Here is a 57,208-nt window from a genome sequence, read left to right as displayed (position 1 = left end):
CGTGCTTCGTCTCCGAAGGGAAGCCCGCAGACAGCACACCAGTCGAAGGTGGCCAGCACGAGCTTCCGCCGTTCATCGATCGCTCCGAAGTTTGCCCCCTCTGCGTCACGCCCAACTGTTGCGATCACGGGGTAACCCCTGGACTCGCGTTCGAGGTGGCCTAGACGTTGCGGTGGTATCACCTCTTGCGGCCTCAAGGCCACCTCCAAGCGTCGTACGGTCGAACCAGGTTAGCGGTGAGGAGCAGGTCAGCTACCGAAAACCGGTCAGTCCGGACCGCAGGAGAGTGGCCGTGTTCCCGAGCAGAGCGGCGATGGCAGCTGTGAGGCCCTGCAGGAAGGTGGCGACGCCCGTCGCTGATTCTTCAGGGATGTGGTCGGCGGACTGGCGACTGCGGATTTCTTCAGGGCGCGGTCCAGGCGAGGGGACTTGGCGGCCAGCAGGTGGATCAGCTCGTCGCGTCAGCGCCGGATGGCAGGGGCGGAGACGTCGTTGCCGCCGGCCATGTCGGCCAGACGCTGATCGTGCCGCAGCCCAGCCAAGACGATCACCGCGATCCTCCCGGGCGGCAGCGCCGGCCACCTCGACCGTATCGCTTTGAGATGGCGTCGCAGCAGGTTGGTGAGGTAGTGCAGGGTGTGCGTGGACAGCAGCAGGCTTGCCCGTACCCCGGTGTCCAAGCCCAGCACCTCGCCGATCTCATATACGCCCTTTGATGCAACTACCGCGCAGGGGAGCCAGACGACGGCGGTTAGGAGAAGACCCCTTCGCCGCAGATCTGCCCAGCCGTGAACCAGCTGGCCACCCTCCAACCCTCGTTCCGACCTGGCGATCTGAATCTCGCTGAGCCCAGACCACCGCAGAGAACCCTTCAACCGAACCCTGGTCTCGGGATCATTCCCTTCCATCGCTCTCGGCCGCTTAGTGTGAGTAAGCTGTGGAAGCCAGGTCCGGACTCCCGGTAGCACCGGGGGAACCAGCCGAGTGCACCTAGTCTTCGCCGTCCGGAGGCGCGTCAGAAGCGTGCCCACCAGCGGAACTCCACTCGCTTCCACGCACGGCCCCCGTGCGCCCATCGTTCGGAGTCCTCCGCATGTCTGCTCAGCCGACCCTGGCCGCGCTCCGCGGCTTCCACTGCGAGCACACCCCCAGCAAGAGCCGCATCCTCGCTCTCGTCCACCACCGAGAGGGCCCTGCCTCGCTGCAGGCCGTTCTCACCTGTCGGCAGCCTGAACTCGCGCAGCAGGCAGTGGGCATCCTCCAGCAGGCCATCAGCTCTTCCGCCGACGCTTGGAAGCCCGAGCCGCTGGAGAAGCTGTGTGCCCAGCTGCCGGATGCTCCGGCTTCATCCCTCCGCAGTGCCGCACGGCACGCGCTTGCGGGCGTCTGGCCCATGCCTCCAGGCAGCTTCCTGAAGTGGGAGCAAATCGCTGTTGGCGTTGACGAAGACGCGGACGAGGACAGTGACACCGACGCGGTTACGCGCATGGTGCGTACCCGAAACGACGCACGGCTCTCTGACCTGGCCGGTCCGGTCATTCGGGTAGAGGTACTCCGAGAGTTCCACGTACATGACCAGCAGGCCGTGTTGAAGGCAGCCAGGAGCGCAGGCTGGGAGCCCCTGCTGAACGAGGACCTCGAGGGCGACGACCCTCAGGACGTCGTCGGGGCCGTCATGTGGCTTGGGGAGTCCGACAGCGAGATCGATGGCGCGGACACGATTACGGACACCTCCCAGGGCCTGAGGCTGCGCACCGAGAAAGGGCATGAGGTCGCCGACTGGAGCGAGGAAGCGGTGGTCGCCGACTTCGGTGCGGGCTTGCGGTATACAGCGGCTGTCCGCCGAGGTGAGCCGGCGACGCCGTCTACCGGGAAGAAGAGCCCGGACTTCGCGGCGCTGTTCGCGGCGGAGGCGCCGCACTGCGACGACCCGGAGTGCGAAGACGAGCGGTGCCAGTGGCAACTCACCCCCCGAACCGCCGATGTCCTCTACACGGAACTGTGCGTGCTCGCCGATCAGGCGTACGACGACAGCGAGGAACTTGGTGACAGGCCGGTGGTGCCAGACGAGCACGACGGCCACTGGGGAGTGTTCGCCTATCTCCCGAAGCTGACTTTCGCGGCCGACCTCCAGTGGCGCCGCCGGTTCGCCCGTGCCGCCGACGACCTCGCCGGTGACCTCGAACGCGGGCAGTGGCCGGAGCCCACCTGCACGGCCGAGGAACTTGCCCTTCACCTCGCCATCCGCGACGCGGGAGACCGCGGGGACGAAGGCGATGACGCTGGTGACCACGGGAGGCTGCCCACCCACCGTGACGACTACGACTTCGACATGTGCTCCGAAGTGTTCTTCCAGGACACCGACGTGCTGATGCTCTACAACTCTCGTTTCGACGGGATCGAGGACCCGGACGGCGAGACGAACCAGCACATGGGCATCGGCGATCTCCGTGCGGCAGCTTGGTTCGAACCGTTCCTGAACGTCCAAGCGCGAGATCCCCACCGAGGGTTCCGCCGCTGACTGCCAGGCGGCGTCGCGGAGGAGCCGGACCGCGATGGTTCAGGAAGTCAGGCTCTTGCAGCGGACCCTGAGGGAGTACGTGGTGCCCTCGGGTCCGCTGCAGCGGCTCCACCCGACCGAGGTGGCCACCGCCTGGCCCTTCCGCTCTCGCAACTGCGCGGCGAACACGCCGAGACTCTCGATCTTGCACCCGCAGTTCAGCACGACCTCGATGCCGATGTACGGGCTGCGAGGATTATGCTCGCCGTCCGACTCGGTCCACCGGACTCGGTCACGTGCTCGGCCAGCCCTGTCCGCTGCACGTCGTGCATTATGCCGTGGGCCTTGGCGTACTCGTCCAGATCGTCGATCACGAAGAGATGGCTGGACCACTCGCCGAGCCAGTCTAGGTTGGTCTCGCGTGGCCTGGGCGGGCCCCCAAGAGAAGATCATCTCCCAGTTGTCTCCCAGAGCCCCACCTTGCTGTGAACCCTTGATAGGCGGGGCGAGGTGCTGACTACGTTGCAACAGCACGTTTGCCCGTAGCCCTACGCCAACACGGTTTCCAAATGTTCGTACGGGGCCCGGCAGAGGCAGCTTCCCTGATCGCCTCCACGATCCACCATCCTCGCTCGTTGTGTTCACGACTCTGCTGCGATGAGGCCAGGCGGGGTGTGACACAGCACCTGTACGGCTAGCGGGTGCTGTGTCAGCGGTGTCGCAAACGCGGGTAGCTATCCAGGGAAGCCGAGGTCCTTGAGATAGGCGAGCCGCGCGTTTATGGCCGCAGAGAAGTGGCGCCAGTCGAGCTTGTCGACGGGCTCATGTGGCTTCGGGTCGGCGGCCGAAGAGGTGATGTAGCACGCGGCGTTGTAGAGCCGCTCGGACAGGAGTCTCTGACAGAAGACACCGAAGCGCTCTTGGTAGGACATCCCCTGCCAGATGCCCTCAACTGGCAAGGCACCCTTGGCCGGCTTGACCGGCCTACGCGATCCTGCCTCGTCCTGCATGATGAAGAAGTATCCGAGCCAGGGCTCCTCTCCTGGGTACAGCTCAGCCAAGGCTGCATGGCGCAAGTCAATCGCGCTGCCGAGCGCTTCCTCGACTCGGTTGTTGTAGTTGTTGCCGAAGGACGGGCCGCCGAGGGCCTTCAGCTCGAAGGCAGCCACGAGGGTGTTCCTGTGGACGACGACCAGGTCCCATTGCTTCTGAGGCCGGTAGTAGCCGGGCAGTTCGAGCCCCTGTGACTTGGTGACACGGATGCTCTCTGGCGGGTACCCAGCGTCGAGGAAGAACTTCGACAACAGGATGGCGATGGCGTCGAAGTGCTTGCCGCCACGTACGGAACCTGCTGTGCCTGCTCCCACAGCGGCCTTAATCGCCGACTGCTCTCTCTGGAGTTCTTTGGCACCCCAGTACGCCGCGATGGCGTCTTCGAAGTCTTGGCGGGTGACCGTCAAGATCCGTTCCTCCTAGTCAGGCAGCTCGGTGAGCCCGTAGACACGCAAAGCGGCCTCGGTGGCAGCCTCCACATCCCGGTTGTCGAAGGCTTCGGCGAGAGCGGCCTGGTCGCTCTCACTAATCGCCGCCGGGTCTGGGACGCGGATCTTCCGGAGGTACTGCGCCTGGAAGCGGAGAGTGCCCCCTCGCATCTTGACCGCGTACGCCTCCACGAATGCCTCCGCGACCTTGGACAGTAGTAGGCCACCGAGTACGCGCATGTCCCAGACGTCCGAGACGATGAAGTACAGGTTGTGGTGAGGGTACAGGCGGCCTTGATCGAGGACAGGGTGGATCCGCAGCTTCATGTCCGGAAACAGCAGTTTCTGGCGACGGGTGAGCTGGTGGTCGACCTTGTCGATGGTCTTGTACCAGCGCTGAGGCTGTTTGACCGCGACGTAGCGCTTGCGCAGGGCTTCGCCGTGCTTCTCGAAGTAGGAGGCGAGACGCGGATACGCGTCGAGGTCGACCAGGTCGCCGCTCGCCGTCCAGGGATTCACCAGGTGGGTGCCGTCCCAGGTGATCGTGCCGCTGGCGGTGTCGCGGACCATGGCCATGGGGAGCAAACGGTCCTCCTCGACCAGGTCCTTGTCCTTGGTGAGGAAGATCTTGTCTGCGCCGGTGGCGATGCCGATCCCGACCTTCGTTCCGGTCTCGGTGTCCTCCAGGAGCCGGAAGCGTTCGGTTAGGTCCTCAAGGACTGCGAGCCTCGCTGGCGAAGCAGCCGGCCACGAATCCTCCTCCGGGAACCAGTGAGGCATGCGAGCGGCTTGGTAGGAAGCCGTGGCTACCGTCGGCGGCTTCCCCTCCAAGTACCAGTTGGTGAAGTCCCGCGCCTGTTCCGCTCCGAAGGACCGGTTCGTGTCCGCGGCAACCGCTGAGCCCTGGGGCCTGTTCGAGATGAGGGTGATCGCGGGATAGGCCGAAACTTGATCGTCGAAGGCGTCGACATCGTGCATCACGAGGGCGAGGTCCATGCTGAAGTGCTTGGTCACCAGCTGCCTCAGCCGCCGTCCGTACTGGTTCCGCATCCATCGGTCGGCGCAGATGAAACCGAGCTGGCCATCTGGGTTGAGGCTACGCAAGGCCACCTCGTAGAAGCCGATGTAGATGTCGGCCCGGCCACCCATCGTGGAGCAGGCCCGGCGGTACGCGGCCATCCGGTCGTCGGGAACGTCTTCGAGCCGGATGTACGGAGGGTTACCGACGACGTAGTCGGCGCGATGCTCGGCGTCCGATTGCAGCAGGTAGTCGCCCTGCCTCACCCAGGCTGTGGCGACCTTCCTCGCGTCCTTCGGCTCCCAGCCTTCTTCTTGCAGCGTTTCTGCGATCAGCGTTCGGCTCTGTTCGACGTTGCGGTCCAGCAGGTCGAAGGCGCGGACGGCGTCGATCGCATCTGTGATGGAGCGCTGGTGCGTGTGGCATGACGCGCTGATTCGGGAGGCGACGACGGTCAAGAATGCGCCGCCGCCGCAGGCCGGCTCCACGAGCCTCAGATCGCAGAGGTCCTTGTCTGCCGTGTAGCCGAGAAGGTCCAGAATGAGCTCGACCACCCAGGCGCGCGTGAACACCTCACCGTGCTCCACGGCCTCCTGCAGAGACTCGGGAAGGGAGAGGTCGTCGGTGCTGAACAGCGCGATAGTTGCCACGCAAGGACAGTACCGCCGAACCTTCCTGAAGCCTGACTTCTATCCACAGAGCGTAGTCATTCAATAACAGGATTGCGGGATACGGTCGGCAGCGTCGGGCGGGTGGGCACGATTGCCTCGCCGAGCGCGCTGAGGTGCCCGGCGAAGTCCTCGGTCAGGCTTTCCAGGACGGCTTTGCCCTTGCCCGCAGAGGCAAGCGAAGGGAAGCCGATCACACCGGTCTCTGTGTAGTTGCTCGTCCCGTGCACGAGGAGGAAGGGACGCGCTGCGCCGTGGTCCGCGTTGCCGTATCCCTCGCGGACGAGCTCAGGAGCGGCGTGAAGCAGGATCGACGTTTCGATCTCGCCGGCGTGCATGTCCGCGTGCCTGTCCGATTCCAGGCCGCCGTACTCGCGGGCACGGTCCCAGTCTGGGCCGAGGGGGAAGAGGGAGACCGCCGGGCCGTCGACGTTGGCCTCCTGCACCACGTTCGACAGGACGTAGTTCCCACCGTGGCCGTTGACGATCACCAGCTTGTGGATGCCCGAGCGGGCGAGGGAGGCGCGGATGTCATCGATCACGGCGTACAGGGTTCTGGCGCTGATGCTGACCGTGCCGGGGAACGCCGCGTGCTCGTGGCTGCACGAGATGGTGATGGGCGGGAGAAGATGCACGGGGTAGGCGTCGGCGATCTCCTGGGCGATGATGCACGCGATTGCCGTGTCGGTGATCAATGGGAGGTACTTGCCGTGCTGCTCGAAGGAGCCGACTGGGAGCACGGCGACGCGGGGCTGCAGCTCCTGGACATCGGTGCTCGTGGCGGTCGGCAGCAAGTTCACGGCTCTCCTTCGGTCGACTAGGGGGTGACCTGCTTCGTCAGGTCTAACTCCCTGTTAAGTTCCGAAACTTCCACCAGTTTGCGCCAGCGCGCAAGACGCGGTTGAAGCCGGTACAGCTCGTCGAGGATCCGTGTGGAGCCCGTCCGGTGGGCGATGCCGAGGGCTTGTTCTGCGGCCTGGTGGGCGCCTTCCACGTCCTCCAGGATCGCGTTGGCCGTGGCGAGCCGGGCGAGACACAGCCCTCGGTCCCGCTCCTGCACGGCAGGCCAGTGTCGAAGGCTCTTCTCGTACGTCGCGACGGCTTGCTCGGGGCGCTCCAGGCGTACCCGGCAGTTGGCCGCCTCCATCTCGATGTACGAGACCGTGCAGTAGAAGGCCAGGTCGTCATCATCGCCTCTGTCTGCCGCCGCGAGGGCCTGCTCGATGGCCCGCTCGGACTCGGCGGCCTCTCCGAGGCTCGCCTTGCTGTTCGCGAGCTGGCGGAGAACGACGGCGTGGACGCGAGGAGATAGCTCGGAGGCGTACCGGAGGGCAGCGAGAGCGAGGCCGGCACCGTGGCCGGCGTGGCCCGCTTCCGTGGCGATATTGCTGCGGCGCTGGAGCATGTACGCGATCACCATCGGATCGCCCAGCTCTTGGGCGTACTCCATCGCCATCCTGGTCCAGCGCATGGCCTCTTCGGTGCGGCCGGTGTCCTGGTGAAGCCAGCCGAGGAACTCCGCGTATCGCGCCCCCACGCGCAGGACCTCCTGCCGCAGCGGACCGTACGCCTCGCGACACATCTGCTCGATGAGGGGCATCTGGCTGCCCACCGGGGCCAGGAGGAACTGCGGGCCTACGAAGGGTTCGGCCTGTGCGTGCTGCTGGAGCACCGAGGTGAGGTAGCCCAGCATCTCCGGGTTAACCGGCACCGGGGTGCGGCCCATTGCCGCCGTCGGTGTCGACAGGAGCGTGCTCCCTCGGGGTGCGGCGCTCCGGGTGGCTGATCCGAAGCCGAGCTCCTCGTCGGTCGCCTCGTACGCCTCCCGGAAGAGCGGTCGGTGGTCCGGGCTCACGAGGCGCCGGCCGTTCTCGTACATGGAGATGAGCGTCTTCCAGCTCGTCGCCGCTGGTGACGGAACTCCCAGGCGCTGGGCCGCAGCCATCAGCGCGTCGATCAGCTCGCCCTGCGTCCAGCCCCTGTTCAGCCTGGCCTGCTGGAGTCTGCTCTTCGCCCCCATCGTTCCCCCGATGTCAGTCGCAGTGACCCGGTCAATGATGAGCCAAAGTCCCGCCTCACGTGGGGAGTTAACGGTTAACGGCGCAATCCGTTAACCCTGTCCACTGACCGCTGGCCGCGACTCCGGCTTACTTGCCTCAGCGCCGCGGTGGTGGGCCACCTCCTCCGGCAGCGCTTCCCAGGTGGACACGATGGCTGGAGGTGACGAGGTGCTGAACTCCCCTGTGGCATTACGAGCGATCGAGTCTCGGCACGGTCCCTTCCGCCGGACTTCGGTCAAGCCGTACTCCAGGGTCTTCCAGGCACTGGATGGCCGATCACTGCTCAAGGTCTACATCGGTATCGACCCGGCTGGGCGGCGCAGTCGTGAGCTGGAAGCGATTCGCGGTGGCTGTCGTCATGGGCTTTCAGTTCCGACGGTCCTGGGCACCGGCTTCGATGGTGAGTCTGCCTGGACCGTGTTCCAACTGCTGCCCGGACGCCCGTGCACGGTCGAGACCCTTCCGGGGCTCCGGGAGTATCTCGATCGGATCTTGGCCCTGTCCGGCCGACTGCATCGCCCGGTCACGGGCCTTGCTCCCGGACCGGGTTGGATGCCTCACCACAGCGATCCGTTCACCCAGCGAGGGTTCCTGCTCCGCCAGCTGTCTCCCCGGTGCCGACTGCTGCCATGGTGGGCGGAACTGGCAGAACTCCTCGCACCGATCGACTCCCATCCGGTCGTCCGTCTTCACGGGGACCTCAAGCCCGAGCACCTCCTGGTCGACGGAGACTGGCTCCACGTCGTCGACTGGGAGGCGAGCGGGCGCGGCCCTGCTGTCGCTGATCACGCGGATGTCGCCTTCCATCTGGCCCGCGACCTGATCTATGGGGGGCTGCCTCATCGGCAGCTGCCGGAGGACGTCATTCGCCGACTCGTCCTGAGCGGTTCGGTCCTGGCCTGGCGCCTGCTCCTCTGGCTCGACCGGCGCCGTCCGGAGGACATCACGCTGGTCCCTCCTGGCCTCATCCGTCAGCTCGCGGCGCTGAACCGCCCCATCGCTACCTGGGCGCTTCTCGCCCAGACCATCTCGTCTCTCCGCGCCCGAGGCGTGCCTCGCTGACACGCCTTCGCAGTGCTCCGTCATTTTCCGACCCGAAACGAGGGATCCTGATGTCCCGAACGAGCACGATCCTTGGCAACACCCATCTCGTGATCGACACCGGAGTGGGCCACCCTCCGGCCACGACCATCGTCGAGCGCAAGGGCCTCGGCCACCCCGACACCCTCGCCGACCACCTCGCCGAGGGGCTGTCCCGTGCGTACAGCCGCTACACCGTTGAGCGCTTCGGCGCCGTGCTGCACCACAACTTCGACAAGCTCGCCCTCCTCGGCGGCGCGAGCGAGGTTCGCTACGGCGCCGGCCGGATGATTGCCCCGGTCCGCGTGCTGGTCAACGGCCGTGCCGCGCCCATGTGCGGCGGCGAGCGGATCCCTGTGGAGGAGATCGTGGAGGCCGAGGTGCGGGCGTTCTTCGCCCGCCGGCTCCCCGAGGTCTCGGACCACCTGGATATCACCTTCAACATCACCAGCAACTCCAGCCCCGGTGCCGTCCTCACGGGCGACGAGGTGCCCGACCGGACGCGGTGGTTCAACCCGCGGTCGATCGAGGACCTGCGGGAGCGACGGGTGCGACTGTCCAATGACACGTCGCTGGGAACGGGCTGGGCGCCGGAGAACGTCTTTGAGTCGTTCGTGCGCGAGCTGGTCGACCACTTCTCCGGGGAGAGCGACTTCACCCTCTCCCACGCGTGGTGCGGATCGGACGTGAAGCTCATGGGCTACTGGGACGGCGAGCAGGCGGACGTCGTGCTCTGTGTCCCGCAGAAGTCGCGGATCGTCGGCAGCCGCGCGGACTACGTGCGGAACACCGAAAGTGTCCTTGCCGAGTGCCACCGACTGGCCGGCCTCCGGCTGCCCGGCGCCGAGACTCGGTTCCGGCTCAACGCTCGCGACGTGCCGGAGAAGGACGAGCTGTACCTCACCTACACGGGCAGCTCGATCGAGTCGGGCGACGAGGGCGTCGTCGGCCGCGGCAACCGGGTCAACGGCCTCATCACGCCCCTGCGGCCGATGAATCTGGAGGGCGCCAACGGCAAGAACCCCGTCTACCACGTGGGCAAGCTCTACAACATCGCCGCCCGCCGGCTCGCCGAGCGGCTCCACGAGGCGACGGACGGCCACGCCGAGGTCCACCTGGTCAGCGCGACCGGGCAGCGCCTCGACCAGCCGTGGCGCGTCCTCGTCCGCCTGTCGTCCCCGGACGCCGAGGTGGACAAGGTGCAGGCACTGGTGGCGGAGGCCATGGACGAGTTCCCAGCGCTGACCGACGAGCTGGTCTCCGACGGGATCGTGCTGAGCTGATGGAGAAGCGGACGCTCGGCGAGGTCTCCGCGGAATGCCGGCGGCGCCTGGTCACGCACTACGGCCCGGGAGTCTCCGGCTGGCTCGACGCCGTGCCCACGCTGATGGAGCGCGCGGCGGAGCGCTGGAAGCTCACGCTCGGGGCGTACCACGACGCCGGACACGCCTCGGTGGTCGTCACGGCCGGAACCTTCGACGGACGTCCGCTGCTTCTCAAGGCGTGGGCCGATCCCACCCGGTTCCGCAACGAGGTCACCGCCTTACGCCTGTGGGCGGGTGGGCCGACAGCGGGCGTCGTCGAGGCGGCGGACGACCTGGCCGTGGCGGCCCTGGAGATGATCGGAGGCCGCCCCGGTGGTGGTGAGCGACCGCCTCGCGAGCTTCCTACCGTGGCCGCCGCCCTCCAGGGCCTCCACACCTTCGGCCGCCGTCGGCGCCGGCCGCGTGACCTTCCTTCCCTGACCACGTACCTCCACCAGGAGGTACGCCCCCGGGTGCGACGCCGACTGGAATCGCTCGACGTCGGCCCGTGGCAGGAGCACGTCGACGCGGCCCTCCCGGCCCTCGTGGCCCTGGAGGAGGACTCCGCTCGGTTCACCGTCCTGCACGCGGATCTCTACCGCGAGAACGTGCTCTTCGACTGGCTGGGTCATCCCCGCCTGATCGATCCCCTCCCGATGGCGGGCGATGCGGCCTTCGACTGGGCTTTCTGGACCGTGTACTACGACCTCGGGCACGGCACAGACGCTCGCTTGGCCGCAGCCGCACGGATCTCCCGCATCCCCGTGCCCGTCCTGGCGCCATGGTGCAGGGCCCTGGCCCTGGACGGCCTGCTCTTCTACCTCGACACCGGTGATCCCCGCGAGCCGAGGATGGCCGACGTCCTCGCATGGCTGTCGGCGCCGACCCCAAGGAACCCATCATGACGACGTACGTCCTCCGCCACGGACAGACGAACTACAGCCGGCGCTACCTCGTCAACGGCGATCCGACCAAACCCATCCGCCTGAGCGAGGAGGGCCGCCGGTCGCTGCACAAGGGATGGAGCAGCGTGCCCCTCCACAGCGTGAAAACGTGGCTGGCCAGCGAATTCCCCCGCGCCCAGCAGACCGCCATCCTGCTGATGGGAGTCCCCGAGCCGGAACTGATCACCGATCCTCGGCTGAACGAACTCGACTACGGAGAATTCGAGGGAAACCCGTTCCTGGAATACGCCGTCTGGCTCGACGGGCACGGCGCCCACGAGCGCCCGCCCGGCGGGAGCGAGTCGCAGCGCGAGGGCATCCGCAGGATGCTCACCGGGGTGCTCGCAACCCTGGAGCATCCTGGTCCTCGCGTGCTGGTGGCCCACGGGCTGATGGTCTCCGTGCTCCTCTGGCACCGCGACCGGGCTCCTGGCGAGGCCATGCCCCTGTTCTTTCCGGAGGCGCCGTATGTCGAGCCCGTCGCCATCGCCGACGTGGAGCTGCCGGAATTCATCGGAACGCTGATGCACGATCTTGAAACTGGCGTTCAGGACCGCAGCGGCGGCATCGGTGACTGGGGGATATTCCGGAACGGGGACGGCTCGGCGGTTGCTACCGTCGATCCCGTATCCCACCACTCGCCGGATCAGAAGGATCTTCCTCATGCATGATGCCCGCGCCCTGATTGACATGGGTGCCGAAGCGGTTCGTCGGCTCGCTCGTCGCGGCTACTCCCTGGACCTGTCCGAGCTGGAGTCCCTCCAGTCTCGTCGCAACCAGAACATCCGCTCGGCCGACGAGCTGCGGGCAGAGTCCAAGCGAGTGGCGAGCGAGGTCCAGCAGACGGCCAAGCAGGGCGGCGACATCAGCAAGCTCAAGGAGCATGCCCGCGAGCTGAAGGACCAGATCCGCGAGATCGAGGCCGGCCAGGAGGAGATCGAGGCTCAGCTGCGCGACCTGCTTCTGAGCATCCCGAACCTGCCGGATGACTCGGCCCCCGACGGCGACTCCGAGGAGTTCGCCGTCGAGATCCGGCGCGTCGGCACTCCTCCCGCCTTCCCGTTCGAGCCGAAGGACCACGTCGACCTCGGCGAGGCCACCGGCATCCTCGACTTCGGCAAGGCGACCAAGCTGTCCGGGCCGCGCTTCGCGGTCTCCCGCGGTGCCGGCGCCGCCCTGGAGCGAGCCCTGGCCACGCTCTTCCTCGACATCCACACCCGCCGACACGGGTACACCGAGTACGCGGTCCCCTACTTGGTCACCCGCAAGACCATGACCGGCACCGGGCAGCTCCCGAAGTTCGAGGAGGACCTGTTCAAGACCGGTGTCGCCGACCGCGAGCTCTTTCTCATCCCGACGGCAGAGGTTCCGCTGACCAACCTCTACGCCGACGAGATCATCCCGCCGGCCGAGCTGCCGGTGGCCATGACCGCTCACACCCCGTGCTTCCGCTCGGAGGCCGGCTCGTACGGGCGGGACACCCGCGGTCTGATCCGCCAGCACCAGTTCGCCAAGGTCGAGATGGTCAAGATCGTCGACCCGGAGACGGCGGACGCCGAGCTGGAGGAGATGGTCGGCCACGCCGAGGCGTGCCTCAAGGAGCTCGGCCTCGCCTACCGGGTCATCAAGCTGCCGGCCGGCGACACGGGCTTCTCCGCCCAGCTCACGTACGACATCGAGGTCTGGATCCCGAGCCAGAACACGTACCGCGAGATCTCCTCGGTCTCCAACTTCGGCACCTTCCAAGCCCGCCGGGCGAACATCCGGACCCGAGGTGAGGACGGCAAGCCCAAGCTCGTCGCCACCCTCAACGGCTCCGGCCTGCCCGTCGGCCGCACCCTGGCCGCTCTCCTTGAGCAGTGCCAGCAGCAGGACGGCTCGATCGTCCTGCCCGAATCACTCTTCCCGTACCTCGGCTTCCGCCGTATCTCGGCGGACGGAACACCGGAGGCATAAGTGCTGGTCGGCGTCTGCGACTTCCCTGGTAGCTACGCTTTTCCGCCCGCTGGTTACGGCGGGATTGAACGATGGCTGTGGGCGGTCGCCGTAGGCGCCCGAGCCGCAGGCGCCGACGTACACCTCCTCGGGCCGGGCTGGCTCACGGACCTGGAGCACGACTGGGTCCGCAAGCCGGTCCGCCTGGAGGACCTCACCCGCGGATCGCTCGCCGAGCGCGAGCTGCGCGACAGCGGGTACGACCTCCTGGTCGTCGGCCACGAGTACCCGTCGCTTCCCGCCTGGACGCGCACCTGGAGCGAGCTGGACTGCGACGTCGCCACCTTCCAGCACTCGCCGGTCTTCCAGCACAGCCCCACCGCCTTCGACGGCCGCCGGTTGCGGCTCTACTGCTACTCGCCCGAGATGATCGAGCGCTACGCGGAGCACCAGCCGATCCCCGAGCTCGCCGTCCACCTCGGCCTCGACGAGGAGGAGCCACCGGCCACCGCTGGCACCGATCTCATCTGGCTCGGCCGGATCGACGAGGACAAGGCACCACACATCGCCGCACGCGCCGCGCAGATCCTCGGCCGCCGCATTCAGATCGTCGGCCCCGTCTTCGACGAGACGTACGTCCGCCGCCACGAGCGCCTCCTCACCGCCGACCATGTGAAGTGGGTCGGCGAACTCGGAGGCCCCGCCAAGACCGCCGCCATCGCCGAGGCATCCGTCTTCGTCTACACGTACGCCCGGCCGTATGTGGAAGCCGGCGCCGCCGTCTTCGGAGAATCCCTCCGCGCCGGCACGCCCATGGCCGCCCTGACCTGGCGGGAAGGAACCTGCGCTCACGCCGCCCTGTGCGACGAGACGGGTGCGGTCGCCGTCGTCGACCCGGAGGAGGATGACGAGACCGCGGCACGAAGGCTCGCCGACGCCATCGAACAGGCGGAAAGCCTCGACCACCGCCGCGTCCAGGCTGTGGGGATGCGGCGCTTCGACCCAGTGCGCCACTTCCAGGCGATGGCGGCCCGGCCGTGCTGACCCGCGCGACAGGCACCGCCGGGGACGACCTGGCCCAGCGGATACCCGGCGTACTGCGCGCCGCGTTAGGCCCTCACTGGGAGTTCACCGTCGATGGCCCTCACATCGAGATCCGTCATCCCCACCGCGGTACTCCCTACCGGCCACCGCGCAGACCCCCGACGTGGCGGGACCTGCTCGACTCCCTGGAGCTCGGCTTCGCGCGGGACGGTGCCCCGCGTGACGTCTGCCTCCCCATGCGCTGGGGCCGAGAGACCGAACTGACCATCTCCGCCGTCCAGGCGCTCGACCCGCTCCTCAAGGACGGCGAACCGCACACGTACCGGAGCGGATTCATCCCTCAGCCGGTCGTCCGCTTTACAGGCCAGCGTGACGCCACCGGCCACTTGAAGGACGGCTTTCTGACCTCCTTCGTCAACATATCCCGGGTTCAACGCATCGGCGGACTAGAGGAGTACGGCGCCATCCTCGACGGTTGGCTGACAGTCCTCTCGCAACTCGGCTTGCATGCAAGGCACCTGAGTGTCGACGGCCAGTTGTCCTCGTGGCGCCGACGACAGGTCGAGGGAATCACGTTGCGCTTCCGCCACTTGGACCACGCCCTTGGCGACATCGTCCTCCTATGGAACACCGAACACTCAGACCGCTTGGCGGTAGACCTCGGAAGCGGACTTGAACGCCTGGCGTGGGCTCGCACCCAGGAGCGCTGGCACCAACTGATCTACGGCGGCTTCGCCGGAGCGGCCCCGCCAGCCACTCTGGATGCCATCCGTACGGCCACGCTCCTACTCGGGCACGGGCTCACCCCAGCTGCCCGAGGGGCTGGAGGAATCACCCGACGGGTCATCGGTGCCATCGACCGAGACGCCGCACGCCTTGGCGTCGGGTCCTTGGTCCGGCATATGTACGGCTACTGGTCGCTCGTCGGTGCCTTACGCGCACCGTGGTCAGAGATCGCGCGCGTCATCGAGGAAGAGATGCATTCTTAGGGTCGGATCCCAGAACCTGTCAGTCCGATGAGCGCAGTGCGCGAAGTCGGGCAATTTACGCTTGGGCTGTAGGTTCCGCAGCTTCTTGCGCACTGGTTCCTGCGGAAACACCGGGATCCGGGTGCAGTGAGCAGTGGCGGAGTTGGTGGATGTTGAGCAGTCGATGATTCTGCGCGATCTGGCTGGTGACAGACGGTGAGGCATCGATGGTTGCGATGAACGCCGGTTCTGCCAGCGCGAGAACGACTTCAGTCGGCTCTTCAGAACGGGCACAGAAGGTTTCGGTATGGGGCGCCACGCCAAGAACCGACCGCGCTGGCACTGGGGCGACAAGCCACGCCAGCGCGGTGAAGATGCACTTGTCTCGCATCCGATACAAGCTGGAGACATGACCGAGTGGCCTTCCCGCTTGACCAGGTGCGGAATCTGATGCATTTGGGGTGCTGGCGATGCCAACTGTTCAAGGCTATTTGCAGCAAAGGAATGTGGCGTGTAAGGAGTACCAGCATTCTCCAGCCTGCACGGCCATCGCGAGAACTGAAGCCCTGGTGCGAATGCACAGCGTGGATCCCCTGGATGTCGTAAAAGTTCTTCTATTGAAGGCAGGGCGATTCAGGAATAAGTGGTATCTGGCCATAATTCCTGCAGGGCGGCGGCTGAGTATGAACACGGCATCCCAGAGCATTGGGCGTGAATGCCGATTGGCAACCGAGCGGGAAATTAGGAAAATGTTTCCTTGGTGTTCGCTAGGATGCTTGCCTGCACTCGGAGGGTTGCTTCGTATCCCCCAGTACATTGATCCTGATGTATGTCAGCGACAGGTCATAATCTTCTCTGCAGGAGAACCGGCGCACTCGGTCGAGGTCAGCCTCGACGAGCTGATCAATGTGGAGCCAGATGTCGCAGTGAAGGCGCTCTGCCGTGTAGCACTATAGAGGTCCCTCACGTAAGGTTTCTAGGAGCCGAGATGCAGAGATCTCGCGACGTGTTCGTTTTCATCGCTCTAGCCGTGGTCGTCCTTGGGGTTCTAGCATTCGCGGTCTTCAATCCGCGGTGGCTCTTGGAAAGGGCTGAGGGAGCCAGTGCGCTTTCCGGTTTGTCTCGAGCAGAGATACTCAAAGCGGAAAACGATGTGCGAACCGCAATGGTACAGGCACTTGCGGGAGCTTTCTTCCTTGTTACTGCGCTGCTCACTTGGAAAGGTTTTCGACTGAGCAGGGAGGGGCAGATAACCGAGCGTTTCTCTCGGGCGGTGGATCAGCTCGGAAAGCAAAACGAAGACAGCGTGCGTGTCGGCGCAGTGCTGTCTTTGGAGCGGGTAGCTCGCGAGTCCAAAGCTGATCGAGCCACAATTGTCAAGCTGCTCGCAGTTCACATTCGATCCAGCTTGACAGTCAAGGCGAATCCAGGTCGGCGAAGTAATGCTTCCGCAAGAAAAGTGTGCCGCGACTTGAAGCCGGACGCTGCAATGGCTTTTATTGCTCTGGCAAGGATTCACCGTCTAGGTATCCCAAATGTTGTGCCAGGTTTTAGAGAAGGCAGCCATCAGTACGCTGATCTCAAAGGTATCCCTCTCAGAGGGGCAGACATGCACGGGGCTTACCTAGTCGATGTAGACCTCAGTGAAGCGGACCTGAGCGGCACCGACCTGAATAACGGAAACTTGCAGGGAGCGAACTTCTACGGAGCCTCTCTTCGCAACGCAAATCTGGCCTATGTCAATAGAAGTCTGAAGAACCCCAGGGGAGTGCGGTTGCAGAAAGCCGACCTACGGGGTGCTGTACTGAAAGAGGCATGTCTTGATAAGAGTGTGCTCTTGGAGGCGCAGCTTGGCGTCGAGGGTCAAAAGGGGGCTGACCTTGGTGGTGCGCATCTAAGGTCCGTCGTGGCCGACGGTGCGTGGCTTGAGGGGGTGGAGATGGCTGGTGCAGACCTACGTAACGCGCATCTCTCTAATGCTCATATGAAGAGGGCCAACTTGACTTCTGCAGATCTCCGTGGCGCCGACTTCACGCAAGCCAAAGATCTTGAGACGGTTCGCCTGGCAGGGGCTAAGGTGGATGAGAAGACGCAGCCAGTCTCTAGTGAATTTGATTGGGCGGCTGCTGGGGCGAGGTTCATCTAGGAATCCTCGCCCTGCACATCATTTGGTGTGTCGTCCAATTTCCATACCGTTTTACCTCTCCCTTTTATATTCCTATCGCTCATGTGCACTTCAGGGCCGTAGCGCGGATCTGGGCTATAATCGATGTAGTTCCCAGCGTGATCAGTGTTCCAACTGATTTGGCCGCCACTGTTGCTGTACGCAGTCCAATGGTAGGCGTTATGACCTATGGGAGTGACCTTTATTTTGTCTGCTCCAAAATCGGCCGGGTCGTATCCGAATTCTTCCGGGGTGGGAATATCGGGGTCGCTCATCTTGCGCTTCCGATCTTGCTACACGGAGGATCCGTTTTCTTAATAGTCTACTCGGCCCCATCCAGGGAGGGACTATTTCTTAGAGCTGCAGCAGCACCGAAAGATCGCAATAGAGCGACAGCCAGCCGTTACGGTCCGGAGTCATTGCGCACTGAAGCCCGGATTTGCGCACTCGCTGCGCATAGAGTGTTGACATTGCGCATCAAGTCGCGGATCCTGCAGCCGGTTGTAGGATCCGAGATGTGATGCGCACGGAATCCTGCGGAAACACTGAAATCCGGGCTGGATGAGCAGTGGTCGTGTCGGTGATTCTTGAGCAATCGGTGATCTCCACGAGCGAAGCTCGGTGCTGCCGTATGCGCTCTGTGACAGCCTCGGGCGGACGGGACCGAGCTCGGAGCGGAAGCAGCGCACGCGGATCAGCGTCGATGCGGTGACCGTGGAGGAGGCTGGTAGCGCCCATCCCAGTTACGGTGAAGATGAGATCCGGGGCGTCCGTCCGGCGCGGGCAGCCAGCCGCAGCTAGGGCCGGGGACAGGGGACGCGCGACGATCGCGTGAGGCTGCCCTGCGGCAGGGGACGGGCTCTCTGCATGTCAGGAGGTCGGCCGGAACAACTGGGGACCGCCATGCCGGCATTCGAACCACCACGATGGGCCAAACCGGCCCCGCTCGGCTACAGGCAGGCCGCCGACGCGGCGCATTTCGTGGCCGCGCCGCTGCTGGCGTCGGCCAGCGTGGCTGTGATCGGAGTGATCGGCGCCGACGGCGACAAGTTCCGCTGGCCGGGGGCGGCGATGCTGATCCTTGTCCCTGGCGGTACTGGCCTTGGTCGGCAGCGTGCAGTACGGCTTCCACGCCCGGGCGCTGCTCTATTCGGTCGGTGACCTTGAATCTTGGTGGGGCCGACCTGACCTGGACAGCCGTGAGGAGTCGCTGCGGCAGCGACAGCACCACTCCGTCGGCTACCAGGCCCTGGATCGGGACGTCTTCTCGATTCCACACGAGCTCGACCTGCACCGCGAGGTCCTCAGCGAACACCACCTCGATCAGCCAATGCAGATGGAGCTCGGCTGACGGTCGCAGGCCAGCCGCACGCGTCCAGCCTGATCCGCCAGGTCGAGAAACTACGGAGCACCTGCGTTCCGCTCCCAGAAAGATCAGAAGAGATCAACACCGACAGCTGCGGACCGTTACCACTGCGCGCCAAATCCCGGATTTGCGCATTCAGTGCGCATTCTCAGCTGACATTGCGCATCGAGTCGTGGAACTTACATGGGCTTCGTCGGCATTCAGCGGTCCTTGGCCAGGGCAAGGAGTTCAGCGAAGAGCCCGCCGCCCTGGGCGAGTTCCTCGCAATCGGTGGTTTCTCCTTGTTCGAGCTGGTGACAGCAAGTGAGATATCCATGGTCTTGGGGATCGCCGGATATGCAAAGTCCCCCTGCGGGCTCTTGGCTATGAATCTCGTCGACCATGCACCCGTAGCACTTTCGTTTCATCAAAACTCGCGGAAAGAGTGAACCCGCCGGAGTCGAACATCCAGGGGTAATTCCGGGCATCCCATGCCGCATCTATCTCTTCCTCTTCGAGTACCTTGACATAGGATCCGTAATCGACGGCATAGCCGTCATATGTCACCCCGCGGCTGCCCTTGACCGGAAGTCCTGGTTGTATTAGGTGGATCAGTCGGGCATCGTGGAGGTCTTGCAATGAGGTCGGCGTCTTCTCCCGCGTCCGCTTGACGAGGAAGGTGCGCGATCTGCGCTCGGCAACCACTTCACCCTGGATTCGCCTCCATAGGCTCAGCGCCGACTTGTTCTGTGAGATCTTGATTTCCTTGTCCGTCATGAAGTGTTTTTGCGCAGCCTCGCGGACGTGTCCTCTCTGTACCTTGCTGCGACCAGCGAATCGTGCCGCCATTCCAATGAGCTGGATCGCGTCGCGAGGGATGCCCTCAGCTGCTCTGACCAATTCGCCAAATGCTCCCGGCTGGCAGAGATCTGATATAAGTGCATCGGCGCTGGCGTAGGGCATACCCTTGCCAAGCTCGGCAAGAACCACCTTCATGTGACGGAATATCAACTCTGCAAAGAACAACCTTGCCGCATCCCCGGCGGCCGCTTGAAGGTGCTCGTCCAGAATCAGTGACGCGCCGGTGTCTGAGCTGGGCTCCAGTCCGATGTAGTCTGTAGAGCCAGGGCGTTGGAGGTAGAAACTCGAACGGCGCTCGATTGCTCCGATCTTGACGACCCATCCTCTGCTGGGGAAAAAGGTGCGCCGCAGCATGTCAGCCACGACAGGCTGGAGTGCTATCGGAATAGCGTTCCATTCGTCTAGTAGGAGCCAAACGCGATGTGGCTTGATGGCTTCGCATATATCCTCTGCAGCCCTACCGAGCGGACCAAATAGCACTCTAGGCAATTCAATGCCAGTACGTTGGCGAGACTTCTTGACGGCTTCCTTGGAGGCGGACTTGTCGCTGGCCTCGAAGGCCGCCTGAAGTCCCGATTTCGTGCCCATTTGAAGTGAAGCTCGCCCCCCAGACTCGGACGTGGTATCCCTCGCAGATTCCTCGCTTTCGGACACCTCCCCCTTGACCTCGACTCGCGTGCTCGCATCCAGGAAACTATCCACTACATTAAGGAGGCCGTCGAAGCGTCCGTCGCTGACCGCCCGCATGTACAGCTCGTCATGGATACTTTCCAAGATATCGATGAGAAGTTGTGTCCCCCTCAGGCTTATTGTTTCGGAGTCATCGGAATAGAGGCCACCATTTGAGCCGAGCCGCCGTAGATCAAGGTTGACGATCAGTTCGTCGTCGGCATCCAACTGGTTAGCCAAGTGGTAGAAGGTGTGGGTTTTCCCTGTGCCACGACGCCCATAGAGGATTTGATTATCCCGACACCTTAGGGCGTCAGTGATCTGTTCCACTTCAACAAACGCCTTTTCAAGGCCCCGTGGATCTAGGTTCTCTGCCCTGCTCGACATTCGCGCAATAAGGCTATTCAGGGCCTCGGAGCGATCCATTGGAGGCTCCCATCAATGGGACACGTTACAACTCCCCAAGAGTCCAGTAGACCTCATCCGGGCCAGGTCGGCCACACAGCCCATTGCCGCGATCAACGAGCGAGATGTAGCGCCCGCTTTTCACTGTGAGAATCCGGTCACTTGCTAAACGTCACAATGGTCAAGTGGTAGCACCGGACCCTGGCTCGCTTGATCGCCTCAGCTCAGTGATCTTCGGCACCTTCTGCCTCAGAGGGATCGCTACTGGCCGTAGCCGTTGCTGTTCGAACCGCGGATTTGCTAATCCGTTGCTAATCAACCGGCGTCATTGCTAGCAAAGTTGCGGACCCTACATGGGCGTCTTTCTCTGAGCCAGTTCGCCGGGGGCAGACAGGAACGCGGGAAGAAGGGCTGGCCAAGGTGGGCAGGGCATGTCAACGTAGACGACCTTCTCGGAGATCCACAGGGCAAGGCAATGTGGTTGCGGAGCATGACGACGATGGCTCCGGTGCGCCCTGAAATTCCCACCGGCGGTGGCTCTGCCGCCTCGTCCCTGATGCTCCGCTCGCTCCGTCGGCGGATAGATCTACCCCATGCTCTCGGAGGCGCTCCTGAACCCGTACTTCTCGTTCGACCCGTCCCTCCCGAGCGGCGCCTTGTCCGCGTACTGGGTCGGTCCCCGGCACCTGGCTGGCGACGACGGGCGTCTCTACGACGCCGTCGCAGACGCTCTCGCCGGCCTCGGCTGGACTAGCCTGACGATCGCCCGCGGGCGGCGTGAGCTCGACGAGCCGTCGGAGGACCGGCAGGTTCTGCGCAGCACCGTCCTCCACATCAGCCCTGATGCCCTCCGGTGGGCACAGTGGGTGCTGCCGGACGAACCATTTCACCTCGGTGGGCTGCCGATAGCCTGGCAGGTTTCGGCCCGCTCCGACGCGAGCAGTTCGCTCGCCGAATGGTCCGCCTACTTCACGCCCGGCATCCCGGGTGAGGTCCTCACCGACTTCCTCCTCGCGCTCGATGAATGCGGCCATCCCGCAGCCGCGTTGACCGGTCCCGAGGTGGTTCTCGACGCGGTCACCGCGCAGGGCTGGCTCCGCGACGCCGACGAGCCCCACGCGACGGCGATGCATCCCACCTTCACCTCCCGCCTCAGCCTCAGCGAGGTCCCGCCCCTCATCCAGGACGCCGACCCCCGCGTTCTGACCACCGAGCCGGATCGGACAGGGCCGTTCGGATGGCAGGCGTGGGCTGAGCCCGCGATGGGCGCCCCGTATGTGTGGGCTGCGTCGTTCAGTGCCAGCGTGCCGCCCAACCTCGTCGCCGCATTCGCCGCGTCACTCAGCTCTACCGCACCGGTACTGCGCCGGGTGCTACCGGAGAGCACGCGGGACCGGCTCCTGCGAGCCCCGGCCAGCTGAGAACTGCCCCACGCTATGAAGCCGGGCCTCCCGTTCGGAAGGCCCGGCTTCGCGCGCTCTGCGCTTTCTTGTCTGCCTGAGCCGCTACGGTCGCGAATCCATGCATGCAGGCTTTCGGGTCGCTCCCTCCAACCAAGGCCCGCGACCTGGCCAGCTCGCCGCCCCAGACCCAGGACACAAGTGATGCCCGGCGGACAAGGGCAACTGCCGCCGGGCATCGGGTGCCCCCTTCACAAGGAGCAACGCCATGGTAGACGAGCCGCAGAACACCCCGACGCCGAGCAGCCCGAGCTCTACGACACCGTCTATCTCAAGCCTCAGAACAGGAGGGTCCTACGTGTGAGCCTGCGGCTGCCGTGGCCAGTCCATCCCAGCGCTAGGTGATGCGGCCGCGTGTCGGCAGTGATCCAGGGTGATCGGCCGGCCCGCCGAAGTGATCAGTCTTGGGCCTGATCGCCAGTGGCTGGCGGCCCTCGTCAGAAGGTGTACGGGGTGAAGGGGCGAACCGGGTCGTCTATGAGGCGGAGCAGCCGATCGAATTCGGTCCGCTCGTCCTCGTTCATGAGCTGGACGGCGTTGCCGAGGGTCTTCTGGGTGAGCTGCGCCATGAACGGGGCGAGGAAGCGCTGCAGAGCCTCCGGTGCTTCGTCCATCGTGCGCAGGTACTCCCGGTACCGGGCGAGCTGTTCGCTCACCTCTTCGAGTTCGACGCGGGTGGCCCTGAAGACGAGGGCCTGTTCCTCCTTGCTGAACGGGCGTCCGTCGCGGTGGGTCCATGTGTTGGTGTCACGCCGGCGCTTGAAGTCCGCGTCGCAGAGGAGGGCGACGATGTCGGGTCGGGCTTGGGTCTTGGGCATACGGGTGCTCCTCACAGGAGTCGGGTGGGTGGAGCCATCAATGGTCCGGAGGATCGCCGGTTTGCCCAACCGGCGATCGTCGGCTATGTTCCGCCCGCTTCGGGCCGGTGAGCCTTACCCACCGCGAGGTCGAGGCCACCTGATCTGACCCGTCTCATCCGCCTCATATTGGGTGATGCCGTCGGCGCGACCGCAGCTCTACGGTGATGAACGGGCCTCGTGAAAGGGCGCGGCCTCACCACGATTGCGGGCTCTGACCTCTCTTACCGGAGGTCAGAGCCCGCAGTGGGTTGGCGACGTTCCGCGTGCGGCTGTCAGCGACGACTGTGTCCCCGCGTTGTGGCTGGCTGCTGCGCAGGGAGCGGCTGACCCTGGACAGGGAGGTCCGTTCGAGGGCCCGCGACGGTGCGGGCTTGGGCGGCGCGTGTTCGGGCGCTGGGGCGCTGGGTGAGGCGTTGGATGCGCCAGGTGAGGGCGCGTGCCGGGGAGCGGGCGTCGTCCAGTGGCCGCTGGTCGACTGCCTGCTGAAGGAGCGTGGCGGGTTCGTGCCCAGATGCTTGGGCGTCGGAGAGGGCGGTGGCGAGGGCTGCCCAGGCGTGGTCGTCGAGGACCTGCTGGGCGTGGGCGGGTACGGCCTCGTAGACGAGGGCGACGAGCCGTTCGACCGTGGGGGCCGGCGGCTTGCGGTGGGCGAGGGCGGCCAGCGGGACGGCGGAGGCTTGGTCGTAGGCGGCCTGCAGGTGGACGAGGGCTTGGTGGGCGGCGATGACCTGCTGGTCGTGCTGGCGGAGCTGATGCCAGCGTCCGGCGGCGATGACCGCCAGGATGGCCACGTCGAGGAACATCGCCAGCATGGCACCGTCGCGCGGTGCCGGCTGAGTGCGCATAGCCCGGATGGCGCCGCGCAGCGCTGAGGCGTGTTCGTGTTCGGCTCGGATGCGGGAGCGGGTTGCGCGTTCGAAGGCAGCAGCGGCCTGACGCAATGGGGGCCAGAGTTCCTTGGGGGCGAGGAGGGGCAGGGCGTCGAGGGCTTCGCCGAAGGCGGCGATGTGGGCCTGGGCTGCTGCGTCGTCGCCCTGGTCGAGGCGGTCGGGGATGTGCTCGGCGGCAGCGGTCGCCTGGAGCCACGGGTTGGACCGGTACTGCTCCGTCGTCTGGGTGGGCTGGTCGGTGGCGGTGAGGCGGTCGCGGATCTGAGGGAAGGACAGGTCGGGTGCGAGTTTGGAGCCGGAGAACCAGACAGGCTCGCCGACGACGTTGGTGTCCCCTTCGATGGCGACCTTGTAGCCCCGGATGTCGCCGGAGGGGAAGCGCTGGATCTCGACCAGCACGCTGTCGGTGGCGGCGAGTATGCCGAGGAACTCCTCGGGGCTGGTGGCGACGGAGACCGCGGTGCGGACGGTGAAGCGCAGGCGCTCGCGGGCGGTCGTCTCGTGGCCGGCCCGGCGGGCCTTCTCCTGCTCGGCGCGGGTGGGTCGCTTGGCGGCGGTGCGGTCGCCGCGTACGACCTGCTGGAGGCCGTACTCCTTCTCGATGGCGACCAGTTCCTTGTCGGCAGTGAGGTAGTCGTTCCAGTGGCGGGCTGGGCGGAGGTCGCCTCGGACCTTTGTGGCGGCGATGTGGATGTGGTCGTCGGCGTGCCGTACGGCGACCCAGCGGCATCCGTCCGGGTCCCCCTCGGGGGCGATGCCGGTGGCCGCCACAATGCGGCGGGCGATGTCGGCCCACTCGGAGTCGCTTAGGTGGCGGTCGGTTTCGGCGGCGCGGATGGAGCAGTGCCACACGTGCCGCTCGGGCGCGCGGCCGAGGCGCCGGGCCTGCTTCACGTGCAGGTCGAGGTCGGCCACGAGGAGTTTCTTTGTGGCGGCGGGGTCGTCGGCGCGGCCGGGGTCGGGGGCGTAGCCGTCGAAGGAGGCGACCAGGTGGGGGTCGGTGTGCTCGTTGGCCCGGCCGGGGCCGTAGAGGTAGCGGATGAGGCCGGCGGTGTCCTTGCCGCTGCTGATTTTCGCGATCACCGGTCCGCCTTGCTGGTGACCGTCTGGTTGGTGGCTTCCCTGATGTGGTTGACGGCCGTGCTGACCGCGCCCAGGGTGCGCTCGGCCTGGGCCAGGACTGCGGTATCCCCAGGGTGTGGATGGCCGCCGGAGTTCAGCTTCTTGGCGACCTGGTTGACGAGGTGGCCGATCTTGGTGACCTGCTGGCGCAGGGCGGTCAGCTCGTCGATGTAGTCGTCGAGCTGGGTGCGCTGGCCGGGCAGGGTGAGGTCGCCGTGGACGTGGGCCATGACGACGGCGCCGACGTAGTGGGCGCCGGCGATGTTCAGCGACCGGGCCTTGGCGAGGATCTCGGTCTTCTCGTCGACGCTGTAGCGCACGTCGACGCGCTCTTTACGCTGCTCGTCTTTGCGCTTGCGGCGACGGGCGGCACGACGCAGGGCGGCGGCGTCGGCGGCACGCGGCAGCGGCACGGCGGCGTCGGTGGGCTTCTCCTGCTCGGGCACCCCCTGGTGCCCGAGATCCTCCGCCACCCCCGGGGCGGAGGCATCCGCGTTGGACCGGCCCTTGGACGGTCCAACGCCATACCTTGCTGCGCTGGTGGCGGTGGTGGTCATCTCCTGCTGGTGGGCGGGGTGTTCGGTGTGCGGGTCGTGCATGGGTCTCCGTATCGGGTTCGGGGCGGGGAGGGGCTGAGCCGGGTGGTCGTGGGGGCGGGGCGACCTTCACAGGCGCTACGGGGCTCAGCGAGGGGCGGCGGCGTTCAGCTCGGCCTTGACCGCGCGGACGATGTCGCCGGCGTGGTCGCTGGCGACGCGGTAGCCGTCGCCGCGCACGGCTTGTTCCAGGAGGTCGCGGGACAGGCGCCCGGTCTCGCCGTGGAGGCGGCGGGCGTAGTCGCGAAGGATCTTGTCGGAGGCGCGGGGTTTGCGGCCCGGCTGCCCCGGCTTCGGCACAACGCTCTTGCCCGGTTCCGCGCCTGAGCCGTCGCCCGTCGGCGGCCCGCTGCCCGTGAGCGGCGGAGCCTCGTGTTGCGGGCGGGCTGCCGGTTCCGGGCCGGATCGGGCGTCGGGATTCGGGCAGGCGGATCGCGGGCGGGCGGCCCGGTGGGGTTCCTCGTCGCCCGGATCCGATGGGTGCGGGCGGGGTCCGTCTTCCGCCCGCTTGTCGGCGTCCGCCCGGGCGTGGTCGGGCGGTGCTGCGGACGGGCTGGCGGGCTGCGGGGCGGGCGTGGTCCAGCGCGGGGCCAGGTCGATGGTGGCCAGGGCGGCTGCTTGGCGGCGGGTGGCGAGCTGGCGCAGCAGCCGCGCATCGAGGCGCGGGTCGGCGTCGACGCCGGAGCGGGCGAGTGCTTTGGACAGGCGGCGCACGGTGCGCCGGCCTGCCCGCCCGGTGCGCTGCTCGGGCGACATCTCGGCGAGACGGGCGGCCAGAGCGACGGCCCGGTGCATAGCCCGCTCGCGGATGATCTGGGCCGCGCCCTGGTCCTGCTCGACGATCCCTAGGCGGGCTAGCAGCCGCTCACGGGCTTGGCGCGTGAGGACGGCGGCGAGCCCTCGGGAGGCGGCGTCGGGGGTGCGCTGGCGCAGTTCGATGCCCATGGCCAGGTGCCACAGCACCGCCGCCATCACCGGGCCGGTGAAGGCGCGCATGGTGCCGCCGACCGGGCCGGCCTCGGCGTAGGCGGGGATGGCCTGCATGGCAGTGATCACCCAGATCAGGACTCCAGGCAGGCCGGCGGCCCGCCTGGGACCATGCAGGTTCTGGCGTGCCATCAGGGCCATGGCGAACAGGGCTAGTTCGGCGGCGGCGAACATCGCGGTGCGCTCGGTGGTGTTGCGCATGTCGAGGTAATGGGCGGCGAACCGCCAGCTGGTGTCCGCGCTGTAGGCGGTGCACACCAGCGCCGCCACCGCCGCTGTAGCGACTGCGGCCGAGCCGCGCCTCTTTCGGTCATGAGTGCGGGGTTGGCCGCGTCGCCGGGCGATTAGGCCCACCAGCAGGGCGCAGATCGCGAAGGCTAGGACGGCGAGGGCCAGGAACATGCTGTCGCCGTAGGGGAGGGAAGCGGTGGCGAGCGGATCGGTTATGGCAGGGGGCATGTACGGGGCTACTCCGAGGAGTGGTGGGGAGCTTGGCGGGCGGGTGTGGAGGCGGCGATCACGGCGTTCACGGAGAGGGCGTACACGCGAGCCCCCTTCTAAAGGGGGGCTCGCGCGTGAACGCTGGGGCGCGTGTACGGCGTGTACGTTCGCGTGAACGTCTGACCTGCGGTTTTGCGGCGAGCGTGTACGCGTGAGGGGTGGCGTGGGCCCGTGTGCGCGCAAGGGATGCGTGTACGCCCCCGTGTACGGTCCAGGCGTCCGGCGGGAGGGCCTAGGAGACGGCGCCGATGTGGCGGACCGAGGCGCGGTAGCGGGCCTGCTGGCCGCCTCCGGTGCCGCCTGCGGCGCCTTCGGCTTTGACGGCGAGTCCGGTTTTGACGAGGCGGTCCAGGATGCGCCTGGCCTTCTCGGTGGCGGCTCGGTCAGGGCTGGTCTCACCGCTCTGGAGGGCGGCGAGTTCGCGGACGGTCAGACCGTCGGGGCGCTGGCGCAGGATCTGCGCCGGATCGCATTCGGGGTCGACCGTGGTGATGCCGCGCTCGTGGTTGTGAATGAGCTTGAGGGGGCCGATCTCGCCGGTGGGGTTCTTGAGGTGGTGCAGGGTGACGGCGAGGTCGCCGGCCTCGCCGGAGACGAACAGGACGCTGCCCGCACCGGAGGTGAGCCACGTGGAGCCATACACGCGGTCGAGGGTGGGCTTCTGGGCGCGTGGGGCGTTCTCGGTGGCCTTGCGCTGGTGGTGGAGTTCGATGATCTCGACCTCGTTGCGTATGGCTCGCTGGCGGGCGTTGTTGTAGGCGTTGGCCAGGGCGTCGTCGACCAGGGTGCTCATCGCGTCCTTGAGGCTGTCGATCACGATCGTGTCGGCCTGGTGGGCGGCGGCGAGGTCGGCGAGGAGGTCGGGCTCCTTGTCCAAAGTCGCGGGCAGCGGTCCCTGCCAGACGACGAGCCCGTCGCGCAGGCGCTGCTCGTGCTCGGGCTGGACGCGGCGGGCCATGGCGCGGGCGATCTGCTTGTACCGGTCCAGCGCCAGGTACAGCACCCGCTTGCCCGGCGCGACCGGCATATCCAGGACGCTGTCACCGATGCCCAGACGAGCGAAGACCACCTGGTGAGCGAGTGTCGTCTTGCCGACACCCGGAGCCCCGACGATCATCAGACTCTCCCCCGATGACCACGCCGTCTGCTCGCGGGTCCCCCACAGCGGCTCGGTGTCCGCGCCGGTCTCGGTGACGAACCGCCACCCGTCGATGATGAACCGGGAGAGCCGCCCCTGTCCCGATGCCAGGGCCCGCTCGCGCTCGGCGCGTATGTCGGACTCGACGCCGGAGCGGATCTCGTCGGGGTCGGCGCCGGGTTCCATAGCGCGCTGTACCGTGCGGATGCCGTGCTCGCGCAGGCGACGCAGGGACGCCTTGTTGCGCACGATCTCCGCGTAGTGCGCGGCACTGCCGACCGAGGGCGTGTACCCGTAGAGCTGGTGTGCGTACACCAATCCGCCGACCCGGTTGATGTCGCCCTGGCCGGTGAGCAGGTCGTTCACCGCGATGGGGTCGGTCGGCTTGTCCTCGCCGCGCAGGGTGAGGAGTGCTCGCCAGATGGTCTCGTGGGCGGGCCGGTAGAAGTCGCTGGCGTCCAGGATCTGGCGCACCTCGTCGATGACGCTGTGCCCGTGCATGCAGGCGCCGAGGACGGCCTGCTCAGCATCCGTGTCGTGCGGCGGTTGCGCCATGACATCGACGGTGGGCGGGTGGCCGTTTGCGGCGAGGTGTGGCGCGTCCGGCCGAGGGTCGGTCATACTGGGCATCAGCTCCTCTGCTCGCGGGCCATATGGGACGGCAATCCCGGCCTCGCAGGTTGATCGCTAGGGATGGCGGTTGAGAGGTTTGCGCTTAGGCCCCCCGGCTGTGCCGGGGGGCTTTTCTCATGCGGCGGGTCGTGCCGTGCGGCTCCTGGGTCTCTGCGGTCGGCAGTACCACTATGCCACACGAATTGCCGATCGCAGAAGTGTTTTGCATCTCGCAGAACGGATGCTACTGTTTACCAGTCGCTGCACCGCGCAGAGGCTTGCTACGAACGGAAGGAGGTGCCCGTGGTCGATGACGACTCCCCGCAGGGGATCCTGCTCAGCGGCGAGGAGAACGTCGCCGTACGGATCAGGCTGGAGCGCGAGGCGCGTGGCTGGAGCACCACGGCCCTGTCCGACCGGCTCAACGAGGCCGGCTTCGAGATGAACCCGTCCGCGGTCTGGCGCATCGAGAACCGCAAGCGCCGCATCAACCTCGACGAGGCCATCGGCTTCGCCGAGGTCTTCGGCCTTGACCTGCGCAATCTCGTGGGCCCCCCGCAGCTCGCCGCCCAGGCCCGCGCCATGGAGCTCATCGACGCTGTCGTCGACGCGTTCCGCGGGACCCAGCGCGCCAGCGCCGCCTACACCCAGGCGCGCGACGAACTCGACGCCTACCTCGCCGAGCACCCCGACCTCCGCGAGGAAGCCGACGTCATGGTCTCCAACGCCATCGCCGAGGCGTCCACCAAGCACCTGCTGGAAACGTACGGGCCGCCACCCGGCGAGAGCCGCGACGCCAGCTCCGCCAACGAGACGTAGTACGGCTCTCCCTCCCGTCCTGGGCCCGCAAACCCCCAGCACGGGACACCTCTCACCCTCATCCCCAGCGATCGACCGGCGGGCCGGTGTTGCCGCACCCACGCCCGTAAAAAGAGGACTTACCCCTTGAACCGACCCGCAATACGCCCTGCCTCCACGCCGACTCCGCGCCCCGACGCCGCCCTGCCACGCCTCTACCTTCCCGAGGAAGTCGCGGCTGTCCTCGGCTGCTCCGCCTGGTGGGTCAAAGACCGCGCCCGCCGACGGCTCATCCCGTTCGCCCGCGTCGGCCGCGCGTACCGCTTCTCTGACGATCACCTTGCCGAGATCGTTCGCATGCACGAAGAGCGCCCGGCCCGGAACCCGCAGCGCCCCAGCGGCATTGCTGTGCCCACGCGGAAGCCTGCGACGCGACAGCGCACCGAGACAGCCCAGCCCACGGTCCGTCTCAAGGCCAGGCCCCCTCGCCGCTTGGTCAAGGCCCAGTACGGCACCGCTGCTTAACGCACCCCACACGACAGAAAGGAGGAAACTCGGTGGGGTACGCAGAGAAGCGTGCTGGCTACTGGCGCGGCCGGTACAAGATCGAGGACGGCAAGTACGGCACCGTCGCCGATTCCACGGGTGCCGTGGTCAAGTTCGCCACCAAGCGCGAGGCCAAGCAGGCCGCAGATGCAGAAGAGGTGACCGTTCGGCGTGGCCAGTGGCGCGACCCGGGGCTTGGCCAGGAGACCTTCGGCGAGTACGCCAGCCGCTGGTACGAGGCCCAGGACCTGGCCGCCTCGACCATGCAGAACTACAAGCGCCACATCGAGGAGCACCTGCTCCCCGATTTCGAGGACAAGGCGCTCGCCGGCATCCTGCGCACGGACGTCGACTCCTGGGAGAAGAAGGAGAAGGCCGTATACGCGGCCTCCAGCGTCAAGACCTGGCGCTCGACGCTCCACCTGATCTTCGAGGACGCGATCGACGAGGGCCTGATCACGTCCAACCCGGCCGCCAGGCGGCGCGGGCGCGGCAAACGAGCCGGCCGCTCCCGCAACCGCGGCCCGGAGAAAGTCGTCACCGACGCGCTCGGCATCCTGCTCACTGCCGAGCGGGCCGCTCTGCTCTCCGGCCGTGACGACGAGTTCGTCGCCGTGGTCCTCAAGGGCTACACGGCCAAGCGCTGGGGCGAAATCGTCGGCCTGGAGACGGAGTTCGTCCGCCCTGGCGCGTTCCGCGTCGAGTGGCAGCTGTACGAGCTGGACACCGGCGAGCTGGTGCGCTGCCCGCCCAAGGACGACAGCTACCGGACCCTCGACGCGATGGACTGGCTGTCGGCCCTGGTCTTCGACCACATCGCCCGCACGAAGCCGACCCCCTGCCCTTGCCACGGGCGGACATACGTCTTCCGAGGCCAGGGGGCAGCGCGGACCGGAGGCCACCAGGGCGCCAAACTCGTCGACGTCGCTCGGCTGGCTGGGGTCTCCACGGGGACGGTGTCCAACGTCCTCAACCACCCCGACCGCGTCGCGGAAGCCACGCGGATGCGGGTCGAGAAGGCAGTCGCCGACCTCGGGTTCGTGCGGGGCGGTGCGGTGTCGGGGCACGCGGCCCACTGGCGCAGGAACGGTTTTGCGACCTGGCTGTTCACCCCAGCAGCCTCCGGCTGGTACCCGAAGAAGGCCCCGCAGGAGGCGCGACCCGTGCCCATCCTCGGCGAGCCATGGCCCGGGGTCCCGGCCCGGGGGCGGGGCGCCACCGATCGCGCTGATGCCTGCTGGCTCCCGATCGCCAAGGGCCTCACACCCCACGGCCTCCGTCACACCCACCGGACGATGATGGAGGACCTGGGCACGGAGAAGGTGCTCATGGACGAGCGCATGGGCCACCTCGACGGCTCGGTCTCCGCCCGCTACGCCCACGTCACCCCCGGCATGCGCCGGCGCCTCATGCTCGGCCTGACCCAGCAGTGGGAGGCGGCACTCGACGCCCGCCTCGCCCTGTGCCCGACATCACCGGTGCGCGCCCTCAACGACCTTTTGCGCGCACGCGCGGTCGTTCTCCGATAGCACCACGGTGCCCCGCAACACTATTGAGGGGCACCGCCGCTTACCCATGAGGGTGGCGATCCGACGCTCATGTTCTGGCCCCGGCGCCAACGGCTGCCGAGGACTGTACGTGACTCACGGTCGGGGCTCGTTCGCTCAGCACGGATCAAGATGCGGCCTTGATCGATCATCCTCACACCGCCCCTGCCCCGCAGGACTTCTCCACCGCTGGGAATGCAATATTCGAGCGATTATCAGGCTAAACCGGAGTAAATTGAGCACAGGCGACGCGGTAGCACCGTCGACAGATGTGTATGGCCCGATATCCGACACGCGAGGAGGCTCCTCGTGACGACCTTGACTGTCCCTGGCGGGTACACCAAGACCGCGTGGGAGAAGATCGTCCGCCGCGGGCGGAAGCTGATGAAGGAGAAGTCCGGGATCCAGTGGGCTCTCGGAGATCTCGTCATTGAAGCGCTTGATGGGCACAGCCGTGGACACGGCGAGGTGAACCAGGTGATCAAGACGCTGGCGCATCAGATCGGTGCCAATCCGGAGACGCTGCGCTTCTACTACGACGTCGCACGGCAGTGGCCGAAGGCGAAGCGCCGGAAGGACGTGAGCTTCACGGTGCACGCAACCCTGGCCTACGTCCCGAGCCGGTACATCTTGATCCGTAAGGACCCCTACGACCCATTCACCAAGGAACACCGCTGGACGGTGAACGAGGCTCAGAAGGTCGCGAACCGCGCCGTCCACACGCCGACCAACCAGGAAGAGCGTCTCGCCCACACCCGGCGCCTGCTCCACACGGATGAGGACGCAGCCAAGGCGGTCACCGAGATGCTCGGGCGCCCGGACGTCCGGGCCCGCCTCGCATCCGACCAGCACGCCCGGCACCTGATGCGTCAGGCACAGTACGAGCACTGGCGCGGAGTCGACGAGGCAGCGGAAGCCGAAGCCGAGCTGGCCTCGGCGGATGACGCCGCAGAGGTGGAGGAGGAGTTCGAAGAAGAAGCCGCTCCCCTCGGCGTCCGATACAGCGAGGCCCCGATGGAGATCCTGCGGTTGATCGGGGCGTTCGCCTCCTTCTCCGTCTCGCTCCAGCGGATCATCCCCGAGGTCCACAGCCAGGACTACACCGAGGAGACCAAGCAGGCGGTCCTCGACAACGTGCACAAGGCGCGCATGCTGCTCGACTGGTGCGAGACCGCCATCACGACCGGAAGGACTGACCCGGACAAGGCGCTTGCGCGCCTGATGAAGGACGAAGAAGGCGAGTAAGCATGACGACAACGCGCCGCCAAGCGGCGCACGACAGTGGAGAGGACATCTGGAGGCGGGTGGCAAAGGCTGGGGAGGACGGCCTTCCTCCGGAACGGGCCATCGGCCGGAACACCAGGAGCCAGTTCGAGCGAGGCAAGGGCTGGATCCGAGATGTCAAGTGCGGAGCTGAGAAGAAGAGCTTCGTCCGGTACCGAGGCCACTACCTGGTTACCGACGACGCCGACAAGTGCACGGCCTACGCGGCCGAGCGCCTGCAGTCCCTGTACAAGCAGGCCGTGCGCATCTACAAGTCCTCGCTGAAGGAGCTGCCGCCCGAATCACAAGGACTTCTCACGGTGACACTGCTGACCAAGCAGTTGCAGTCCATCTTCGACGCGATGGACATCCTCAAGGCCGCCGGCTTCTCCCCGGAGACTGCGGCGGCAAAGGTTGCGGCAACAACCCCCACGAAGAAGTCTCCGGCAACGTCCAGGAGCCGGAAGACCTGACCGCACAATCAGCCGCGGGACGAGGTGGGCCCACATCCAGGGTGGACCCACCCCGCCAGTTCGAGGATCGCCTCGCTCAAACCCCTCAGCAAGCCACGCGCGTCCACGCGAGTGCCCGCGCGATGCCTCCGACGAGTGGGCCCGCGAGCCCTCTGCGGAACTCGTGGTGTTCCTCCGGAAAGCTGTCTCCGGCTGTTGGGCTTGACCAGTGCAGGTCGCCCGCTCAGGCTGATCCCCTCACCTCGGAGACCGGCGGTGAAACGCAGTGCAGATGCTGGAGCGCTCGTTCATGCTGGGTGAGTGAATGATATCGACAGCCGCCTGCACGACACGGGGCGAGCATTCCTGGCTGCGGCATGGGCTCGGCTTCGGGAGGAGCGGGTGGTTCCGCCGCCGGCCTTTCACCCCTATCTGGAGGTCGGGCGCGACTACTTCGGGAGCTCCGTCATGCCGCTGGCCGAGTACCGAGCGCTTGAAGTTGCCATTGCCGCTTCTCATCCTCGGTTCGACGCTGGCCGACCACTGCGTGAGCGCGAGTTCCCTGGCGGGTTGATCTTCAGCTTCCTAGAGACGTTCATCGCCCAGCTGACTCGTGCGCAGGAGGAGTTCTCTCCGGACGGGCCCGCCGCCGAGCAGTCGCTGCGAGACCTGATCCAGGCAGTTCGCGCAGACACGCACGAGGTGGCGTGCTGCCGAGTGATGTCCCACATGACTACCCCAGACGGCAAGCCAGTCGAGTTCACCAATGTCCAAGTCCAGCCGGTGGTTGCGCAAGCAGCGGAGCACGAGAGCGAGTTGCAGCGGATCATCTCGACGGTGATCCCTGGGGCGACGAGCGCCTACGGCCGAGACCGGCCGAACGTTTACGCGCCACCGGAGAGCGTCATCATCGCGCGAGACAGCGGTGCGAAGCCGTTCGACCTGGCCCAGCCGCTGTCCCATCAGATCGAGCGGTTTATGTTGCTGGTACGTCTGTTGAAGCCGGGCACCAGCGAGTCGGTGGCGGAGGTACAAGGGGCAACTCACACGGTTCGAGAGTTCAAGCCCACCGTGCTCCGCTTCCGAGGCGCCGGACCCGGCTTCGGATCGCCGACGCAACTGGCCGCCCGCGTGATCACCCTCGGCTCCGATGATGTCAGCCGTGTCGACGGTCTGGGGCGGCTGCTCACTGCTGCGGAGCAGCCTCGAACAGGCATGGCTTTCACCTCGTTCGGAATGGCGCTTCAGAAGTTCCTTCTGTCCTTCCACGCGTACGGCTGGTCCGAGCAGATCGTTGACTTGGCGACCGCCTTCGAAGCGGCGTTGTCCGGAAAGGAGAAAGACGACGTCACACTGCGGTTGAAGATCCGCGCGTCGACGCTACTGTCGACCCACCTTGATCCGCCAGAGCAGATCTTCAAAGACGTGGGCGTGATCTACGGGATCCGATCCGCACTCGTCCATGGCGGCGCTATGACGGAGAAGACTCTCCTCAAGGAGATTCGAAAGGTCTCGACCGTTCCCGATGGCCTTCCTGATGGATCAGCGATCGCGCACGTCGTAGAACGGTTGCGCGATCTCGTTCGCCGCAGCCTGCTCGCTCGAGTCTGCCTCGCAGCCAGCGCCACCTCGTCTTGGCCCCTTGACGCGGATACGGGCGTCGACGCGGCCATGGTCGATGATCACAGCCGGAAGGTATTGCGGGAAGCATGGCGGGAGGCTCTCACCGGGATCGACGCCGTCGCCAGCGCCGATCCTCCCCTCACCTAGCCGTTTCTGCCCCCATACTGGCTCACCGCACGCGGCCGCCATCTGTCTACTCGGTGGGGATGACCATCACCGACGCCATCCACCAAGCCGTGTGGCTCATCCAGCCTCGGCCTGGTCAGGTAGTCCCAGCGATGGGCTGGGCCTGGCTTGGTGGCTAGCACGATCAGTTCGGCGCCCTTGACCGAATCCGCCAGGTCTTCGGCGTTAGTTGGGTTCGGGTGCGTACGAGGGCGGTGAGTACGGCGGGGGGCCGTGGACCGTGACGGTCGTGCCGCGCTGGTGCATGAGGGCGGCGCTGGCGAGGGTGGGGAATTCGCGGACATCGTCGGCGCCGGCCTTGGAGGAGGCACCCCATGCCCTCCCCTGCAACAACGCATCCAGCGACCGTCGACCGTCGGCTCATGGCCAGCCGGGCTTCTGCGCTGGCCCCCACCTGCGTCCGACATCCCCGGAGCCTCCCGGAACTGACGGGCACCTGCGGGCGCCTCCAAGCACGTGGAGAGGATCCCCGTAGGCGGCGGGCGAGGACCAGGAGCACCGGGAGGTACAGCTGAGCGTCGGCGTCCGGACCGGCAACCAGCGGCGGCGCGAGCTTTCCTCACGGGCCGAGCAGCTGCCCAAAGTCGGGGCGTGCTGGACCTAGCGGAGCGGACGGACAGCAGGAGATTCCGCTTGACCTGGCAGCGTTCCGGATAACTGGGGTCGGCTGTCAGTACCTACCCATACGATGCGCGCAAGCACCTCCACTTGGAGTAAGGAGCGGCATGCCGAAGCGCGTGTTCGTCAGTTTCGACTACGACTATGACAAGACCCTGAAGGACTTCCTGATCGGGCAGGCCAAGAACCCGGACTCGCCCTTCGAGATTCACGACTGGTCGATCAAGGAGGCATCGCCTGACTGGAAGGACAAAGCCCGCGCCAGGATCAGGCGGTCGGACGTCGTCATCGTCATCTGCGGTGAGCACACCGACAAGGCCGTCGGTGTGGGCATCGAGCTAAGAATCGCGCAGGAGGAGGAGATCGATTACTTCCTGCTGAATGGATACAGCGGCCAGACCGGCAAGAAGCCGACCACGGCGAAAGCCATGGACAAGATCTACAAGTGGACGTGGGAGAACCTCAAGGCTCTAGTTGGAGGGGCTCGGTGACCGAGCCTCCCGAGCCAGGTCAGCGGGCGGAGGTGCTGGATCTCTACAAGCTCGCCGTGGAGATGGCCGACCGGGTCTCCGCCCGCCGAGGAACTGCCAACGCCTTCTTCCTATCGGTGCAGACCACGTTCATCGCGTTGGTCAGCTTCGGTTTCCCGAGGTTCTCGGAGTCTCCTTGGTGGGTGTCGCTGGCTGTGTTTCTGGCAGGCACCACCCTGTCGGCCACGTGGTGGATGCAGCTTCGCAGCTACCGGGACCTCAACACAGCGAAGTTCAAGGTCATCAATAAGCTGGAGGAACGCCTCCCAGTCAAGATCTTCGCCGACGAATGGCAGGAGCTGAAGAGCGATCCGATCCCCGCGTGGCGCAAGCGCTACGCCGAACTGGGCACGTCGGAACGGACGATCCCCGTGGTGTTCGTCGGGGCACACCTGCTCCTGTTCGCGGGCAGACTGACTGTGTGACCTACCTCGATCCCCTCGCCAACCTGATCCGATCCTGTCTCCCCCCGGACGCCGAGCCCCCTGCGGACTCTGACGATTTGTTCCGCATGTACGCCGTGCTCCTCAAGGCCAAGGGGGAGCAGGTCACCGACGAAGACGTCCACGATGCCTGGTCCGCCTGGATGCAGTCGGTCGACAGCACGCACGAGGCATTGGTTCCCTTCCAGGAACTTGATCCAAAGACGCGTGCGTTTGATGCCCCGTACGCACGGGCTATCCGCGCGGCCGCTAAGAGCATGGGCCGTAGTGCAGGCACGTGACGCCGCTGCCTCAACCGTAACCCGGTCACGGTCGTGTCGCCGGACCAGTCTCGCCAGCGCCGGTTGCAGATGCGCGTGCGTACAGCGGGCCGGCCGCCGGGGATGGACTGCCCAGCGACCGCCGATGCGACCTGCGGCTCCCACGTGTTCACCGAGCTGCGGATTCGCGAACGCGCACCACCGAATCGTTGAGTGTGATGCACGCCGCGCGAGAGGTTTGGGTCCCGTCTGGGAGAAGCCGACCAAGATCTTCTCCCAGATTTCTCCCAAACGATCTCCAGGAACCACTCAGAGGCCCGACCCGCAATGCGGATCAGGCCCCTGACCTGGTGTTTCATCTGTCGGGGTGGCGGGATTTGAACCCACGACCTCTTCGTCCCGAACGAAGCGCGCTGCCAAGCTGCGCTACACCCCGATGTCGCCGTTGTCCTGGCGACGACGTTTACTTTAGCCCACCGGCGCCCGGAGGCGAAATCCGGTTTCCCGGGGCCGGGGCCGCCCGGGGCCGAGGGGTCAGTCGTGGGGCGTCAGGGTCAGGAGGGTCGCCTCGGGGGGGCAGGCGAAGCGGATGGGAGTGTAGCGGTTCGTGCCGCAGCCGGCGGAGACATGGAGGTGGGCCGTGTGGCCGCCCGCGCGGTGGGTGGAGAGGCCCATCGCGCGGTCCGTGTCGAGGTCGCAGTTGGTGACCAGCGCGCCGTAGAAGGGGACGCGCAGCTGGCCGCCGTGAGTGTGGCCGGCCAGGATCAGGGGGTAGCCGTCGGCCGTGAAGGCGTCGAGGCAGCGCAGGTACGGGGCGTGGACGACGGCCACCGAGAGGTCGGCGTCCGTTTCCGGGCCGCCGGCCACCTTGTCGTACCGGTCGCGCTTGATGTGCGGGTCGTCCAGGCCGGTGAAGGCCAGCTCCAGACCGTCCAGCTTGAGGCGGCCGCGCGTGTTGGTGAGGTTCAGCCAGCCTGCCGCGTCGAAGGCGTCCTGGATCTGTTCCCAGGGGTTGTGGACCGCGCCGACCGCGGGTGGGTTGCCGTTGAGGCCGTGGCGGCCCTGCATCTTCTCGAGGAGGTAGCGGGCCGGGTTGCGGAGCTTCGGGCCGTAGTAGTCGTTGGAGCCGAAGACGTACACGCCGGGGAAGTCGAGCAGCGGGCCCAGGGAGTCCAGGAGCTCCGGTACGCCCTCCGGGTCCGACAGGTTGTCGCCCGTGTTGACCACGAGGTCGGGACGGAGCCCGGCCAGCGACTGGAGCCAGCGCCGCTTCTTGCGCTGGCCGCACACCATGTGGATGTCGGAGACCTGCAGCACCCTCAGCGGGCGTGTGCCCTGCGGCAGTACGGGGACCGTCACCCGTCGGAGGCGGAACGAGCGGGCCTCGAAGCCGGCGGCGTAGGCCACTCCGGCCGCGCCCAGTGCAGTGATGCCGAGGGGTACTCCGTATCGCGCGCGCATGGGGTCCATCGTCGCAGACCGGCGGCGGGGCGCACGACGCCCGGGAAATGTGCGGGCGGGTGTCGGGCGGCACCTGTCATGCTTGCGGCATGACCACGCTCAAGTCCAAGTTGCAGGAAGACCTCACGGAGGCGATCAGGGCGCGTGACGAGCTGCGCTCCTCGACGCTTCGCCTGACCCTGGCAGCCGTCACGAAGGAGGAGGTCGCGGGCAAGCAGTCCCGTGAGCTCTCCGACGACGAGGTGCAGAAGGTGATCGCCAAGGAGGCGAAGAAGCGCCGTGAGGCGGCCGAGGCGTTCGCCCAGGGCGGCCGAGCCGAGCAGGCCGAGCGTGAGCAGGCGGAGGGCGCTGTTCTGGACGAGTACCTGCCGAAGCAGCTGACGGACGACGAGCTGCGGCAGATCGTGGCGCAGGCCGTCGAGGAGGCGAGGGCCGCCGGGGCCGAGGGGCCGCGTGCGATGGGTGCCGTGATGAAGATCGTGAACCCGAAGGTGGCGGGTCGCGCCGAGGGCGGCCGGGTCGCCGCCGCGGTCAAGCAGCTGCTCGCCGGGTAGTTGACGCGGGAGTTCCGCTCCGGGCGGTGCTTCCCGGTCGGGCTCAGTGCGGGCCAGTGGGCGGCCGCCGTCCCCGGCTGGTGACGTGGAGTGACTTGCAGCGGCTTTTGGTGACTGTTTGTGCCTGTCCGAGTCGGCACTCGTGACATGAGGGCGTCCACCCCTGGGTGGACGCCCTCCGTCGCGCTCGGCTCAGCGGTCGCCTCAGCGGTCGCCTCAGCGCTTCCAGCCGCCCGGCCCCCCGCCGTTCCCGCCGCCGGTTGTGTTGGCGCCGCCGCTGATCAGGTCCGACGGGAGAGTGACGTCCGGAAGCGGGTCGGTGCCGTCGTCGCCGTCACCCCCGCCGATGCCGCCGATCCCGCCGATGCCGCCGATCCCGCCGTTCGTACGGCCGGGCTTGTCGTTGCCGCGCCCCTTGTTCGGGTCCCGCGGCTTCTGCGGGTCCGCGATGGGGATGGTGTTGAAGCCCGGCGCGGGGTGGCCCCGCAGGGCGCCCGCCATGGCGTCCTTCCAGATGGGGCCCGGCACCTGGCCACCGAAGACCTTCGCGTGGTACTGGCCGCCGATGGAGATGGCCTCCATCTTCACCTCCTGGGTGGGGCTGCCCACCCAGACGGCGCCGGACATGTTCGGGGTGTAGCCGACGAACCAGGCGTTGCGCCGGCTGTCCGTCGTACCCGTCTTACCGGCGCTGTCGCGCGACTTGAGCCCGGCCTGCCGGCCCGTACCGGAGTCGATCACGCCGCGCAGCAAGGTGTTGATCGTGTCGGCGGTCCGCTCGCTCATCGCCCGCTCACATGTGGACTTCGGCACCTTCAGGCTCTTGCCGTCCGCCGTCTTGATCGACGCGATGGCGGTCGGGGTGCAGTATGTGCCGCGGTTTGCGAAGGTCGCGTACGCGTTCGCCATGATCAGCGGTGACATGCCCTGCGAGCCGAGGGTGAGCGCCGAGGGGTTCTCGGGCAGCTGCTTGTCGTTGCCCATGACCACGCCGACCTTGTTGGTCATCTCCATGACCGGGCACATACCGACCTCGGCGAGCATCTGTACGAAGTACGTGTTGACCGACATCGCCATCGCCTGCTTCAGGGCGTACGGGCCGACCTCCGACTCGTTCTCGTTCTCGACCGTGTCGCCGCCCACGTTCCGCCAAGGCTTGCCGCTGCACGTCTGTACCGAGTCCGGGTACGGCATCTTGTACGGCGACGGATAGATCTGCGTCGGCGGCTTGCCCTGCTCGATGGCGGCCGCCGCGACGAAGGGCTTGAAGGTCGAACCGGTCGGGAAGCCGTAGTTCGAGCCGCCCATCCCCTTGTTGACCGAGTAGTTGATCTGCGTCTCGTTCTTGCCGAAGCCGTACGGCTTGGACTGGCCCATGGCGAGGATCTTGCCGGTGCCCGGCTGGACCAGCGTCACGGCCGTGGCGACCTTGTCGTCCTGGTAGACGTGCTGCTTGATCGAGTCCTGGGCGGCCTTCTGCGCCTGCCGGTCGAGCGTGGTCCGGATGGTCAGACCGCCGCGGTTCCAGACCTTGGCGCGGTCCTCGCGCGTCTCGCCGAAGACGGGGTCGGCGAGGAAGACCTCGCGGACGTAGTCGCAGAAGAAACCCGCGCCGTCGCGGGCCGTGATGCAGCCGTTCTTCGGTCTGGTGACCTTCAGCTGGAGCGGCTCGGCCTTGGCCCGGTCCGCCTCCGCCTGGCCGATGTCGCCGACGACGACCATGCGCTGCAGGACGACATTGCGGCGTTTGGTGGCCTCCTGCACGTCGTTGACCGGGTCGTAGCGGCTCGGTGACTGGACCAGGCCGGCCAGCATCGCGGCCTCGCCCAGGGTGAGGTCCTTGGCGGGCTTGGAGAAGTACCGCTGGGCCGCGGACTCGATGCCGTACGCCTGCTGCCCGAAGAAGGTGATGTTGAGGTAGTTCTCGAGGATCTTCTTCTTCCCGAGTTCCTTCTCCACCTGGATCGCGTACTTCAGCTCCTGGATCTTCCGCCCGATCGTCTGCTGGGTGGCCTCCGCGAACTTGTCGCGGTCGTCGCCGGCCTCCTCGACGAAGACGTTCTTCACATACTGCTGGGTCAGCGTCGAGGCGCCCTGGGTGACGCCGCCGTCCTGCGCGTTGCGGTTGAGCGCGCGAAGGACGCCCTTGAGGTCGACGGCGCCGTGCTCGTAGAAGCGCGAGTCCTCGATCGCGACGATCGCCTTCTGCATGTACGGCGAGATCTCCTCGAGGGGGACCACCTTGCGGTCGCGTGAGTAGACCGTGGCGATGAGCCCGCCCTCGGCGTCGAGGATGGTGGTGCGCTGGCTCAGCGGCGGCCTCTTCAGGTTGGCCGGGATCTCGTCGAACCCCTGGACCGTCCCCTTCGCCGCGAGGCCCAGGGCTCCCGCGGCGGGCATCGCGATGCCGGCGAGGACGACTCCGGAGAGCACGCTGACACCGAGGAACTTGGCGGCCTGCTGGGTCGCGGTCAGACCCCCGCCCGAGCGGTTCTTTGGCATGGGGGAAGCCTACGTTCTCAAACGCCGGACACGCGTATAGGCCTTGGCCTAAGCTGGTCACAACTGTCACAGCAGTTGCGCTGCTGCGGTCAGGGCACCGTCCTCGCATTCGCTCCCGTACGCCCACGGCGCCATCCCCTTGTACTACGTCCCGCCCCACCCTCGCGTTCAACTACCGCGCAACTCACTGTCCGTTTTGGTGGTGTGTGTAAGATTGTGCCCTGTGTGGCGTAAGTGAAATGCCCCGGTTCAGGCACTTCAGCTTGTATGTCTATCGGTCACTCCCCTGGGTGATCTGCCGCGTACGCATAGTCCGTTCGGGCCATTCAAGATTGGGCCCGAAGGGGGTGTTGCGCTGTCCCCACCTTCCGTAACGTCCTCAACTGGCAGCGGTGAATATGCCGCTGCCGCCGTGGGGGAGCCTCGATTCGGGAGAGGACGGCGCCGGCATGGGCTGGGTAGCTGACTGGAGTGCGCAGGCGGCCTGCCGCACTACCGATCCGGATGAACTGTTCGTACAAGGAGCGGCGCAGAACAGGGCAAAGGCGGTGTGCACCGGATGCCCGGTGCGGACCGAGTGTCTGGCCGACGCGCTGGACAATCGCGTCGAGTTCGGCGTGTGGGGCGGAATGACGGAGCGCGAACGGCGTGCACTGCTGCGCCGACGGCCGACCGTCACCTCCTGGCGCCGTCTGCTGGAGACCGCGCGCACCGAGTACGAGCGCAGCGCGGGCATCCTGCCCGTCGCGCTGAACGACGACGAGACGTACGAGACGTACGCGGCAGTGGGCTGAGGTTCGGCCCGTATGTCACGGGCCGTGCTCCGGCCGACGTGCCGTGCGGCCGACGTGCCGTGCGGGTGACGTGCCGTGCGGGTGACGTGCGCATGGATGACATGGGCACGGGCGACCTGCCGCTTCGGTGCACGCCTTGCCGCTACGGCGTGTCCCGGTACGGCCGGCGAGCCGCTCCGGGCTCCGTCTGCCGCTACGCGGGCCGCGGGTCCGTCGCGAGGCGGTCGCCGATGGCGCGAAGACCCGCGAGGTCGTGTACGTCGCCCGGCAAGGCGGCCACCTCGGCCACGGGTACGTCCGGGTGGAGTGCGGTGAAGCGATCGCGCGTTCGCTGCTCACGCGCGAGTACCTGCATCCGTTCCGCATGGAGGCGCAGGAGACCAGCCGTCAACTCCGCCACGGCAGGTGACGTTTCGGTCGTCGAATCAGGTGCGGGAGAAGCCTCGGGGGAGGCGGCCGCCGGGCCGCCCACACGAGTCTGCCCGCCGCCCTGATCCACAATGCGGCCTTCGTCAAGATTTTCCGCGGCGGCGAGCGCCCGCTCGGCGGAGAGCCGGGCGGCGCCGCTGCCGTGCACGCGGTTGAGTACGAGCCCCTCCAGCGGCATCTGTTCCGCCGCCAGCCGCTCCACGAAGTACGCAGCCTCCCGCAGCGCGTCCCGCTCCGGCGCGGCCACCACCAGGAACGCCGTGCCGGGCGCCTGCAGTAGCCGGAAGGTCGCGTCCGCCCGCGTACGGAAGCCTCCGAACATCGTGTCCATCGCGGCCACGAAGGTCTGCACGTCCCGCAGCAGCTGACCCCCCAGCAGCTTCCCCAGCGTCCCCGTCATCATCGACATACCGACATTCAGGAACTTCATCCCGGCCCGGCCGCCCACCTTCGCGGGCGCCATCAGCACCTTGATCAGCTTCCCGTCCAGGAAGGAGCCGAGCCGCTTCGGCGCGTCCAGGAAGTCCAGCGCCGAACGGGACGGCGGCGTGTCCACGATGATCAGGTCCCATGCGTCACGCGCGCGCAGCTGCCCCAGCTTCTCCATCGCCATGTACTCCTGCGTGCCCGCGAAACCGGCCGACAGGGACTGGTAGAAGGGGTTCGCCAGAATCGCGCGGGCCCGCTCCGGGTCCGCGTGCGCCTCGACGATCTCGTCGAAGGTGCGCTTCATGTCCAGCATCATGGCGTGCAGCTCACCGCCGCCGTCCGCGCTCACACCGGGCACCCGGCGCGGAGTGTTGTCAAGCTCGTCGATGCCCATCGACTGGGCCAGCCTCCGGGCCGGATCGATGGTCAGGACGACCACCTTCCGGCCGCGCTCCGCCGCCCGTACGCCCAGGGCCGCGGCGGTCGTCGTCTTACCGACACCGCCCGCGCCGCAGCACACGACGATGCGGGTCGCGGGATCGTCGAGCAGCGGATCGACGTCGAGGCGGCGGGGTGCGGAGGGCGGGTCCGGAACCGCTGCGGGAACCCCCGCCGGTGTCGCTTCGGCGGCCGTCATGCGTCGTTCACCCCGAGGTTCCTCCGTAGCTCCTTGGCCAGGTGGTACAGCCCGGCGAGGTCCACGCCCTCACCCAGCAGCGGCAGTTCGTACGTCGGGACCTGCAGCTTCGCCAGTACCTCCCGCTGCTCGAGCTCCAGCTCCACCCGCTGTGTGTGCTCGGTGGCCTGGTCGATGAGCGGGCCCACGAGCTCCCCGGGGTGGCTCACCCCGGCCGCCGCCAGGGCGCGGGCGATGTCGTCGCGGTGGTCGCCGGCGGCGGCCCGTACCGCGTCCTCGTCGAGCAGGTGCGGGCGGACCATGTTGACGATGACATTGCCCACCGGGAGTTCCGCGGCGCGCAGCTCGGCGATTCCGTCCGCGGTCTCCTGGACCGGCATCTCCTCCAGCAGGGTCACCAGGTGGACGGCCGTCTCCGGGGACTTGAGGACCCGCATCACGGCCTGCGCCTGGCTGTGTATCGGGCCCATCCGGGCCAGGCCGGCCACCTCGTCGTTGACGTTCAGGAAACGGGTGATGCGGCCGGTCGGAGGGGCGTCCATGACGATGTGGTCGTAGACGAAGGGGCCGTTCTTCTCCTTGCGGCGCACCGCCTCGCACGCCTTGCCCGTGAGGAGCACGTCCCGCACGCCCGGCGCGACGGTGGTCGCGAAGTCGATGGCGCCGAGCTTCTTCAGGGCGCGGCCGGCGGCGCCCAGCTTGTAGAACATCTGGAGGTAGTCCATCAACGCCCGTTCGGCGTCGATGGCGAGGGCGTACACCTCCCCGCCGCCCGGCGCGACGGCGATCTTGCGCTCCTCATAGGGGAGCGCCTCCGTCTCGAATAGTTGTGCGATGCCCTGTCTGCCTTCGACCTCCACGAGGAGGGTGCGCCTGCCCTCCGTCGCGAGGGCGAGCGCGAGGGCGGCGGCCACCGTCGTCTTACCGGTACCGCCCTTGCCGCTGACGACCTGGAGCCTGCTCACACAAGCGAGCGTAACCAGTGTCGCCACCGCGCACGCAGGAGGCTGCCCTTGGGCAGTGCGGGGGAGCGGATACAGTCGGCCCATGACCAAGTGGGAATACGCGACCGTGCCCCTTCTCGTGCACGCGACCAAGCAGATTCTGGACACCTGGGGCGAGGACGGCTGGGAGCTCGTCCAGGTCGTCCCCGGACCGAACAACCCCGAGCAGCTCGTGGCGTACCTGAAGCGGGAGAAGCAGTGACGGGGCGTGTCGAGGCGGCCCTGGCCGAGCGCGGACTGACGCTTCCGCAGGTCGTGCCGCCGCTCGCCGCGTACCAGCCGGCGGTGCGGTCCGGGGTGTACGTGTACACGGCCGGGCAGCTTCCGATGGTGGACGGCAAGCTTCCGGTCACCGGAAAGGTGGGCGCCGAGGTCACGCCGGAGGAGGCCAAGGACCTGGCCCGCACCTGCGCGCTGAACGCCCTCGCCGCGGTGAAGTCCGTCGCGGGCGACCTCGACCGGATCGCGCGCGTCGTGAAGGTCGTCGGCTTCGTCGCATCGGCGCCCGACTTCACCGGGCAGCCGGCCGTGCTGAACGGCGCGAGCGAGCTCCTCGGCGACATCCTCGGCGACAAGGGCGTCCACGCCCGTAGCGCGGTAGGTGTGGCCGTCCTCCCGCTGGACGCCCCGGTCGAGATCGAACTCCAGGTGGAACTCGACCCGGAGGCGTGAGGCCGCGGGCCGGTTCGTCTGTGCCCACCCTCGCCAGGCTCTCGGCATCCCTTGAGCGGGGGGCACCCCCATCTGAGTGGGGTGCACCCCCATCGCCTGCGGAACGCCTGCCCACCGCCGAACCGGCGTAGCGCCCCGCACAGAGGGCCGCGCACCAGGTCGGTGGGGGCAGGGCCCTGGCGGGGCCACTCGCCTCCTTGGGACGCCGGACCCGCGGGCGACCCTGCCTGGGCTCTCCCGCCGGACGGCCGGATCGGTCTCGAACATCCGGGGCGATCCGCATAGGCTCCGGCCATGTCCAATGGTCAGTGGTACCCACCGGAATGGCCCGACCGCATCCGCGCTCTCGCAGCCGGTGAGCTGACAGCCGTCGCGCCCAGGCGGGCCGCCACCGTGCTGCTCCTCCGCGGCACCGGCACCGGCGGCGGCACCGGCGGCGACACCAGCACCGGCGGCGGTACCGGCACCGAGGTGCACATGCTGCGCCGCCGGACCTCCATGGCCTTCGCCGGCGGCGCGTACGCCTACCCCGGCGGCGCCGTCGACCCCCGCGACGAGCACCCGGTGCGCTGGGCCGGTCCCACCCCGGGGGACTGGGCGGCCCGCCTCGGCGTGGCGACCCCGGCCGAGGCGCAGGCCATCGTCTGCGCGGCCGTGCGGGAGACGTACGAGGAGGCGGGTGTCCTCCTCGCGGGCCCGACCCCCGACTCGGTCGTCGGCGACACGACAGGCGACGCGTGGGAGGCCGCCCGCGCCGCCCTCGTGGCCCGCGAGCTGTCGTTCGCGGAGTTCCTGGACGGCCGCGACCTCGTCCTCCGCTCGGACCTCCTGGGCGCGTGGGCGCGCTGGATCACCCCCGAGTTCGAGCCGCGCCGCTACGACACCTGGTTCTTCGTGGCCGCCCTCCCGACGGGCCAGCGGACCCGCAACGCCTCGACGGAGGCCGACCGGACCGTGTGGATCAGCCCCGCGGAGGCCGCCGCCGGCTACGACCGCGGCGAGCTCCTCATGATGCCGCCCACCATCGCCACGCTCCGCACCCTCGCCGCGTACGGCACCCCCCTCGCCGCCCTGGAGGCGGCCCGGGACCAGGACCTCACGCCCGTACTCGCGCAGGCCCGCCTGGAGGGCGACGAGGTCGTACTGAGCTGGCCGGGCCATGACGAGTTCACCAAGCACGTGCCCGGCGCGCCCACCGGAGGTGCCGTATGACGAACGCCGCCGCCCTCCCCGGCCGACCGCGCGGAGCCGTGATCTCGGGCCCCGCGACCGAGCGTGCCGTGAACGTCCTCGCGCCCAACCCGTCCGCGATGACCCTGGACGGCACCAACACCTGGATCCTCTCCGAGCCGGGGTCCGGGCTCGCCGTGGTCGTCGACCCCGGGCCGCTCGACGAGAGCCACCTCACCGCCGTACGGGACACGGCCGAGCGCCTCGGCAAGCGCGTCGCGGTCACGCTGCTCACGCACGGCCACCCCGACCACGCGGCGGGCGCGGCGCGCTTCGCGGAGCTGACGGGGGCCCCCGTACGCGCTCTGGACCCGGCGCTGCGGCTCGGTGACGAGGGGCTCGCCGCCGGCCAGGCCGTCGAGGTCGGCGGTCTGGAGCTGCGCGTCGTACCGACACCCGGTCACACCGAGGACTCGCTCAGTTTCCACCTGCCGGCGGACCGCGCGGTGCTGACCGGCGACACGGTCCTGGGCCGTGGCACGACGGTCGTGGCGCACCCGGACGGGCGGCTCGGCGACTACCTGGACTCGCTGCGGCGGCTGCGTTCGCTGACCGTCGACGACGGTGTGCGCACGGTCCTGCCGGGCCACGGTCCGGTGCTGGACGACGCCCAGGGAGCGGTGGAGTTCTACCTGGCGCACCGCGCGCACCGGCTCGCCCAGGTCGAGACCGCCGTGGAGGACGGTTACACGACTCCGGCGGAGGTCGTCGCGCATGTGTACGCGGACGTCGACAGGTCGCTCTGGCCCGCCGCCGAACTGTCGGCGCGCGCGCAGTTGGAGTACCTCTCCGAGCACGGCCTGATCTGAGCGGCGGAAGCAGCCGGTACGTACGGTTCCGGCAGCGGGGAGCGGTGCTGAACTGCGCGGGACCGGCATGTTCCAGCCGACACGCGATGCTTTACGCTCCCTTTACATCGCCTGAGGTCGTCCCCGGGTGATGTCTCATGTCGCTCGAACGGGGGGATCCACGTGTTTGTCCTGTCCATACTGCTGCTCATCGCCGCGGTGATCCTGTACTTCGTCGGACGGAGCGACGGACGCCCGGCCTTCCGGCTCGGCGCGGTGGGCGCGCTGCTGGCGGGCCTGTTCTCGGGGCTGGCCAGCTGCCTGGTCATCGTCAGCGCGTACGAGGTCGGCGTCCCGGTGACCTTCGGCAAGGTCGGCAGCCCGATGACGCCCGGCCTGAACGTCGTCTCTCCTTTCACGACCGTCACCACCTTCTCCACGCGCCCCGTCGACCTGAACCTCTCCGACAAGGACGTGGTCGAGGTCCGCTCCTCACAGGGGGGCGTGATGTACGTCGAGGTCACCGTGAAGTGGGCGGTCGCCCCGTCCAAGGCGGTGGAGCTGTACCGGCTCGCCGGGAACGAGGCCGCCATCCAGCAGCGGCTGGTCTTCCCGGACAGCCGGGAGATCGTCCGTAACGTCTTCGCGCGCCACACGAGCGAGGAGGGCTACTCCTCCGCCCGCGAGAAGATCAACGCCGAGATCGGCGAGCTCGTCAAGGAGCGCCTGGCGCCGCGCGGCATCGACGTGACGACCGTGAACCTGCGGAACGTGAAGCCGTCCGACAAGCTCCAGGACCAGATCGACCGCAAGATCCAGCAGCAGCAGGCCACCGAGCGCGCGCAGGAGGCCGCCCGTACGGCCACGGCTGAGGCCGAGCGGCGCCGGATCGAGGCGGAGGGCATCGCCCGGGCCAACAAGATCCTGAACGACTCGCTCAGCGACAAGGTCCTGCTCAACCAGTGCATCGACGCCTTCAAGGAGGCCGCCGCCAAGAACCCGGTGTACGCCGTGCCGTGCGGCAGCGGCAGCGGGACGCCGGTGATCGTGGACGGCAAGAAGAGCTGACTCCGGTCCCTTACGTATACGTGGGGGACGACGTACGAGAGGGCCGCCCCGCAGTCGACTGCGGGGCGGCCCTCTCGACATACGCCATATGTGCGGCGCGGCGCGGCGGGGCGTGGCCCTGTCGGCCTGTCGTGGCCTGTCGTGCGTCGCGGCCGGGCCGGGCCTGGCGGCCGGCTCAGCTCAGCTCAGCTCAGCGCGAGCGCTTCGCGAGGCGCTCCACGTCCAGCAGGATCACGGCCCGCGCCTCCAGACGCAGCCAGCCGCGGCCCGCGAAGTCGGCCAGCGCCTTGTTGACGGTCTCGCGTGACGCGCCGACGAGCTGGGCCAGCTCCTCCTGGGTCAGGTCGTGCACCACGTGGATGCCCTCCTCCGACTGCACACCGAAGCGGCGCGACAGGTCGAGGAGTGCCCGGGCGACGCGGCCCGGCACGTCGGAGAAGACCAGGTCGGACATCTGGTCGTTGGTCTTGCGCAGACGGCGGGCGACGGCGCGCAGCAGGGCCGACGCCACCTCGGGGCGGGCGTTCAGCCAGGGCTGGAGGTCGCCGTGGCCCAGGCCGAGGAGCTTGACCTCGGTCAGCGCGGTCGCCGTGGCCGTACGCGGACCCGGGTCGAAGAGGGACAGCTCACCGATGAGCTCGCCGGGGCCCAGGACGGCGAGCATGTTCTCGCGGCCGTCGGGGGAGGTGCGGTGGAGCTTGACCTTGCCTTCGGTGACCACGTAGAGCCGGTCGCCCGGGTCGCCTTCGTGGAAGAGCGCGTCGCCACGGGCAAGCGTCACCTCACTCATCGAGGCGCGGAGCTCCGCGGCCTGCTCGTCATCGAGCGCCGCGAAGAGCGGGGCGCGCCGCAGAACGTCGTCCACGAGTTCTCTCCTATGTCGACCTGCTCAGGGACGTTGGTCCCATGATGCCGGACAGTGTGGCGCTCGTCCGGGGGGCGCTGCGCGAGGCGGCTCCCCGCCGGGACCGGCTCCCGCAGGTAAATTATCGTGCGATCAATCACAACAAGTTTGACGCACTGGTACGCGTGTCCGTACGGCAGGGGCCCGATTGGGTCCTGATCGCCCATGCCCAGGGCGGATGTCGGTGGTGGCGCTTAGGCTGGCCGGGTGTCCAAGTCGCCAGTGAGAGCCCTGTGAGAGCGCAGTGAGAGCGCAGGCCAAGGGGGCCGGGAGAGTGTCCGGGAAGAAGAATTCCGCTGTGGGCGAACAAGCGAAACCCTCAACAAAGAAAGTCGTACAGAAGCGGGCAAATGGGGTGAAGAAGGCGGGCGCGCCGGAATCCCGCCTCGCCCTGGTCCGCCGGGCGCGGCGGATCAACCGCGAGCTCGCCGAGATCTATCCGTACGCCCATCCGGAGCTCGACTTCCGCAACCCCTTCGAGCTCCTCGTGGCGACCGTCCTGTCCGCCCAGACGACCGACCTGCGGGTGAACCAGACCACGCCGGCGCTCTTCGCGAAGTACCCGACGCCGGAGGACATGGCGGCGGCGGTGCCGGAGGAGCTGGAGGAGATCATCCGGCCCACCGGCTTCTTCCGGGCCAAGGCCAGGTCGCTCATCGGGCTGTCCGCCGCCCTCCGGGACGACTTCGGCGCCGAGGTGCCCGGCCGACTGGCCGACCTGGTCACGCTCCCCGGGGTCGGCCGCAAAACGGCGAACGTGGTGCTGGGCAATGCCTTCGGCGTCCCCGGCGTCACCGTCGACACGCACTTCGGGCGGCTGGTCCGGCGCTGGAAGTGGACCGAGGAGGAGGACCCGGAGAAGGTCGAGGCGGAGATCTGCGCGCTCTTCCCGAAGTCGGAGTGGACGATGCTCTCGCACCGAGTGATCTTCCACGGCCGCCGAATCTGCCACGCCCGCAAGCCCGCCTGCGGCGCCTGCCCGATCGCGCCGCTCTGTCCGGCGTACGGGGAGGGGGAGACGGACCCGGCGAAGGCCGAGAAGCTGCTCAAGTACGAGAAGGGGGGCCACCCCGGCCAGCGCCTGGCCCCGCCCCCGGACTACCCCGGTCGCCCGGCCGCCCCGATGACCACCGGCGACGGTGAGGGCGACGGCAACGGCGCGGGGGGCTGAGGGCGGGGGGCTGAGGGCTGAGGGCATCCACGATCCGGCCGGCGGCGGAGGCGGGCGGAACGATCGAGTGACCGAAAAGCGTTGTGCAAGCCGGGGGTGCCTATGACACGCGCTGGAGAAGACGCATACGGCGTCAGCGGTGCGACCGGTACGGGAGGGCCGCCGCCCGTGACCGTGAGCGTCGACGGCCTGCCGAGGTGGCTGGAGCCGGTGGCGCGGGCCGCGCACGGTATCGCGCCCGAGCAGCTCAGCCGGTTTCTGCCGCCCGAGCAGGGAGGCCGCCAGGCGGCGGTGCTGATCCTTTTCGGGGAGGGGAAGCGCGGCCCCGAGCTGTTGCTGATGGAGCGCGCCGGCAGCCTCCGCTCGCACGCCGGCCAGCCGTCGTTCCCCGGCGGAGCCCTCGACCCCGAGGACGGCGACCCGGCGACGCTGGGGCCGCTGCGCGCCGCGCTGCGCGAGGCCGAGGAGGAAACGGGTCTCGACCCCGACGGCGTACAGGTCTTCGCCGTACTGCCCCGCCTCTTCATCCCGGTGAGCGGCTTCGTCGTCACGCCCGTACTCGGGTGGTGGAAGGACCCGACCCCGGTCGGCGCCGTGGACCCGGCGGAGACCGCGCGGGTCTTCACGGTGCCCGTGGCCGACCTCACGGACCCGTCCAACCGCTCGACGGCCGTCCACCCCAGCGGCCACCGAGGCCCGGCATTCCTGGTCGAATCCGCCCTGGTGTGGGGATTCACGGCCGGGCTGATCGACCGGATCCTCCACTTCGCGGGCTGGGAAGAGCCCTGGGACCGGGGGAGGCAGGTCCCGCTCGACTGGCGTGCATGACAGGCTGACTGCTGGGCTCCGCGGCCGCACGGGGCGGCCGGAGACGAATCTGCGAGGCTAATGACGGTGAACGTGCTGGACATCCTGCTGCTGGTCGCCGCCGTGTGGTTCGCGATCGTCGGGTACCGACAGGGGTTCGTGGTCGGCATCCTGTCGGTGATCGGCTTCTTGGGGGGCGGGCTTGTCGCCGTCTACCTGCTGCCGCTCGTGTGGGGCCCGCTCACCGGCGACGCCGAGGTCTCCACGACCGCCGCGATCATCGCCATCGCGATCGTGCTCATCTTCGCGTCCGTGGGGCAGACCTTCACCACCCACCTGGGCAACAAGCTCCGCCGCCACATCACCTGGTCCCCCGCCCGCGCGCTGGACGCGACGGGCGGCGCGCTGGTGAACGTGGTCGCGATGCTGCTCGTCGCCTGGCTGATCGGCTCCGCCCTGGCCGGTACGTCCCTGCCGACCCTCGGCAAGGAGGTCCGTAACTCCAAGGTGCTCCTCGGCGTGTCCCGGGTGATGCCCACCCAGGCGTCGACGATGTTCACGGACTTCTCGTCGGTGCTGGCACAGAACGGCTTCCCGCAGGTCTTCAGCCCGTTCGCGAACGAACCCATCACGGAGGTCCGGCCGCCCGACCCGGCGCTGGTCAACAGCCCGGTGGCGGCGCGCGCCCAGCAGTCCATCGTGAAGGTCGTCGGCACGGCGCGCAGCTGCGGCAAGGTCCTGGAGGGCACGGGCTTCGTCTTCGGCGAGCGCCGCGTCATGACGAACGCCCATGTGGTGGGCGGCGTCGACGAGCCGACCGTCCAGATAGGCGGCCAGGGCAGGCTGTACGACGCGACGGTCGTCCTGTACGACTGGCGGCGCGACATCGCCGTACTCGACGTGCCTGATCTGCGGGCGACGCCGCTGGAGTTCACCGAGAACGACGCCCGCAGCGGCGACAGCGCGATCGTCGCGGGCTTCCCGGAGAACGGCGCGTACGACGTGCGCTCGGCGCGCGTCCGTGGCCGTATCAATGCCGACGGCCCGGACATCTACCACCGAGGCGAGGTCCGGCGCGATGTCTACTCGCTCTTCACTACGGTCCGCCAGGGCAACTCCGGCGGACCGCTCCTGACCGCGGACGGCAAGGTGTACGGCGTGATCTTCGCGCGGTCCCTGGACGACGCGAACACGGGGTACGCCCTGACGGTCGACGAGATCCGCGAGGACATCACCCTGGGCCTGAGCGCCAACCAGCAGGTGGACAGCCAGGGGTGCGCACTCTGACGCGCCGGGTCCGGGGCGCGGCGCCCGTGTCGGCGCCGCGCCCCGCGGGCTCAGTCGCGCTGATGCCGCAGCCGGGCGGAGACCCAGCGGGCCCGGCGGCGCAGGATGCGCGGGATCCCGAGACGGGCGTCCATCTCCTGGCCCCGTGGGCCGCCACTCCTCTCGGGAGGCGGCGCGGCGGCCGAGCGGCGAGTACGTGCAGCGTCAACATGGTCGTGCGTCCAGCCCATACCCCGACGTGTGCCCGGGCCCCATGGTCGGTAACCGCCTGAGGGACAGCCAATTGGCCTATGCGTCGGGCATTTGGCTTTTCGTAGGACAACCGTTCCTGCGGGTTTCCGCGGCTTCCGCCGGACGGTCCCTCAGAGGCGCCCCGAACGGGCCTCGGCGGTCGGGCTCAGCGGTCGGGCTCGGGGTCCTTCAGCCAGTTGATGAGCTCCGTGGAGAAGGCCAACGGGTCCTCCTCGTGCGGGAAGTGGCCCAGCCCGTCGAACAGCCGCCAACGGTAGGGCGCCTCCACGTACTCACCCGAGCCGGCCGCGCTGCGCGTACGCATCACCGGGTCCTGGGAGCCGTGCAGATGCAGCGTCGGAACCCGTACGGGACGCTTCATACGGCGGTTGAACTGGATGCCGTCGGGGCGGGCCAGCGACCGCACCATCCACCGGTACGGCTCGATCGAGCAGTGCGCCGTCGACGGGATGGTCATCGCCCGCCGGTACACGTCGACCGCCGCGTCGTCCGGCACCCGCGCCCCGGACCAGTCCCGGATCAACTCGCCGACCAGCGCCGCGTCGTCCGCGACGAGCCGTCGCTCGGGCAGCCACGGGCGCTGGAAGCCCCACACGTACGAACCGGCGCGTGACTGCGCGAAGTCGGAGAGCATCGCCGAGCGCCACCGCCGCGGGTGCGGCATCGACGAGACGGCCAGGCGGCGCACCAGCTTGGGCCGCATCACCGCGGCCGTCCACGCCAGGTACCCGCCCAGGTCGTGGCCGACCAGCGCCGCGTCCGGCTCGCCCAGGGAACGTACGACGCCCGTGATGTCGAGCGCCAGGTTCGCCGGGTCGTAGCCGCGGGGCGTACGGTCGCTGCCGCCCACGCCCCGCAGGTCCATCGCCACGGCCCGGAACCCCGCGTCGGCGAGCGCGGTCAGCTGGTGCCGCCAGGTCCACCAGAACTGCGGGAAGCCGTGCAGCAGCAGCACCAGCGGACCGTCGCCGAGCTCCGCGATGTGGAAGCGTGCCCCGTTTGCGGCCACGTCACGGTGCGTCCAGGGGCCGTCGATCCGGACGGGACTGCCGCCGGGGGCACCGGTACTGCTCTCAGGGACCGTCATGCGGACGAGCGTGCCACAGTCGTGGCCTTCTCCAGGACCGGAGTGGTGTCAGGGCGCGGATGAGGCCTGACGTTCTGCAGCACCGCGGCGGTCTCCTTCATGGAGGCGGCCGTCTTCTGTGTGCCCTTGCCCTGCTTCGCCTTCTTCGCGAAGGCGGCGCCGACCAGGGCCAGCAGGCCGGCGACGACGACGTTCACCCCGAAGGACGCCAGGAAGCAGAGGGACAGGTGCCAGCCGGTCCAGGCGCGGAAGCCGTACGCGAGCGCGAAGCTCAGCATCGGTAGCGAGAAGATCAGCACCACACCGGCCCCGAGGAACCCCGTGCCGCTGATGGCGCCGCGCTTGACGTCCTGCCGCAGCTGGGCCTTCGCCAGCGAGATCTCGTCGTGCACGAGCGCGGACATCTCGGCGGTCGCCGAGGCGACCAGCTGACCGAGACTGCGCTCTGCACCGTTCCCGGCGATACCGGTGTTGCCGGCGGGGTCGCTCATCGTCCAGCTCCCTCTCTCCTCTACGGTCCGACCTCAGATCATGCCGGACGGTCGCCGTCCCCGCGCGACGCCCCCGCTTCTTCGGCCTGCCGCCGGTGCTCCGCGGCCTTCCGCTCGTAGATCTCCGCGAGGCGGCGGTGGTGCTCCGGGTCGTCCACCTCGTACACGTCGGGGATACCGCTCATGTCCTCGTCGCGCTCCTCGACCTCGACGAGGACCTGGTACTTGCGTACGCGCAGCTTCAACAGGACGGAGGCGAGCAGCGCGGCGATCAGCGAACCGACCAGGACGGCCGCCTTGACCTCGTCGGTCAGCTCGGCGTCGCCCTCGAACGCGAGCTCGCCGATGAGCAGCGAGACCGTGAAACCGATGCCGGCGAGGGTGGCGACGGCGAAGAGGTCCGCCCAGGCCAGGTCCTCGTTGAGCTTCGCCCGGGTGAAGCGGGCGGTCAGCCAGGTACCGCCGAAGATGCCGAACGCCTTACCGACGACCAGGCCGAGGACCACGCCCAGCGTCTCCGGCTTGGTGAACACATCGCTCATAGCGCCGCCGGACACCGACACGCCCGCCGAGAACAGGGCGAACATCGGTACGGCGAACCCGGCCGACAGCGGACGCACCTGGTGCTCGATGTGCTCGCCCGGGGACAGCTCCTCGCCCTCGCGGCGGCTGCAGCGCAGCATCAGGCCCATGGCGACACCGGCGATGGTGGCGTGGACGCCGCTGTTGTACATCAGGCCCCAGACGACCAGGCCCAGCGGCACGTACACGTACCAGCCGCGGACACCCTTGCGCAGCAGGAACCAGAAGAGGACCAGTCCGGCGACGGCGCCGCCGAGCGCGACGAAGTTCAGGTCGCTGGTGAAGAACACCGCGATGATCAGGATCGCGAAGAGGTCGTCGACCACGGCGAGCGTGAGCAGGAACGCCCGGAGCGCGGAGGGCAGCGAGGTACCGATGACGGCCAGCACGGCGAGCGCGAACGCGATGTCGGTGGCGGTCGGAACCGCCCACCCGGCGAGTGAGCCGTCGCCGCTGAGATTGACGACGAGGTACACGAGCGCGGGGGCGATCATGCCGCAGAGCGCGGCGATCACGGGGAGGGCCGCGGCCTTGGGGTCGCGGAGCTCGCCCGCCACCAGTTCACGCTTGAGCTCGATACCCGCGACGAAGAAGAAGATCGCAAGCAGTCCGTCCGCGGCCCAGTGCTGTATTGAGAGGTCCAGCCCGAGTGCCGCCGGCCCTATGTGGAAGTCGCGTACGGCCTCGTAGCTCTCCCTCACCGGGGTGTTCGCCCAGACGAGGGCGGCGATGGCGGCGATGAGCAGGAGAACGCCACCGACGGTCTCCGCGCGCAGTGCGTCCGCCACGAAGGTCCGCTCGGGGAGCGAGAGGCGGCCGAGGAACTTGCGCTCAGCGGTGTCGTTGGTGCCGGTGGTGTTGGGCGTCTTGGGCGCGGCCACGGTTACGGGACCTCCGGTAGGTGTCGGCGGACATGGCAAAGCACGTGCCGACCAGACTTCCCGGCGCCCCTAAGATTTTTATCGCTTTGTTGATGCGACCCATACCCTACCGGGAGGGCGCAAGGGCTTATGCGGCAAACTTCACCTTATGCATAAAAAGGACACCCGGCGCGCCGTCGCCGGGTGTCCTGGGGGTCCCGTTCGGACCTCGTCGGCCGCCTCGCGGCCGACTGTCGGCCTCCTGTCAGTCCTCGCTGGGAGAGGACGGCAGCTTGGCCTGGATAAGGTCCATCACGGACGAGTCGGTGAGGGTGGTGACATCGCCGAGCTGGCGGTGCTCCGCCACGTCGCGGAGCAGCCGGCGCATGATCTTGCCGGAGCGGGTCTTGGGCAGCTCCGCGACCGGGAGGATCCGCTTGGGCTTGGCGATCGGGCCGAGCGTGGCGGCCACGTGTTTGCGCAGGTCGGTGACAAGGCTGTCGCCGTCGGACTCCGCCTCGGCCGCCGCCGTGCTGCGCAGGATCACGAACGCGACGATGGCCTGGCCGGTCGTCTCGTCGGCAGCGCCCACGACGGCCGCCTCGGCGACCTTCGGGTGCGAGACGAGCGCCGACTCGACCTCGGTGGTGGAGATGTTGTGGCCGGACACCAGCATCACGTCGTCGACCCGGCCGAGCAGCCAGATGTCGCCGTCGTCGTCCTTCTTGGCGCCGTCGCCGGCGAAGTACTTGCCCTGGAAGCGCGACCAGTACGTCTCGATGAACCGCTGGTCGTCGCCCCAGATGGTGCGCAGCATCGACGGCCACGGCTCGGTGAGCACGAGGTAGCCGCCTCCGCCGTTCGGCACCTCGTTGGCCTCGTCGTCGACGACGGTTGCGGAGATGCCGGGCAGCGGCCGCTGTGCCGACCCGGGCTTGGTCTCGGTCACGCCGGGGAGCGGGGAGATCATCATCGAGCCGGTCTCGGTCTGCCACCAGGTGTCGACGATCGGGCAGCTGCCGCCCCCGATGTGCTCGCGGTACCAGATCCACGCCTCCGGGTTGATCGGCTCACCGACCGAACCCAGGATGCGCAGGCTGGACAGGTCGAACTTGGCGGGGATGTCGTCGCCCCACTTCATGAACGTACGGATCGCGGTGGGCGCCGTGTAGAGGATCGTGACGCCGTACTTCTGCACGATCTCCCAGAAGCGGCCCTGGTGCGGGGTGTCCGGGGTGCCCTCGTACATGACCTGCGTCGCGCCGTTGGCCATGGGCCCGTAGACGATGTACGAGTGGCCGGTGACCCATCCGATGTCGGC

The 57,208-nt window shown here is 67.8% G+C and carries 55 protein-coding genes and 1 tRNA gene (2 of these 56 cut by a window edge); 31 read left to right on the top strand and 25 right to left on the bottom strand.

Features of this window, described 5'->3' with window-relative positions:
• Positions 1-128 carry the 5' end (the start) of an SEC-C metal-binding domain-containing protein gene (locus tag FVS66_RS11710; protein ID WP_149180958.1) on the bottom strand. Its footprint begins 826 nt before the window's first position, so 128 of the gene's 954 nt are visible here — the first part of the coding sequence; its start codon is at positions 126-128; its stop codon lies beyond the left edge, outside the window.
• Positions 129-461: 333 nt separating this feature from the next.
• Entirely contained in the window at positions 462-680 is a 219-nt protein-coding gene (locus tag FVS66_RS34935; protein WP_262386932.1) for a hypothetical protein, read from the bottom strand.
• Between the two features lie 413 nt (positions 681-1,093).
• Here FVS66_RS34935 and FVS66_RS11700 point away from each other — a divergent pair, with 413 nt between their 5' ends.
• Positions 1,094-2,521 carry a hypothetical protein gene (locus FVS66_RS11700; RefSeq protein ID WP_149180957.1) on the top strand — a complete coding sequence of 476 codons (1,428 nt, stop codon included), beginning with the start codon at positions 1,094-1,096 and terminating at the stop codon, positions 2,519-2,521.
• Between the two features lie 713 nt (positions 2,522-3,234).
• Here the strand turns inward: FVS66_RS11700 and FVS66_RS11695 are convergent.
• The 4 genes from FVS66_RS11695 to FVS66_RS11680 form a co-directional block, all read right to left on the bottom strand.
• Positions 3,235-3,960, bottom strand: a complete 726-nt coding sequence (locus FVS66_RS11695; protein ID WP_149180956.1) for a PaeR7I family type II restriction endonuclease — start codon at positions 3,958-3,960, stop codon at positions 3,235-3,237.
• 12 nt (positions 3,961-3,972) lie between these two features.
• A complete protein-coding gene (locus FVS66_RS11690) occupies positions 3,973-5,586 on the bottom strand; it encodes an Eco57I restriction-modification methylase domain-containing protein (protein ID WP_262386946.1) in 1,614 nt (537 codons plus the stop codon).
• A gap of 119 nt (positions 5,587-5,705) precedes the next feature.
• Positions 5,706-6,461, bottom strand: coding sequence for a creatininase family protein (locus tag FVS66_RS11685; RefSeq protein ID WP_399225350.1), 756 nt, complete (start codon positions 6,459-6,461; stop codon positions 5,706-5,708).
• A 23-nt stretch (positions 6,462-6,484) separates the two neighbouring features.
• Positions 6,485-7,687, bottom strand: coding sequence for a helix-turn-helix transcriptional regulator (locus FVS66_RS11680; protein ID WP_149180953.1), 1,203 nt, complete (start codon positions 7,685-7,687; stop codon positions 6,485-6,487).
• 190 nt (positions 7,688-7,877) lie between these two features.
• Here FVS66_RS11680 and FVS66_RS11675 point away from each other — a divergent pair, with 190 nt between their 5' ends.
• From FVS66_RS11675 to FVS66_RS11635, 9 genes are all read left to right on the top strand, one after another.
• Positions 7,878-8,789, top strand: a complete 912-nt coding sequence (locus FVS66_RS11675; RefSeq protein ID WP_149180952.1) for an aminoglycoside phosphotransferase family protein — start codon at positions 7,878-7,880, stop codon at positions 8,787-8,789.
• A 50-nt stretch (positions 8,790-8,839) separates the two neighbouring features.
• On the top strand, positions 8,840-10,090 hold the full coding sequence (locus FVS66_RS11670; protein WP_149180951.1) for a methionine adenosyltransferase: 1,251 nt from the start codon (positions 8,840-8,842) through the stop codon (positions 10,088-10,090).
• A complete protein-coding gene (locus FVS66_RS11665; protein WP_149180950.1) occupies positions 10,090-11,016 on the top strand; it encodes an aminoglycoside phosphotransferase family protein in 927 nt (308 codons plus the stop codon). The genes FVS66_RS11670 and FVS66_RS11665 overlap by 1 nt, the downstream gene beginning before the upstream one ends.
• The gene (locus FVS66_RS11660; RefSeq protein ID WP_149180949.1) at positions 11,013-11,726 is read left to right on the top strand and encodes a histidine phosphatase family protein; all 714 of its coding nucleotides are present in this window, start codon (positions 11,013-11,015) and stop codon (positions 11,724-11,726) included. Before FVS66_RS11665 ends, FVS66_RS11660 begins: the two co-directional genes overlap by 4 nt.
• Positions 11,719-13,011 carry a serine--tRNA ligase gene (gene serS / locus FVS66_RS11655; RefSeq protein WP_149180948.1) on the top strand — a complete coding sequence of 431 codons (1,293 nt, stop codon included), beginning with the start codon at positions 11,719-11,721 and terminating at the stop codon, positions 13,009-13,011. The genes FVS66_RS11660 and serS overlap by 8 nt, the downstream gene beginning before the upstream one ends.
• Positions 13,012-14,034, top strand: a complete 1,023-nt coding sequence (locus FVS66_RS11650; protein ID WP_149180947.1) for a glycosyltransferase — start codon at positions 13,012-13,014, stop codon at positions 14,032-14,034.
• Positions 14,028-15,023, top strand: coding sequence for a hypothetical protein (locus tag FVS66_RS11645; protein ID WP_187645485.1), 996 nt, complete (start codon positions 14,028-14,030; stop codon positions 15,021-15,023). The genes FVS66_RS11650 and FVS66_RS11645 overlap by 7 nt, the downstream gene beginning before the upstream one ends.
• 449 nt (positions 15,024-15,472) lie before the next feature.
• Complete coding sequence (locus FVS66_RS36790; protein ID WP_149180946.1) at positions 15,473-15,958, top strand: YbaK/EbsC family protein; 486 nt, start codon at positions 15,473-15,475, stop codon at positions 15,956-15,958.
• Between the two features lie 32 nt (positions 15,959-15,990).
• Complete coding sequence (locus FVS66_RS11635) at positions 15,991-17,148, top strand: pentapeptide repeat-containing protein (protein ID WP_187645483.1); 1,158 nt, start codon at positions 15,991-15,993, stop codon at positions 17,146-17,148.
• Here the strand turns inward: FVS66_RS11635 and FVS66_RS11630 are convergent.
• A complete protein-coding gene (locus FVS66_RS11630) occupies positions 17,145-17,441 on the bottom strand; it encodes a hypothetical protein (protein WP_149180944.1) in 297 nt (98 codons plus the stop codon). The two genes, FVS66_RS11635 and FVS66_RS11630, sit on opposite strands and share 4 nt — an antisense overlap.
• An 806-nt stretch (positions 17,442-18,247) precedes the next feature.
• Here FVS66_RS11630 and FVS66_RS11625 point away from each other — a divergent pair.
• The gene (locus FVS66_RS11625) at positions 18,248-18,517 is read left to right on the top strand and encodes a hypothetical protein (RefSeq protein WP_187645482.1); all 270 of its coding nucleotides are present in this window, start codon (positions 18,248-18,250) and stop codon (positions 18,515-18,517) included.
• Positions 18,518-18,895: 378 nt separating this feature from the next.
• On the opposite strand, the gene FVS66_RS11620 is transcribed toward FVS66_RS11625, so the two are convergent.
• Positions 18,896-20,467, bottom strand: a complete 1,572-nt coding sequence (locus FVS66_RS11620) for a hypothetical protein (protein WP_149180942.1) — start codon at positions 20,465-20,467, stop codon at positions 18,896-18,898.
• A gap of 572 nt (positions 20,468-21,039) precedes the next feature.
• Between FVS66_RS11620 and FVS66_RS11615 the strand changes: the two genes are divergently transcribed.
• Positions 21,040-21,867, top strand: a complete 828-nt coding sequence (locus FVS66_RS11615) for a DUF317 domain-containing protein (RefSeq protein ID WP_149180941.1) — start codon at positions 21,040-21,042, stop codon at positions 21,865-21,867.
• 476 nt (positions 21,868-22,343) lie between these two features.
• Here the strand turns inward: FVS66_RS11615 and FVS66_RS11610 are convergent, their stop codons facing one another.
• From FVS66_RS11610 to FVS66_RS11590, 5 genes are all read right to left on the bottom strand, one after another.
• The gene (locus FVS66_RS11610; RefSeq protein WP_149180940.1) at positions 22,344-22,724 is read right to left on the bottom strand and encodes a hypothetical protein; all 381 of its coding nucleotides are present in this window, start codon (positions 22,722-22,724) and stop codon (positions 22,344-22,346) included.
• 314 nt (positions 22,725-23,038) lie between these two features.
• Positions 23,039-24,739 (bottom strand): relaxase/mobilization nuclease domain-containing protein, encoded by a 1,701-nt coding sequence (locus FVS66_RS11605; RefSeq protein WP_262386931.1) that lies wholly within the window; start codon positions 24,737-24,739, stop codon positions 23,039-23,041.
• Positions 24,736-25,377 (bottom strand): MobC family plasmid mobilization relaxosome protein, encoded by a 642-nt coding sequence (locus FVS66_RS11600; RefSeq protein WP_149180939.1) that lies wholly within the window; start codon positions 25,375-25,377, stop codon positions 24,736-24,738. Before FVS66_RS11600 ends, FVS66_RS11605 begins: the two co-directional genes overlap by 4 nt.
• 84 nt (positions 25,378-25,461) lie before the next feature.
• A complete protein-coding gene (locus tag FVS66_RS11595; protein ID WP_149180938.1) occupies positions 25,462-26,820 on the bottom strand; it encodes a hypothetical protein in 1,359 nt (452 codons plus the stop codon).
• Between the two features lie 274 nt (positions 26,821-27,094).
• On the bottom strand, positions 27,095-28,555 hold the full coding sequence (locus tag FVS66_RS11590; RefSeq protein ID WP_149181123.1) for a DnaB-like helicase N-terminal domain-containing protein: 1,461 nt from the start codon (positions 28,553-28,555) through the stop codon (positions 27,095-27,097).
• A gap of 360 nt (positions 28,556-28,915) precedes the next feature.
• Here FVS66_RS11590 and FVS66_RS11585 point away from each other — a divergent pair, with 360 nt between their 5' ends.
• From FVS66_RS11585 to FVS66_RS11560, 6 genes are all read left to right on the top strand, one after another.
• Positions 28,916-29,431, top strand: a complete 516-nt coding sequence (locus FVS66_RS11585) for a helix-turn-helix domain-containing protein (RefSeq protein WP_399225343.1) — start codon at positions 28,916-28,918, stop codon at positions 29,429-29,431.
• A 126-nt stretch (positions 29,432-29,557) separates the two neighbouring features.
• Positions 29,558-29,935, top strand: coding sequence for a DNA-binding protein (locus FVS66_RS35850; RefSeq protein ID WP_399225341.1), 378 nt, complete (start codon positions 29,558-29,560; stop codon positions 29,933-29,935).
• Positions 29,936-29,967: 32 nt separating this feature from the next.
• Positions 29,968-31,485, top strand: a complete 1,518-nt coding sequence (locus tag FVS66_RS11575; protein WP_149180936.1) for a LacI family DNA-binding transcriptional regulator — start codon at positions 29,968-29,970, stop codon at positions 31,483-31,485.
• 327 nt (positions 31,486-31,812) lie between these two features.
• Entirely contained in the window at positions 31,813-32,748 is a 936-nt protein-coding gene (locus tag FVS66_RS11570; RefSeq protein ID WP_149180935.1) for a DUF6192 family protein, read from the top strand.
• Positions 32,749-32,750: 2 nt separating this feature from the next.
• A complete protein-coding gene (locus tag FVS66_RS11565; protein WP_149180934.1) occupies positions 32,751-33,239 on the top strand; it encodes a hypothetical protein in 489 nt (162 codons plus the stop codon).
• A gap of 300 nt (positions 33,240-33,539) precedes the next feature.
• Positions 33,540-34,988: a HEPN domain-containing protein gene (locus tag FVS66_RS11560; protein WP_149180933.1), complete on the top strand. Its 1,449-nt coding sequence runs from the start codon at positions 33,540-33,542 to the stop codon at positions 34,986-34,988.
• A gap of 204 nt (positions 34,989-35,192) precedes the next feature.
• Here the strand turns inward: FVS66_RS11560 and FVS66_RS34930 are convergent, their stop codons facing one another.
• A complete protein-coding gene (locus FVS66_RS34930; protein WP_187645480.1) occupies positions 35,193-35,357 on the bottom strand; it encodes a hypothetical protein in 165 nt (54 codons plus the stop codon).
• A gap of 395 nt (positions 35,358-35,752) precedes the next feature.
• On the opposite strand from FVS66_RS34930, the gene FVS66_RS11555 reads away from it, so the two are divergent.
• The 3 genes from FVS66_RS11555 to FVS66_RS11545 are packed head-to-tail and all read left to right on the top strand — an operon-like array spanning position 35,753 to position 36,899.
• Positions 35,753-36,136 carry a TIR domain-containing protein gene (locus tag FVS66_RS11555; protein ID WP_149180932.1) on the top strand — a complete coding sequence of 128 codons (384 nt, stop codon included), beginning with the start codon at positions 35,753-35,755 and terminating at the stop codon, positions 36,134-36,136.
• Positions 36,133-36,600: a hypothetical protein gene (locus FVS66_RS11550; protein ID WP_149180931.1), complete on the top strand. Its 468-nt coding sequence runs from the start codon at positions 36,133-36,135 to the stop codon at positions 36,598-36,600. Before FVS66_RS11555 ends, FVS66_RS11550 begins: the two co-directional genes overlap by 4 nt.
• Positions 36,597-36,899, top strand: a complete 303-nt coding sequence (locus FVS66_RS11545) for a hypothetical protein (RefSeq protein ID WP_149180930.1) — start codon at positions 36,597-36,599, stop codon at positions 36,897-36,899. Before FVS66_RS11550 ends, FVS66_RS11545 begins: the two co-directional genes overlap by 4 nt.
• Before the next feature lie 341 nt (positions 36,900-37,240).
• On the opposite strand, the gene FVS66_RS11540 is transcribed toward FVS66_RS11545, so the two are convergent.
• Positions 37,241-37,314, bottom strand: a tRNA-Pro gene (locus FVS66_RS11540).
• Positions 37,315-37,412: 98 nt separating this feature from the next.
• On the bottom strand, positions 37,413-38,339 hold the full coding sequence (locus tag FVS66_RS11535; protein WP_149180929.1) for a metallophosphoesterase: 927 nt from the start codon (positions 38,337-38,339) through the stop codon (positions 37,413-37,415).
• An 89-nt stretch (positions 38,340-38,428) separates the two neighbouring features.
• Between FVS66_RS11535 and FVS66_RS11530 the strand changes: the two genes are divergently transcribed.
• Positions 38,429-38,893, top strand: coding sequence for a GatB/YqeY domain-containing protein (locus tag FVS66_RS11530; RefSeq protein WP_149180928.1), 465 nt, complete (start codon positions 38,429-38,431; stop codon positions 38,891-38,893).
• Positions 38,894-39,109: 216 nt separating this feature from the next.
• On the opposite strand, the gene FVS66_RS11525 is transcribed toward FVS66_RS11530, so the two are convergent.
• Complete coding sequence (locus FVS66_RS11525; RefSeq protein ID WP_149180927.1) at positions 39,110-41,395, bottom strand: transglycosylase domain-containing protein; 2,286 nt, start codon at positions 41,393-41,395, stop codon at positions 39,110-39,112.
• Positions 41,396-41,844: 449 nt separating this feature from the next.
• Here FVS66_RS11525 and FVS66_RS11515 point away from each other — a divergent pair, with 449 nt between their 5' ends.
• Entirely contained in the window at positions 41,845-42,189 is a 345-nt protein-coding gene (locus FVS66_RS11515; protein ID WP_175408568.1) for a WhiB family transcriptional regulator, read from the top strand.
• 193 nt (positions 42,190-42,382) lie between these two features.
• Here the strand turns inward: FVS66_RS11515 and FVS66_RS11510 are convergent, their stop codons facing one another.
• Positions 42,383-43,684, bottom strand: a complete 1,302-nt coding sequence (locus tag FVS66_RS11510; protein ID WP_262386930.1) for an ArsA family ATPase — start codon at positions 43,682-43,684, stop codon at positions 42,383-42,385.
• Positions 43,681-44,649: an ArsA-related P-loop ATPase gene (locus FVS66_RS11505; protein WP_149180926.1), complete on the bottom strand. Its 969-nt coding sequence runs from the start codon at positions 44,647-44,649 to the stop codon at positions 43,681-43,683. The genes FVS66_RS11510 and FVS66_RS11505 overlap by 4 nt, the downstream gene beginning before the upstream one ends.
• 82 nt (positions 44,650-44,731) lie before the next feature.
• Here FVS66_RS11505 and FVS66_RS11500 point away from each other — a divergent pair, with 82 nt between their 5' ends.
• The 5 genes from FVS66_RS11500 to FVS66_RS11480 all read left to right on the top strand — a co-directional run bounded on the left by FVS66_RS11500 (position 44,732) and on the right by FVS66_RS11480 (position 48,446).
• On the top strand, positions 44,732-44,890 hold the full coding sequence (locus tag FVS66_RS11500) for a DUF4177 domain-containing protein (protein WP_003991873.1): 159 nt from the start codon (positions 44,732-44,734) through the stop codon (positions 44,888-44,890).
• On the top strand, positions 44,887-45,360 hold the full coding sequence (locus tag FVS66_RS11495; RefSeq protein ID WP_149180925.1) for a RidA family protein: 474 nt from the start codon (positions 44,887-44,889) through the stop codon (positions 45,358-45,360). Before FVS66_RS11500 ends, FVS66_RS11495 begins: the two co-directional genes overlap by 4 nt.
• Before the next feature lie 294 nt (positions 45,361-45,654).
• Positions 45,655-46,572, top strand: a complete 918-nt coding sequence (locus tag FVS66_RS11490; RefSeq protein ID WP_149180924.1) for an NUDIX hydrolase — start codon at positions 45,655-45,657, stop codon at positions 46,570-46,572.
• On the top strand, positions 46,569-47,399 hold the full coding sequence (locus tag FVS66_RS11485; RefSeq protein ID WP_149180923.1) for an MBL fold metallo-hydrolase: 831 nt from the start codon (positions 46,569-46,571) through the stop codon (positions 47,397-47,399). The genes FVS66_RS11490 and FVS66_RS11485 overlap by 4 nt, the downstream gene beginning before the upstream one ends.
• 162 nt (positions 47,400-47,561) lie before the next feature.
• Complete coding sequence (locus FVS66_RS11480) at positions 47,562-48,446, top strand: prohibitin family protein (protein WP_149180922.1); 885 nt, start codon at positions 47,562-47,564, stop codon at positions 48,444-48,446.
• A 190-nt stretch (positions 48,447-48,636) separates the two neighbouring features.
• Here FVS66_RS11480 and FVS66_RS11475 read toward each other — a convergent pair whose 3' ends face one another.
• Positions 48,637-49,311, bottom strand: coding sequence for a Crp/Fnr family transcriptional regulator (locus FVS66_RS11475; protein ID WP_010473292.1), 675 nt, complete (start codon positions 49,309-49,311; stop codon positions 48,637-48,639).
• Between the two features lie 337 nt (positions 49,312-49,648).
• On the opposite strand from FVS66_RS11475, the gene nth reads away from it, so the two are divergent.
• From nth to FVS66_RS11460, 3 genes are all read left to right on the top strand, one after another.
• Positions 49,649-50,521 carry an endonuclease III gene (nth, locus tag FVS66_RS11470; protein WP_399225333.1) on the top strand — a complete coding sequence of 291 codons (873 nt, stop codon included), beginning with the start codon at positions 49,649-49,651 and terminating at the stop codon, positions 50,519-50,521.
• Between the two features lie 102 nt (positions 50,522-50,623).
• On the top strand, positions 50,624-51,349 hold the full coding sequence (locus FVS66_RS11465) for a CoA pyrophosphatase (protein ID WP_149180920.1): 726 nt from the start codon (positions 50,624-50,626) through the stop codon (positions 51,347-51,349).
• Between the two features lie 66 nt (positions 51,350-51,415).
• Complete coding sequence (locus FVS66_RS11460; protein WP_187645479.1) at positions 51,416-52,615, top strand: MarP family serine protease; 1,200 nt, start codon at positions 51,416-51,418, stop codon at positions 52,613-52,615.
• 50 nt (positions 52,616-52,665) lie between these two features.
• Here the strand turns inward: FVS66_RS11460 and FVS66_RS35845 are convergent, their stop codons facing one another.
• The 5 genes from FVS66_RS35845 to acs form a co-directional block, all read right to left on the bottom strand.
• A complete protein-coding gene (locus tag FVS66_RS35845; RefSeq protein WP_149180918.1) occupies positions 52,666-52,845 on the bottom strand; it encodes a hypothetical protein in 180 nt (59 codons plus the stop codon).
• 167 nt (positions 52,846-53,012) lie between these two features.
• A complete protein-coding gene (locus tag FVS66_RS11450) occupies positions 53,013-53,954 on the bottom strand; it encodes an alpha/beta fold hydrolase (protein ID WP_149180917.1) in 942 nt (313 codons plus the stop codon).
• Positions 53,951-54,445 carry a phage holin family protein gene (locus tag FVS66_RS11445; RefSeq protein WP_149180916.1) on the bottom strand — a complete coding sequence of 165 codons (495 nt, stop codon included), beginning with the start codon at positions 54,443-54,445 and terminating at the stop codon, positions 53,951-53,953. The genes FVS66_RS11450 and FVS66_RS11445 overlap by 4 nt, the downstream gene beginning before the upstream one ends.
• A 38-nt stretch (positions 54,446-54,483) precedes the next feature.
• Positions 54,484-55,908 carry a Na+/H+ antiporter NhaA gene (gene nhaA / locus FVS66_RS11440; RefSeq protein WP_149180915.1) on the bottom strand — a complete coding sequence of 475 codons (1,425 nt, stop codon included), beginning with the start codon at positions 55,906-55,908 and terminating at the stop codon, positions 54,484-54,486.
• 244 nt (positions 55,909-56,152) lie between these two features.
• Positions 56,153-57,208, bottom strand: partial view of an acetate--CoA ligase gene (acs, locus tag FVS66_RS11435; RefSeq protein WP_149180914.1) — the 3' portion only. It continues 915 nt past the right edge of the window; the window shows 1,056 of its 1,971 coding nt (coding positions 916-1,971); its start codon lies off the right edge, out of view; the stop codon is at positions 56,153-56,155.

Source organism: Streptomyces sp. TRM49041 (assembly GCF_008271805.1).
In the GTDB taxonomy this organism is placed as follows: Bacteria; Actinomycetota; Actinomycetes; order Streptomycetales; family Streptomycetaceae; genus Streptomyces.
This window is presented reverse-complemented; position numbering and strand designations above follow the sequence as displayed.

Bases quoted from the DNA above. Each gene is read 5' to 3' on its own strand.
- FVS66_RS11465 (WP_149180920.1), top strand. From the start codon at position 50,624: ATGACACGCGCTGGAGAAGACGCATACGGCGTCAGCGGTGCGACCGGT.
- FVS66_RS11525 (WP_149180927.1), bottom strand. From the start codon at position 41,395: ATGCCAAAGAACCGCTCGGGCGGGGGTCTGACCGCGACCCAGCAGGCC.
- FVS66_RS11600 (WP_149180939.1), bottom strand. From the start codon at position 25,377: ATGCACGACCCGCACACCGAACACCCCGCCCACCAGCAGGAGATGACC.
- FVS66_RS11660 (WP_149180949.1), top strand. From the start codon at position 11,013: ATGACGACGTACGTCCTCCGCCACGGACAGACGAACTACAGCCGGCGC.
- FVS66_RS11450 (WP_149180917.1), bottom strand. From the start codon at position 53,954: ATGACGGTCCCTGAGAGCAGTACCGGTGCCCCCGGCGGCAGTCCCGTC.
- FVS66_RS11675 (WP_149180952.1), top strand. From the start codon at position 7,878: ATGGCTGGAGGTGACGAGGTGCTGAACTCCCCTGTGGCATTACGAGCG.
- FVS66_RS35845 (WP_149180918.1), bottom strand. From the start codon at position 52,845: ATGGGCTGGACGCACGACCATGTTGACGCTGCACGTACTCGCCGCTCG.
- FVS66_RS11510 (WP_262386930.1), bottom strand. From the start codon at position 43,684: ATGACGGCCGCCGAAGCGACACCGGCGGGGGTTCCCGCAGCGGTTCCG.
- FVS66_RS11665 (WP_149180950.1), top strand. From the start codon at position 10,090: ATGGAGAAGCGGACGCTCGGCGAGGTCTCCGCGGAATGCCGGCGGCGC.
- FVS66_RS36790 (WP_149180946.1), top strand. From the start codon at position 15,473: ATGCCAACTGTTCAAGGCTATTTGCAGCAAAGGAATGTGGCGTGTAAG.
- FVS66_RS11595 (WP_149180938.1), bottom strand. From the start codon at position 26,820: ATGCCCCCTGCCATAACCGATCCGCTCGCCACCGCTTCCCTCCCCTAC.
- FVS66_RS11700 (WP_149180957.1), top strand. From the start codon at position 1,094: ATGTCTGCTCAGCCGACCCTGGCCGCGCTCCGCGGCTTCCACTGCGAG.
- FVS66_RS11445 (WP_149180916.1), bottom strand. From the start codon at position 54,445: ATGAGCGACCCCGCCGGCAACACCGGTATCGCCGGGAACGGTGCAGAG.
- FVS66_RS11535 (WP_149180929.1), bottom strand. From the start codon at position 38,339: ATGCGCGCGCGATACGGAGTACCCCTCGGCATCACTGCACTGGGCGCG.
- FVS66_RS11670 (WP_149180951.1), top strand. From the start codon at position 8,840: ATGTCCCGAACGAGCACGATCCTTGGCAACACCCATCTCGTGATCGAC.
- FVS66_RS11530 (WP_149180928.1), top strand. From the start codon at position 38,429: ATGACCACGCTCAAGTCCAAGTTGCAGGAAGACCTCACGGAGGCGATC.
- FVS66_RS11615 (WP_149180941.1), top strand. From the start codon at position 21,040: ATGCTCTCGGAGGCGCTCCTGAACCCGTACTTCTCGTTCGACCCGTCC.
- FVS66_RS11630 (WP_149180944.1), bottom strand. From the start codon at position 17,441: ATGAGCGACCCCGATATTCCCACCCCGGAAGAATTCGGATACGACCCG.
- FVS66_RS11500 (WP_003991873.1), top strand. From the start codon at position 44,732: ATGACCAAGTGGGAATACGCGACCGTGCCCCTTCTCGTGCACGCGACC.
- FVS66_RS11680 (WP_149180953.1), bottom strand. From the start codon at position 7,687: ATGGGGGCGAAGAGCAGACTCCAGCAGGCCAGGCTGAACAGGGGCTGG.
- FVS66_RS11590 (WP_149181123.1), bottom strand. From the start codon at position 28,555: ATGGCGCAACCGCCGCACGACACGGATGCTGAGCAGGCCGTCCTCGGC.
- FVS66_RS11490 (WP_149180924.1), top strand. From the start codon at position 45,655: ATGTCCAATGGTCAGTGGTACCCACCGGAATGGCCCGACCGCATCCGC.
- serS (WP_149180948.1), top strand. From the start codon at position 11,719: ATGCATGATGCCCGCGCCCTGATTGACATGGGTGCCGAAGCGGTTCGT.
- FVS66_RS11635 (WP_187645483.1), top strand. From the start codon at position 15,991: ATGCAGAGATCTCGCGACGTGTTCGTTTTCATCGCTCTAGCCGTGGTC.
- FVS66_RS11485 (WP_149180923.1), top strand. From the start codon at position 46,569: ATGACGAACGCCGCCGCCCTCCCCGGCCGACCGCGCGGAGCCGTGATC.
- FVS66_RS11565 (WP_149180934.1), top strand. From the start codon at position 32,751: ATGACGACAACGCGCCGCCAAGCGGCGCACGACAGTGGAGAGGACATC.
- FVS66_RS11620 (WP_149180942.1), bottom strand. From the start codon at position 20,467: ATGGATCGCTCCGAGGCCCTGAATAGCCTTATTGCGCGAATGTCGAGC.
- FVS66_RS11610 (WP_149180940.1), bottom strand. From the start codon at position 22,724: ATGCCCAAGACCCAAGCCCGACCCGACATCGTCGCCCTCCTCTGCGAC.
- FVS66_RS11515 (WP_175408568.1), top strand. From the start codon at position 41,845: ATGGGCTGGGTAGCTGACTGGAGTGCGCAGGCGGCCTGCCGCACTACC.
- FVS66_RS11555 (WP_149180932.1), top strand. From the start codon at position 35,753: ATGCCGAAGCGCGTGTTCGTCAGTTTCGACTACGACTATGACAAGACC.